Source organism: Streptomyces sp. NPDC048290, assembly GCF_040652095.1.
In the GTDB taxonomy this organism is placed as follows: Bacteria; Actinomycetota; Actinomycetes; order Streptomycetales; family Streptomycetaceae; genus Streptomyces.
In genome coordinates this window covers 217,200-273,848 of the sequence record NZ_JBEZLM010000003.1, presented here as the reverse complement: position 1 = coordinate 273,848, position 56,649 = coordinate 217,200, and the positions used below count along the sequence as shown (strand labels likewise).

53 protein-coding genes, 1 tRNA gene and 1 riboswitch (2 of these 55 running past the window's edge) are annotated in these 56,649 nt (G+C 72.4%); of the genes, 15 read left to right on the top strand and 39 right to left on the bottom strand.

Annotated elements, in window-relative coordinates:
• The 3 genes from katG to AB0D49_RS06030 all read left to right on the top strand — a co-directional run.
• Positions 1-1,785, top strand: the 3' portion of a protein-coding gene (gene katG, locus AB0D49_RS06040; RefSeq protein ID WP_362751421.1) for a catalase/peroxidase HPI. 417 nt of this gene lie to the left of the window's left edge; only the last 1,785 of its 2,202 coding nucleotides appear in the window; its start codon lies beyond the left edge, outside the window; its stop codon occupies positions 1,783-1,785.
• 187 nt (positions 1,786-1,972) lie between these two features.
• A complete protein-coding gene (locus AB0D49_RS06035) occupies positions 1,973-2,263 on the top strand; it encodes a zinc-ribbon domain-containing protein (RefSeq protein WP_362751418.1) in 291 nt (96 codons plus the stop codon).
• A gap of 117 nt (positions 2,264-2,380) precedes the next feature.
• Entirely contained in the window at positions 2,381-3,601 is a 1,221-nt protein-coding gene (locus AB0D49_RS06030; protein WP_362751415.1) for a DUF418 domain-containing protein, read from the top strand.
• 198 nt (positions 3,602-3,799) lie between these two features.
• On the opposite strand, the gene AB0D49_RS06025 is transcribed toward AB0D49_RS06030, so the two are convergent.
• Positions 3,800-3,873, bottom strand: a tRNA-Pro gene (locus AB0D49_RS06025).
• 128 nt (positions 3,874-4,001) lie between these two features.
• Between AB0D49_RS06025 and AB0D49_RS06020 the strand changes: the two genes are divergently transcribed.
• Both AB0D49_RS06020 and AB0D49_RS06015 read left to right on the top strand, forming a co-directional pair.
• Positions 4,002-4,718: a transketolase gene (locus AB0D49_RS06020; RefSeq protein WP_362752099.1), complete on the top strand. Its 717-nt coding sequence runs from the start codon at positions 4,002-4,004 to the stop codon at positions 4,716-4,718.
• 49 nt (positions 4,719-4,767) lie between these two features.
• Positions 4,768-5,691 carry a transketolase gene (locus AB0D49_RS06015; protein WP_362751412.1) on the top strand — a complete coding sequence of 308 codons (924 nt, stop codon included), beginning with the start codon at positions 4,768-4,770 and terminating at the stop codon, positions 5,689-5,691.
• 133 nt (positions 5,692-5,824) lie between these two features.
• On the opposite strand, the gene AB0D49_RS06010 is transcribed toward AB0D49_RS06015, so the two are convergent.
• From AB0D49_RS06010 to tdh, 7 genes are all read right to left on the bottom strand, one after another.
• Complete coding sequence (locus AB0D49_RS06010) at positions 5,825-7,210, bottom strand: MFS transporter (protein ID WP_362751409.1); 1,386 nt, start codon at positions 7,208-7,210, stop codon at positions 5,825-5,827.
• A gap of 83 nt (positions 7,211-7,293) precedes the next feature.
• The gene (locus AB0D49_RS06005; RefSeq protein WP_362751406.1) at positions 7,294-7,653 is read right to left on the bottom strand and encodes an MmcQ/YjbR family DNA-binding protein; all 360 of its coding nucleotides are present in this window, start codon (positions 7,651-7,653) and stop codon (positions 7,294-7,296) included.
• A 30-nt stretch (positions 7,654-7,683) separates the two neighbouring features.
• Positions 7,684-8,241 (bottom strand): GNAT family N-acetyltransferase, encoded by a 558-nt coding sequence (locus AB0D49_RS06000; RefSeq protein ID WP_362751403.1) that lies wholly within the window; start codon positions 8,239-8,241, stop codon positions 7,684-7,686.
• Positions 8,238-8,804, bottom strand: a complete 567-nt coding sequence (locus AB0D49_RS05995) for an XRE family transcriptional regulator (RefSeq protein ID WP_362751401.1) — start codon at positions 8,802-8,804, stop codon at positions 8,238-8,240. The genes AB0D49_RS06000 and AB0D49_RS05995 overlap by 4 nt, the downstream gene beginning before the upstream one ends.
• A gap of 112 nt (positions 8,805-8,916) precedes the next feature.
• Complete coding sequence (locus AB0D49_RS05990) at positions 8,917-9,819, bottom strand: LysR family transcriptional regulator (RefSeq protein ID WP_362751398.1); 903 nt, start codon at positions 9,817-9,819, stop codon at positions 8,917-8,919.
• A gap of 41 nt (positions 9,820-9,860) precedes the next feature.
• Entirely contained in the window at positions 9,861-11,060 is a 1,200-nt protein-coding gene (locus AB0D49_RS05985; RefSeq protein ID WP_362751395.1) for a glycine C-acetyltransferase, read from the bottom strand.
• A gap of 46 nt (positions 11,061-11,106) precedes the next feature.
• Complete coding sequence (gene tdh, locus AB0D49_RS05980; RefSeq protein WP_362751392.1) at positions 11,107-12,135, bottom strand: L-threonine 3-dehydrogenase; 1,029 nt, start codon at positions 12,133-12,135, stop codon at positions 11,107-11,109.
• Positions 12,136-12,682: 547 nt separating this feature from the next.
• On the opposite strand from tdh, the gene AB0D49_RS05975 reads away from it, so the two are divergent.
• Positions 12,683-12,985 carry a muconolactone Delta-isomerase family protein gene (locus AB0D49_RS05975; RefSeq protein WP_362751389.1) on the top strand — a complete coding sequence of 101 codons (303 nt, stop codon included), beginning with the start codon at positions 12,683-12,685 and terminating at the stop codon, positions 12,983-12,985.
• 133 nt (positions 12,986-13,118) lie between these two features.
• Positions 13,119-13,724, top strand: a complete 606-nt coding sequence (locus tag AB0D49_RS05970; RefSeq protein WP_362751386.1) for a GPP34 family phosphoprotein — start codon at positions 13,119-13,121, stop codon at positions 13,722-13,724.
• A 225-nt stretch (positions 13,725-13,949) separates the two neighbouring features.
• On the opposite strand, the gene AB0D49_RS05965 is transcribed toward AB0D49_RS05970, so the two are convergent.
• The 8 genes from AB0D49_RS05965 to AB0D49_RS05930 form a co-directional block, all read right to left on the bottom strand.
• Complete coding sequence (locus AB0D49_RS05965; RefSeq protein ID WP_362751383.1) at positions 13,950-14,528, bottom strand: GAF domain-containing protein; 579 nt, start codon at positions 14,526-14,528, stop codon at positions 13,950-13,952.
• Between the two features lie 76 nt (positions 14,529-14,604).
• Positions 14,605-15,237, bottom strand: a complete 633-nt coding sequence (locus tag AB0D49_RS05960; protein ID WP_362752096.1) for an ATP/GTP-binding protein — start codon at positions 15,235-15,237, stop codon at positions 14,605-14,607.
• 115 nt (positions 15,238-15,352) lie between these two features.
• Positions 15,353-15,724, bottom strand: coding sequence for a DUF742 domain-containing protein (locus AB0D49_RS05955; RefSeq protein ID WP_362752093.1), 372 nt, complete (start codon positions 15,722-15,724; stop codon positions 15,353-15,355).
• A 5-nt stretch (positions 15,725-15,729) separates the two neighbouring features.
• Positions 15,730-16,164: a roadblock/LC7 domain-containing protein gene (locus AB0D49_RS05950; protein WP_362751380.1), complete on the bottom strand. Its 435-nt coding sequence runs from the start codon at positions 16,162-16,164 to the stop codon at positions 15,730-15,732.
• 74 nt (positions 16,165-16,238) lie between these two features.
• A complete protein-coding gene (locus tag AB0D49_RS05945) occupies positions 16,239-18,314 on the bottom strand; it encodes an ATP-binding protein (protein ID WP_362751377.1) in 2,076 nt (691 codons plus the stop codon).
• A gap of 382 nt (positions 18,315-18,696) precedes the next feature.
• Positions 18,697-19,512 carry an SAM-dependent methyltransferase gene (locus tag AB0D49_RS05940; RefSeq protein ID WP_362751374.1) on the bottom strand — a complete coding sequence of 272 codons (816 nt, stop codon included), beginning with the start codon at positions 19,510-19,512 and terminating at the stop codon, positions 18,697-18,699.
• A gap of 202 nt (positions 19,513-19,714) precedes the next feature.
• Entirely contained in the window at positions 19,715-19,927 is a 213-nt protein-coding gene (locus AB0D49_RS05935) for a DUF397 domain-containing protein (RefSeq protein ID WP_362751371.1), read from the bottom strand.
• A gap of 177 nt (positions 19,928-20,104) precedes the next feature.
• Complete coding sequence (locus tag AB0D49_RS05930; RefSeq protein WP_362751368.1) at positions 20,105-20,980, bottom strand: helix-turn-helix transcriptional regulator; 876 nt, start codon at positions 20,978-20,980, stop codon at positions 20,105-20,107.
• Positions 20,981-21,310: 330 nt separating this feature from the next.
• Here AB0D49_RS05930 and AB0D49_RS05925 point away from each other — a divergent pair, with 330 nt between their 5' ends.
• A complete protein-coding gene (locus AB0D49_RS05925) occupies positions 21,311-22,315 on the top strand; it encodes an ATP-binding protein (protein WP_362751365.1) in 1,005 nt (334 codons plus the stop codon).
• A gap of 168 nt (positions 22,316-22,483) precedes the next feature.
• On the opposite strand, the gene AB0D49_RS05920 is transcribed toward AB0D49_RS05925, so the two are convergent.
• Positions 22,484-23,710, bottom strand: a complete 1,227-nt coding sequence (locus tag AB0D49_RS05920) for an MBL fold metallo-hydrolase (RefSeq protein WP_362751362.1) — start codon at positions 23,708-23,710, stop codon at positions 22,484-22,486.
• Between the two features lie 168 nt (positions 23,711-23,878).
• On the opposite strand from AB0D49_RS05920, the gene AB0D49_RS05915 reads away from it, so the two are divergent.
• Positions 23,879-25,057, top strand: a complete 1,179-nt coding sequence (locus tag AB0D49_RS05915) for a Glu/Leu/Phe/Val dehydrogenase dimerization domain-containing protein (protein ID WP_362751359.1) — start codon at positions 23,879-23,881, stop codon at positions 25,055-25,057.
• 477 nt (positions 25,058-25,534) lie between these two features.
• The gene (locus AB0D49_RS05910) at positions 25,535-26,140 is read left to right on the top strand and encodes a TetR family transcriptional regulator C-terminal domain-containing protein (RefSeq protein ID WP_362751356.1); all 606 of its coding nucleotides are present in this window, start codon (positions 25,535-25,537) and stop codon (positions 26,138-26,140) included.
• A 283-nt stretch (positions 26,141-26,423) separates the two neighbouring features.
• Here AB0D49_RS05910 and AB0D49_RS05905 read toward each other — a convergent pair whose 3' ends face one another.
• On the bottom strand, positions 26,424-27,209 hold the full coding sequence (locus tag AB0D49_RS05905; RefSeq protein WP_362752090.1) for an SGNH/GDSL hydrolase family protein: 786 nt from the start codon (positions 27,207-27,209) through the stop codon (positions 26,424-26,426).
• Between the two features lie 269 nt (positions 27,210-27,478).
• Positions 27,479-28,537 (bottom strand): M23 family metallopeptidase, encoded by a 1,059-nt coding sequence (locus AB0D49_RS05900; RefSeq protein WP_362751353.1) that lies wholly within the window; start codon positions 28,535-28,537, stop codon positions 27,479-27,481.
• A gap of 4 nt (positions 28,538-28,541) precedes the next feature.
• Positions 28,542-28,701, bottom strand: a riboswitch (cyclic di-AMP (ydaO/yuaA leader).
• Positions 28,702-29,179: 478 nt separating this feature from the next.
• Here AB0D49_RS05900 and AB0D49_RS05895 point away from each other — a divergent pair.
• On the top strand, positions 29,180-29,977 hold the full coding sequence (locus tag AB0D49_RS05895; RefSeq protein ID WP_362751350.1) for a tyrosine-protein phosphatase: 798 nt from the start codon (positions 29,180-29,182) through the stop codon (positions 29,975-29,977).
• Between the two features lie 56 nt (positions 29,978-30,033).
• Here AB0D49_RS05895 and AB0D49_RS05890 read toward each other — a convergent pair whose 3' ends face one another.
• From AB0D49_RS05890 to AB0D49_RS05800, 19 genes are all read right to left on the bottom strand, one after another.
• Complete coding sequence (locus AB0D49_RS05890) at positions 30,034-30,144, bottom strand: DUF6126 family protein (RefSeq protein WP_362752087.1); 111 nt, start codon at positions 30,142-30,144, stop codon at positions 30,034-30,036.
• Between the two features lie 92 nt (positions 30,145-30,236).
• The gene (locus tag AB0D49_RS05885; protein WP_362751347.1) at positions 30,237-30,896 is read right to left on the bottom strand and encodes an XRE family transcriptional regulator; all 660 of its coding nucleotides are present in this window, start codon (positions 30,894-30,896) and stop codon (positions 30,237-30,239) included.
• 214 nt (positions 30,897-31,110) lie between these two features.
• Positions 31,111-32,520: an aspartate aminotransferase family protein gene (locus AB0D49_RS05880; RefSeq protein WP_362751344.1), complete on the bottom strand. Its 1,410-nt coding sequence runs from the start codon at positions 32,518-32,520 to the stop codon at positions 31,111-31,113.
• A complete protein-coding gene (gene dxs, locus AB0D49_RS05875) occupies positions 32,517-34,706 on the bottom strand; it encodes a 1-deoxy-D-xylulose-5-phosphate synthase (RefSeq protein ID WP_362751341.1) in 2,190 nt (729 codons plus the stop codon). The genes AB0D49_RS05880 and dxs overlap by 4 nt, the downstream gene beginning before the upstream one ends.
• Positions 34,707-34,790: 84 nt before the next feature.
• On the bottom strand, positions 34,791-35,948 hold the full coding sequence (ispG, locus tag AB0D49_RS05870; protein WP_362751338.1) for a flavodoxin-dependent (E)-4-hydroxy-3-methylbut-2-enyl-diphosphate synthase: 1,158 nt from the start codon (positions 35,946-35,948) through the stop codon (positions 34,791-34,793).
• Positions 35,949-35,952: 4 nt separating this feature from the next.
• Positions 35,953-36,975 carry an adenosyl-hopene transferase HpnH gene (hpnH, locus tag AB0D49_RS05865; RefSeq protein WP_362751334.1) on the bottom strand — a complete coding sequence of 341 codons (1,023 nt, stop codon included), beginning with the start codon at positions 36,973-36,975 and terminating at the stop codon, positions 35,953-35,955.
• Between the two features lie 5 nt (positions 36,976-36,980).
• The gene (locus AB0D49_RS05860) at positions 36,981-37,682 is read right to left on the bottom strand and encodes a 1-hydroxy-2-methyl-2-butenyl 4-diphosphate reductase (RefSeq protein ID WP_362751331.1); all 702 of its coding nucleotides are present in this window, start codon (positions 37,680-37,682) and stop codon (positions 36,981-36,983) included.
• Positions 37,682-39,805, bottom strand: coding sequence for a squalene--hopene cyclase (gene shc, locus AB0D49_RS05855; RefSeq protein WP_362751328.1), 2,124 nt, complete (start codon positions 39,803-39,805; stop codon positions 37,682-37,684). Before shc ends, AB0D49_RS05860 begins: the two co-directional genes overlap by 1 nt.
• Before the next feature lie 119 nt (positions 39,806-39,924).
• Complete coding sequence (locus AB0D49_RS05850) at positions 39,925-41,061, bottom strand: polyprenyl synthetase family protein (RefSeq protein WP_362751325.1); 1,137 nt, start codon at positions 41,059-41,061, stop codon at positions 39,925-39,927.
• Positions 41,058-42,455 (bottom strand): hydroxysqualene dehydroxylase HpnE, encoded by a 1,398-nt coding sequence (hpnE, locus tag AB0D49_RS05845; RefSeq protein WP_362751322.1) that lies wholly within the window; start codon positions 42,453-42,455, stop codon positions 41,058-41,060. Before hpnE ends, AB0D49_RS05850 begins: the two co-directional genes overlap by 4 nt.
• Before the next feature lie 145 nt (positions 42,456-42,600).
• Positions 42,601-43,551, bottom strand: coding sequence for a presqualene diphosphate synthase HpnD (hpnD, locus tag AB0D49_RS05840; RefSeq protein WP_362751319.1), 951 nt, complete (start codon positions 43,549-43,551; stop codon positions 42,601-42,603).
• On the bottom strand, positions 43,548-44,450 hold the full coding sequence (gene hpnC, locus AB0D49_RS05835) for a squalene synthase HpnC (protein WP_362751316.1): 903 nt from the start codon (positions 44,448-44,450) through the stop codon (positions 43,548-43,550). Before hpnC ends, hpnD begins: the two co-directional genes overlap by 4 nt.
• A 362-nt stretch (positions 44,451-44,812) precedes the next feature.
• Positions 44,813-45,598, bottom strand: coding sequence for an ABC transporter ATP-binding protein (locus tag AB0D49_RS05830; RefSeq protein WP_362751313.1), 786 nt, complete (start codon positions 45,596-45,598; stop codon positions 44,813-44,815).
• Positions 45,591-46,520, bottom strand: a complete 930-nt coding sequence (locus AB0D49_RS05825) for an ABC transporter permease (protein ID WP_362751310.1) — start codon at positions 46,518-46,520, stop codon at positions 45,591-45,593. The genes AB0D49_RS05830 and AB0D49_RS05825 overlap by 8 nt, the downstream gene beginning before the upstream one ends.
• Positions 46,521-46,623: 103 nt before the next feature.
• Positions 46,624-47,553 (bottom strand): glycosyltransferase, encoded by a 930-nt coding sequence (locus AB0D49_RS05820; protein WP_362752084.1) that lies wholly within the window; start codon positions 47,551-47,553, stop codon positions 46,624-46,626.
• 92 nt (positions 47,554-47,645) lie between these two features.
• Complete coding sequence (locus tag AB0D49_RS05815) at positions 47,646-48,389, bottom strand: CDP-alcohol phosphatidyltransferase family protein (protein ID WP_362751307.1); 744 nt, start codon at positions 48,387-48,389, stop codon at positions 47,646-47,648.
• Between the two features lie 13 nt (positions 48,390-48,402).
• On the bottom strand, positions 48,403-49,464 hold the full coding sequence (locus tag AB0D49_RS05810; protein ID WP_362751304.1) for an iron-containing alcohol dehydrogenase family protein: 1,062 nt from the start codon (positions 49,462-49,464) through the stop codon (positions 48,403-48,405).
• Positions 49,452-50,204 (bottom strand): phosphocholine cytidylyltransferase family protein, encoded by a 753-nt coding sequence (locus tag AB0D49_RS05805; RefSeq protein ID WP_362751301.1) that lies wholly within the window; start codon positions 50,202-50,204, stop codon positions 49,452-49,454. The genes AB0D49_RS05810 and AB0D49_RS05805 overlap by 13 nt, the downstream gene beginning before the upstream one ends.
• On the bottom strand, positions 50,201-51,991 hold the full coding sequence (locus AB0D49_RS05800) for a DUF5941 domain-containing protein (RefSeq protein ID WP_362751298.1): 1,791 nt from the start codon (positions 51,989-51,991) through the stop codon (positions 50,201-50,203). The genes AB0D49_RS05805 and AB0D49_RS05800 overlap by 4 nt, the downstream gene beginning before the upstream one ends.
• A 328-nt stretch (positions 51,992-52,319) precedes the next feature.
• On the opposite strand from AB0D49_RS05800, the gene galE reads away from it, so the two are divergent.
• From galE to idi, 3 genes are all read left to right on the top strand, one after another.
• Positions 52,320-53,288, top strand: a complete 969-nt coding sequence (gene galE / locus AB0D49_RS05795) for a UDP-glucose 4-epimerase GalE (RefSeq protein WP_362751295.1) — start codon at positions 52,320-52,322, stop codon at positions 53,286-53,288.
• Between the two features lie 147 nt (positions 53,289-53,435).
• Positions 53,436-54,377 (top strand): cation diffusion facilitator family transporter, encoded by a 942-nt coding sequence (locus AB0D49_RS05790; RefSeq protein WP_362751292.1) that lies wholly within the window; start codon positions 53,436-53,438, stop codon positions 54,375-54,377.
• A 374-nt stretch (positions 54,378-54,751) separates the two neighbouring features.
• Positions 54,752-55,345 carry an isopentenyl-diphosphate Delta-isomerase gene (gene idi, locus AB0D49_RS05785; protein ID WP_362751289.1) on the top strand — a complete coding sequence of 198 codons (594 nt, stop codon included), beginning with the start codon at positions 54,752-54,754 and terminating at the stop codon, positions 55,343-55,345.
• Positions 55,346-55,420: 75 nt separating this feature from the next.
• Here the strand turns inward: idi and AB0D49_RS05780 are convergent, their stop codons facing one another.
• On the bottom strand, positions 55,421-55,963 hold the full coding sequence (locus tag AB0D49_RS05780; RefSeq protein WP_362751287.1) for an ATP-binding protein: 543 nt from the start codon (positions 55,961-55,963) through the stop codon (positions 55,421-55,423).
• Between the two features lie 232 nt (positions 55,964-56,195).
• On the opposite strand from AB0D49_RS05780, the gene AB0D49_RS05775 reads away from it, so the two are divergent.
• On the top strand, positions 56,196-56,649 hold the 5' portion of the coding sequence (locus AB0D49_RS05775) for an enoyl-CoA hydratase-related protein (RefSeq protein WP_362751284.1). 305 nt of this gene lie beyond the right edge of the window; only the first 454 of its 759 coding nucleotides appear in the window; the start codon lies at positions 56,196-56,198; its stop codon lies beyond the right edge, outside the window.

Genomic DNA, 56,649 nt, shown 5'->3' with positions numbered 1-56,649 from the left:
AAGGCGCGCCGCCTGCTGTGGCCGGTGAAGAAGAAGTACGGCCAGTCCCTCTCCTGGGCCGACCTGATGATCCTGACCGGCAATGTGGCCCTGGAGACGATGGGCTTTGAGACGTTCGGCTTCGGCGGTGGCCGCGCGGACGTCTGGGAGGCCGAGGAGGACGTCTACTGGGGCCCCGAGACCACCTGGCTCGGCGACGAGCGCTACACGGGCGACCGTGAGCTGGAGAACCCGCTGGGCGCGGTCCAGATGGGCCTGATCTACGTCAACCCGGAGGGCCCCAACGGCAACCCGGACCCGATCGCCGCCGCCCGTGACATCCGGGAGACGTTCCGCCGGATGGCGATGAACGACGAGGAGACCGTCGCGCTGATCGCCGGTGGCCACACCTTCGGCAAGACCCATGGTGCCGGTCCCGCCGACAACGTGGGCCCGGACCCGGAGGCCGCCCCGATCGAGCAGCTGGGCCTCGGCTGGAAGAGCGGCTACGGCACGGGCGTCGGCAAGGACGCCATCACCTCGGGCCTCGAGGTCACCTGGACCACCACCCCGACCCAGTGGAGCAACGGGTTCTTCACGAACCTCTTCGAGTACGAGTACGAGCTGTCGCAGAGCCCGGCGGGCGCCCACCAGTGGGTCGCCAAGGACGCCCCGGAGATCGTCCCGGACGCGTTCGACCCGGACAAGAAGCACCGCCCGACGATGCTCACCACGGACCTCTCGCTGCGCTTCGACCCGATCTACGAGCCGATCTCGCGCCGCTTCTACGAGAACCCGGCGGAGTTCGCGGACGCGTTCGCCCGCGCCTGGTTCAAGCTGACCCACCGTGACATGGGCCCGAAGTCCCTGTACCTCGGCCCGGAGGTCCCGGCGGAGACCCTGCTGTGGCAGGACCCGCTGCCCGCCGCCGAGGGCGCGACGATCGACGCCGCCGATGTGACGGCGCTCAAGGCGAAGATCCTCGACTCCGGTCTGAGCGTCTCGCAGCTGGTCGGCGCCGCCTGGGCGTCCGCGGCCACGTTCCGCGGCAGCGACAAGCGCGGTGGCGCCAACGGCGCCCGGGTCCGGCTGGAGCCGCAGCGCGGCTGGGAGGTCAACAACCCGGACGAGCTGGCGCAGGTCCTGCGGGTCCTGGAGGGCATCCAGGGCGAGTTCAACTCCGGCGCGAAGAAGGTCTCGCTGGCCGACCTGATCGTCCTCGGTGGTTCCGCCGCGGTGGAGAAGGCGGCCAAGGACGGCGGCGTCGAGGTCGAGGTGCCGTTCTCGCCGGGCCGGGTCGACGCGGGCGACGAGCACACGGACGCCGAGTCGTTCGCGGCGCTGGAGCCGTCCAACGACGGGTTCCGCAACTACCTCGGCAAGGGCAACCGGCTCCCGGCCGAGTACCTGCTGCTGGACCGGGCGAACCTGCTGACGCTGAGCGCCCCGGAGACCACCGTCCTCGTCGGCGGTCTGCGGGTGCTGGGCGCCAACCAGGGCGGCTCCAAGCACGGGGTGCTCACCGAGACGCCGGGCACGCTGACGAACGACTTCTTCGTCAACCTGCTCGACCTGGACACCACCTGGACGTCGGTGTCCGAGGACCAGACCACGTTCGAGGCTCGGGACGCCTCCGGCGCGGTCAAGTGGACCGGCACCCGTGCCGACCTGGTCTTCGGCTCCAACTCCGAGCTGCGCGCCCTCGCGGAGGTCTACGCGAGCGACGACGCGAAGGAGAAGTTCGTGACGGACTTCGTCGCGGCGTGGGCCAAGGTCATGGACCTGGACCGGTTCGACCTGCGCTAGTCGCGGGCGCCGCCGGGCGGATCTGATCGGGGCCGGTCCTTCGGGACCGGCCCCGATGCCGTCCGGGTCCGTCAGGGACTGTCAGGGACTGTCAGGGACAGAGACGCGCGCCGGTTGGCGGACGCGGGAACCATGGAGCCGGCCCGGGAGTTCTTCTCACAGACACCGGCACGGGAGGGCGCGAGGCATGATCATTTTCGGTACCAAGGGATACCTGTACCAGCTCGCGATCCTCACGCTGGTCTGCGGCCGGTGCGGCAACCCGGCGGCCCACACCCTGCGCAAGCGGGTCACCAAGTTCTCCCTCTTCTTCATCCCGCTGTTCCCGGTGTCGACCAAGTACGCGACGCAGTGCACGTTCTGCGGCGCGGAGGAGCGGGTGACGCAGGACCAGGCGGAGCGCCTCCAGTCCCAGTCCGCCGCGGGCCAGGGCCCGCACATATCCACCCACCCGTCGCAGCAGCAGTACCGCCCCTGAGCCCGGGGCCGGTCACCGCCGGTCGGGGTCACACGCCGCCGACTGCATCGAAGGATGCAGCGCCCATTCCTCCCCACGCAGGACGATCACGCCCCGGCCGCCCGGGACGCTGGTGTGATGACCGACAGCACGCGCGCGCCCCGGACCGGGACGACGCCCGTCACCAGCTCCGCCCCCACCCCCACGGCCCGGCTCCCCCTCCTCGACATCCTCAGAGGCGTGGCGATCCTCGGCACGCTGATGACCAACATCTGGATCTTCGCCGCCCCGGGCTCCGAGTGGGCGTTCCTCCAGGGCGTACCGATGGCGGACCCGTTCGACGAGCCGGTCGAGGCGGTGTTCCGCTTCCTGGCCGACGGCAAGTTCCTGGCGATGCTGACGCTCCTGTTCGGCGTCGGGCTGGCGATCCAGTACGACGGCGCGCGCCGCCGGGGCACGCCCTGGCCACGGGGCTACCGCCCTCGGGCCGTGCTCCTCTTCGCCGAGGGCACCCTCCATTTCGTCCTGGTCTTCGGCTTCGACGTACTGATGGGGTACGCACTCACCGCACTGCTGGCCGCCCGGCTGCTGATGCGGTCCGAGCGTCGCCGCCGACAGGTGATGTGGGTATCAGTAACCCTCCACACCACACTGATGACCCTCCTCACCCTGGCCCTGCTGACCGACCCGTCGGACGCCCCGACCGCCGTGTCCCCAGCGGTCACGGAGGTCTACGCGCAGGGAACCTGGTGGGACCAGATCGCCTTCCGGCTGGAGAACGCGGTGGCGCTGCGCATGGAGCCGGTGATCTCGTTCGGCCTGCTCCTCTTCCTGTTCCTGCTGGGCGTACGGCTGTACCGCGCGGGCGCGTTCTCGCCGACCGCTCACGGCCGGCTGCTGCGCGGACGGCTGGCCGCCTGGGGCCTGGGCATCGGACTGCCGCTCAACGCGGCCCTGTACCTGGGCGGCGAGGACCTGTTCTTCCTCGGCCGCTATGTGGCCGCACCGATCGTGGCCCTCGGCTACATCGGCCTGATCGGCACCTTGACCGACCGCGCCTGGCTACCGGCCACGCTGACCCGGCCCCTGACCTCGATCGGACGCACAGCCCTGACCAGCTACGTCCTCCAGAACACCCTGGCGATGCTGGCCTGCTACGGCCTCGGCCTGGGCCTGACCGAGCACTACGCGGACACCGGCCCGTGGTGGGTGATCACCCTATGGGCGGCGATCTGCACGGTACTCATCACCTTCGCATCACTATGGCTACGCCGATTCCCGCACGGGCCCCTGGAGGGAGTGCAGCGGCGGGCACTACGGCGATGGATGCCGGGCTCTGGCGGGGTGGTGGCGGGGTGAGACCGCTGAACTCCTCACCGGTGGTGGACTGGGCGGCTCCGGTCTCGGGCCGGGCCCTGTGCGGTCGGCGCACCGGCGCCGTGGGCCATGCCCTCCGACTCGTCGCCCGTCCGCAAGCCCAACCACAGACCCCCGGACACGACCGAGGGCCGGTTCCGGATGGCTCCGGTACCGGCCCTGATCTACGACTCTCACGAGTCGGGACGACAGGATTTGAACCTGCGACCCCTTGACCCCCAGTCAAGTGCGCTACCAAGCTGCGCCACGTCCCGATGCTGTCTGACCTGGGTTTTTCCCTGGCCGAACGCGCACAGAAACCATACCGCACTCCGCCGTGTGGTCGCGCACCCGTTTACTTGACCTGAACTTCGGTTGAGGTTGCAGGATCGTTCGTATGACGATGACGACGACCATCACGGAGCGGCGGCAGCGGCCGTCGTACGGCTACGCCGAGCTGCCCGTGCTGATGAGCCGGATGACCGGCGACGAGAAACACGGCCCCGCCGCCACCTCCACGCTGGATGTGCTGTGGGTGCTGTACGACCGGGTGCTGCGGGTCGGTCCGGAGCGGGCCGAGGACCCCGGGCGGGACCGGTTCCTGCTGTCCAAGGGGCACGGGCCGATGGCCTACTACGCGGTGCTCGCCGCCAAGGGGTTCGTGCCGGTGGAGTGGCTGGACGGCTTCGGCTCCTTCGACTCCCCGCTGGGCCACCACCCCGACCGCACGCTGGTGCCCGGTGTCGAGATCGGCAGCGGCTCGCTGGGGCACGGGCTGCCGATCGCCGTCGGCACCGCGCTGGGGCTACGCGCCCAGGGCCGGAGCGGTCCGGCCGTGTGGACCCTGATCGGCGACGCCGAGCTGGACGAGGGCAGCAATCACGAGGCCATCGCCTACGCCGGGCCCGCGGGTCTTGACCGGCTGCACACCGTGGTGGTCGACAACTCCTCCGCCACCCATGCCCGCCCCGGCGGTATCGCCGCCCGTTTCGAGGCGGCCGGGTGGTCCGCCCGGACCGTCGACGGCCGTGATCACCGCGCGCTGTACGACGCCTTCACCGCGCCGCACCCGGGACGACCGCACGTGGTCGTCGCCCGGGTCGAGTCCAAGGCGCCCTGACCTCCCCTCGCTGCTCCGTCCCTCCCCCCTTCGAAAGGTCCCTCCTCCCATGGACACCATGCGTGACCGGTTCGCCCCCACCATGACCCGGCTGCTCGACGAGAATCCGCGGGTCGCGGTGGTCCTCGCCGAGATCGGCGTCGCCGCGTTCGACGACGCCGCATGGCGTCGGCATCCCGACCGGCTGATCAACGTCGGCATCCGGGAACAGCTCCTCATCGGCGCCGGAGCGGGGCTGGCGCTCACCGGTATGCGGCCGGTGATCCACACGTTCGCCAGTTTCCTGGTGGAGCGGCCCTTCGAGCAGGTCAAGCTGGACCTCGGCCATCAGGGGGTCGGCGCGGTGCTGGTGAGCGCCGCCGCGTCCTTCGACTGGCCCGCGGGCGGCTACACCCACATGGCACCGGGCGATGTCGCCGTCCTGGACACCCTGGACGGCTGGACCGTCCATGTGCCGGGCCATCCGGACGAGGCCGAGACCCTGCTGCGGCACGCGGTCGCCGCGGGCGACGACAAGGTGTACGTCCGGCTGTCGGTCCAGTCGAACGCCGCGCCGCTTCCGGTCGACGGCGCCCGCTTCCACACCGTCCGCGAGGGCCGCTCCGGAGTGGTCCTCGCCGTCGGGCCCACCCTGGACGCCACGCTCGCGGCGACCGAGGGTCTCGATGTCACGGTCCTGTACGGCACGACCGTTCGGCCCTTCGACTCCGCCGCCCTGCGGGCCGCCACCGAGCGGGCCGGGACGGATGTCGTCCTGGTCGAGCCGTATCTCGCGGGCACCTCCACCGGCTTCGCGAACGACGCCCTGTCCGATGTGCCGCACCGGGTGCTGGGGCTGGGTGTCGGCCGTCGTGAGCTGCGGCGCTACGGCACGGTGGAGGAGCATGTCGTGGCGCACGGGCTGGACGCCGGGTCGCTGCGGGAACGGATCAGCCGCTTTCTGGCGGGGGCGCGGGTGCCGTCCGGCGTCTGATGCGGACGGGGATCATGCGGGAGCCGCCCAGTCGCAGCGCCCGGTACGCGCCGCGCGGGGTCCGCGCCCAGTCGCCCTGTCGCGCCGTGCGGCACGGCCTGGCGGCGCGTCCACACGCCGCCCACGCCCCCGCTCACTTCGTCCGGCAGTCCCGCTCGCCCTCCGCTTCAGCGGGCGCGTCCGTGGGTCTCCGTCTGCCGCCCGTGCCCACCGGCGCCGCGTCCACCCGTTCCAGGTCGCGCACGGCCGGGATCGCCAGCAGGGCGACGACCACGAGCACGCTGGTCACGGCCGCCACCATGAGGACGCCTCCGGCGCCGAGGCCCGCGGCGGCCGGGCCCGCGAGAGCCTGGCCGACCGGCATCATGGCGAGGGAGCCCGCCACGTCATAGGCGTGGATACGGTTCAGGACGTCCGGCTTGACCTGGGTCTGGACGCTGGTCGCCCACATCACGCCCCAGAACGCGGCCCCGGCCCCGGCCACCGCCGCGCCCGCCGCCATGGCGGGGACGTCCATGCCGAGCCCGACCGTCGCCGGGAACCCGGCGAAGCCGAGCAGGCTGATCGCGCCCGCGCGCAACATGCGCCGGGGTCTGATCCGCAGGGCGAGCAGTCCGCCCACCACCGTCCCGGCGCCGAGCGCGGAGTTGACCAGGCCGTACGCCCCGGCGCCGTGCTCACCGACCACCTCGGTGGCCACCAGGGGGGTGGTGGGGCCCACGACGGCGATCATGTACAAGCACCAGACGAGGATCACTCCCCATAGCCAGGTGCGCGAACGGAACTCGCGCCAGCCCTCCACCAGGTCGGCCGTGAACGTCGATGCGCGCGCCGCCCCGGGCACCGCGCGGCCGGTGGCATGGGTCAGCGGCGGCAGCCTGAGCAGCAGCAGACACAGGGCGCTGATCGCGTACGTGGCCGCGTGGGCGATGAACACGCCGCCGGGGTCCGTGAGCCCGACCAGTACGCCCGCGGCGGCCGGTCCCGCCAACTGGGCCCCGGACTCGGCGATGCGTATGGCGCCGTTGGCGCCCTGGACGTCACTCGCCAGGCGCGGGACCGTGCTGGCCACGCCGGGCTGGAAGACCGCGCTCGCCACGCCGTTCACCACGCCGATGACGCAGATCTCCCAGAGCACGACCCGCCCGGAGAAGAACAGCACCGCCGTCAGGGCCTGGGTGACCAGCCGCACCAGGTCGGCGCCGATCATCAGCCCCCGGGTGCCGAACCGGTCGGCGATCACCCCGCCGAAGACGACGAGTCCGGCGAAGGAGGCCGCCGTCGACGCCATCGCGAGGCCCACCGCGCCCACGCCGTACCCGTGCTGGAGGAGTCCGGCGGCGAGGGCCACCGGGAGCATGGTGTCCCCGAGGCGGGCGACCGCGCGGGCGACGAAGAACAGCCCGAAGTCCCGTGACCAGACCCGCGGCGCAGCCGTGAGGCCGTCCCACGCCCCACGCTTCGCCGCTGCCGCGTCCGGCGGGCCCTCCCCCGCCGGTCGCGCCGGTTTCCCGGACATCCCCCCGCCCCCTCCCCGCCCCTACGCCGCCACCCCTGTCCTTCGGATCATGCCACGCGCCACTGACAACGCACCCGGCCCTGTCATCCGCCGGTCGACGTCCCCAACCTGGGGTGGGCCTTGAGCAGTCGGGGCGGCGCGGCCTGGCGCCAGGAGTCGGCGAGGATGTCCCGCAGCTCCGTCTCGTCCTCCAGTGCGGAGAGCCGGGCCCGTACCCACGCGAACTGCGCCTCGTGCCCGGCGATCCAGAACTTCTCCGGCTCGGCGAGGACCAGTTCGGCGCGCTCCTCCTTGGGGCAGCGCACGGCGATCGAGGTCTCGTCCTCGGGCAGCGTGGCGAACATCTTCCCCGCCACCCGGAACGTGGGCATGCTCCACGCGATCTTCTCCGTGGTGTCCGGCAGGGACAGGGCGATTCGGCGTACGTCTTCGGCATCCGGCATGCCAGGCACGCTATCCGCCGCCACTGACAATCACCTGGTGGGCGCCTTCTCCCGGGGCGCTCCGTCGGACGCGGTCCCCACCCGCTTGAAGTAGAGCGAGGTCGGCCGCAGCACTCCGCCGGGGTCGGCGGCGTAGTCCGGGATCGTGCCGATCCGGGTCCAGCCCGCCGCCGTGTACAGCCGTTCCGCCCCGCTGTCCGTCTCGGTGTCGAGGTGGAGGAGGGTGATGCCGGACTCCGCGGCGGTCTCCTCGGCAGCGGCGAGCAGCCGCCGCCCGAGTCCCCGGCCGCGGGCGTCACGGTGCACCATCAGCTTGACCAGTTCCGCGCGGTGCCCGCTGTTGGGCTTGTCGGCGAAGGCGAGGGCGACCGTCCCGACGGGCCGACCGTCCTGTACGGCGGCCCACATGGCCAGCCGTCCCTCGCGCAGGCCGTCCGCCCGCGTCCGCCACCAGGCGAGCGCCTCGGCGTGGTCGAGGGGCGCCAGGAAGCCGACGGAGGCGCCGTCGTCGACGGTGTCCACGAGCAGGTCCGCCAAGCCCTCCGCCAGGGCGGCCAGTCGGACGGGGTCCATACGCAGGATCTTCATGGCAGCACCACCGCCAGCAGGTACCGCACGTCCCCGGGCCCGGGGCAGTGGAACCGGGTGGCCCCCCACACCCGCAGCCGCAGACAGTCCCCGCGCTCCAGCCGCTGCCCGGCCGTGTCGCCCTCGGTGACCTCCAAGGCGCCCTCCAGGACCCAGATGTGCTGTTCGAGGCCGGGTACGGGCGGGCGGTCGTAGGCGATGTCGGCGCCCGCGGTGAGCCGCGCCTCGACCAGTTCGCCGCGCAGTCCCGGATGCGGCGGGGACACGGAGCGCCGTACGAAGCCGGAGGCGCGGTCCTCCCAGCGGGGCTGGTCGGCGGCGCGAAGCAGGGCGGCGGGTTCGCCCTCGACCTCGCCCAGGAGACGGGACATGGTCCGGCCGTAGACATGGCACAGCCGGTTGAGGGTGGCGGCGGTGGGGCTGATCTCGCCGCGTTCGGCCCGCGAGAGCGTGGACCGGCTCACCCCGGTGCGCTCCGCCAGCTCGTCCAGGGACCAGCCCTGCTCGGCACGCAGCTCGGCGAGGCGGGCGGCCAGCCGGACATCCACGGGATCGTCTCTCATGTTCGAGAGGATACTCGACCTTGTCCCATATATGAGATGAGACTCTTGTCTCACATGTGGACGACTGCCCCACCGGCGTCTCAGATATGGGTGAAGGCGGTCCGTATGTCGCTCATACCGGCGCCATCTCCCCCAGCGCCGCCAGTACCGGGCGGATCAGCGGGTGCTCCTCCGCGCCCCGGCGTACGGCGGCGAAGACACGCCGGGTCGGTGCCACGCCGTCGACCGGGCGGACCACCACGCCGGTCAGGTCCATGCCGCGCAGGGCGGAGCGCGGCACCAGGGCGACGCCCACGGCGGCCGAGGCGAGGGCGACGACCGCGCGGAAGTCGTCCGAGGAGTGTTCGAGGCGAGGCTGGAAGCCCGCGTTCTCGCAGGCGAGGACGACCACGTCATGGCAGGGGTTGCCTGGGTAGGGGCCGATCCACGGGTCCTTGGCCAGCTCCGCCAGCGGCACCCGGTCCGCGCCCGCGAGCCGGTGCGCGTCCGGCACCACCGCGTCGAACGGCTCCGCGTACAGCGGGACCGGGGTCAGCCGGGGGTCGTCGGCGGGCGGCGCGCCCCGGTACTCGACGGCCACCGCCACATCGATCTGCCGGTCGAGGACCATCGGCAGACTGGCGTCCCCCTCGGCGTCCTGGACGCGGATGCGGATGCCGGGCGCGGTGGCGGCGAGCCGGGCCACGGCCGGGGCGACGACCAGCGCGATGCCGGTGGCGAAGGAGGCGACCGTCACGGTGCCCGCCGCGCCCGAGCTGTAGGCGGCGAGTTCCGCCTCGGCCCGCTCCAGCTGGGCGAGGACGGCGTTGGTGTGGCCGAGGAGGATCTCCCCGGCCGGGGTCAGCCGTACGCCCTTGGCGCCGCGCTCCACCAGGCGGTGGCCGGTCTCCTGCTCCAGGGCGGAGAGCTGCTGGGAGACCGCCGAGGGGGTGAGGTAGAGCGCCGCGGCGGCTGCGGTGACCGTGCGGTGGTCGGCCACCGCACGCAGGATGTGGAGCCGCCGTGCCTCGATCATGTGCCCCATTATCCCCGGGCGGCGGGTGGGGTCGTCGCTGGTCAGCCCTCCAGTTCCGCCCGCGCCCCCTCGAACGCCGCCACCGCCCGCTCCACGTCCTCGGTGCTGTGCGCGGCGGAGAGCTGGACGCGGATACGTGCCTGGCCCTGGGGGACGACGGGGTAGGAGAAGCCGATGACGTACACGCCGCGCTCCAGGAGGAGTTCGGCCATCCGGCCCGCCTTCGCGGCGTCGCCGATCATGACGGGCGCGATGGCGTGGTCGCCGGGCAGCACGTCGAAGCCCGCCTCGGTCATCCGGCTCCGGAACAGCGCGGTGTTCGCGGCGAGCCGCTCCCTCAGGTCCCCGGCCGACTCCAGCAGGTCGAGGACGGTGAGGGAGGCCGCGGCGATGACCGGGGCGAGGGTGTTGGAGAACAGGTAGGGGCGGGAGCGCTGGCGCAGCAGGGCGACGATCTCCGCGCGGGCGGCGACATAGCCGCCGGAGGCGCCGCCCAGGGCCTTGCCCAGGGTGCCGGTGATGATGTCGACCCGGTCCATGACGCCGTGGAGCTCGGGCGTGCCGCGTCCACCGGGGCCGACGAAGCCGACGGCGTGCGAGTCGTCGACCATGACCATGGCGCCGTAGCGGTCGGCCAGGTCGCAGATGTCGGCGAGCGGGGCGACATAGCCGTCCATGGAGAACACGCCGTCGGTGACGATCAGCGTGCGGCGTGCGCCGCCCGTAGCCGCCTCCTTGAGCTGCGCCTCCAGGTCCGCCATGTCCCGGTTGGCGTAGCGGAAGCGGCGGGCCTTGGAGAGCCGGATGCCGTCGATGATGGAGGCGTGGTTGAGGGCGTCGGAGATCACCGCGTCCTCGGCGCCGAGCAGGGTCTCGAAGACCCCACCGTTGGCGTCGAAGCAGGAGGAGTACAGGACCGTGTCCTCCTGACCGAGGAAAGCGGAGAGCCGGGCCTCCAGTTCCTTGTGGACCTCCTGGGTGCCGCAGATGAAGCGGACGGAGGCCATGCCGTAGCCCCAGCGGTCCAGCGCCCGGTGGGCGGCGGCGACGACGTCGGGGTGGTCGGCGAGACCGAGGTAGTTGTTGGCGCAGAAGTTGAGGACCTCGCCGGGGAGGCCGCCGGAGGTGACCGTGACGGTCGCGGACTGGGGGCTGCCGAGGACCCGCTCGGGCTTGTGCAGTCCGGCGGCGCTGATCTCGTCGAGGGTGGTGCGCAGTTCGTCGCGTACGGAGTCGAACATCGAGGGCTCCTAGGGCTGGGCTGGGGGCGGAAGGGGGGCGGTGGCGCTATGCGGTCCAGTCCAGGATGACCTTGCCGCCCCGGCCGCTCGCCGCGTCCGCGAAGGCGGCCTCGTGGTCGCGGTAGCCGTAGCGGCCGGTGATCACGGGGGTGAGGTCGAGGCCGCCTTCGAGCAGGACGGACATGGCGTACCACGTCTCGAACATCTCGCGGCCGTAGATGCCCTTGATGGTGATCATGGAGGTGACGATCCTGGCCCAGTCGACCGGGAACTCCTCGCTGGGCAGGCCCAGCATGGCGATCCGGCCGCCGTGGGTGAGGTTGGCGAGCATGTCGCGCAGCGCCTCGGGGCGGCCGGACATCTCCAGGCCGATGTCGAAGCCCTCGCGCAGCCCGAGCGCCCGCTGGCCCTCGGCGATGGGTTCCCGGGAGACGTCGAGCGCGAGGCTCACCCCGATCTTCCGGGCGAGTTCGAGCCGTTCCTCGCTGACATCAGTGATCATCACGTGCCGGGCGCCCGCGTGCCGGGCCACGGCGGCGGCCATCAGCCCGATCGGTCCGGCGCCGGTGATCAGTACGTCCTCGCCGACCAGCGGGAACGTCAGCGCGGTGTGCACGGCGTTGCCGAACGGGTCGAAGATGGCGGCCACATCGAGGTCGACGGGGACCCGGTGCACCCAGACGTTTGCGGCGGGCAGGGCCACATACTCGGCGAAGGCCCCGTCGCGGCCGACGCCGAGTCCGACGGTGGCTCGGCACAGATGGCGGCGTCCGGCCTGGCAGTTGCGGCACTTGCCGCACACCAGATGCCCCTCGCCGCTCACCCGGTCGCCGACCGCGATGTCGGTGACGTCCCGGCCGGTGGCGACGACCTCGCCGACGAACTCGTGTCCGACGACCAGCGGGGTACGGATCGTCTGCCGGGCCCAGCCGTCCCAGGACCGGATGTGCAGATCGGTGCCGCAGATGCCGGTGCGCAGCACCTTGATGAGGACATCGCCGGGTCCGACGGCCGGTTCGGGCACGTCCGCGAGCCACAGACCGGGCTCGGCCTTCTCCTTGACCAGCGCCTTCACGCAACGGCTCCAGGGGTTTCGGGTCCCGGGCCCGGACATGCGCAAGCGCCCCGGACCGGGGGAGGAACGGGTTCGCGAAGAAATCTGCCCCACCAGGCCCCCTCGGTCCATCGAGGATTTCTTAACCGGTGCCCCAGCTTTCCTACAGACCCCGGCGGCCGTACGGAATCCAGGGCACCGGGCGCCGCGCGGAGGGCCCGGTGGCCCGGACCCGGGATTGGGCCGATCGGCCGCAGACCCGCCGCCCACGGCCGGCATACGCGACGCCGGTACGGCAGGACACGCCGGTGCGGCACCCTGTCGGCATCCGCCACGCCGGTGCGGCACCCCGTATCGACATCCGCCACACCGGTACGGCCCCCCTGTCGGCATCCGCCACGCCGGTACAGCACCCCGTGTCGACATCCGCCACTCCGATACGGCACCCCCACCGACGTCCGCCACGCCGATACGGCACCCAGCCCACTCCCGCGTGCGCGCCCCCGCGCGGGCTGCGAGGCTCGGCCTCCGGTGCCGGGACCGTCCGCACCGGAACGGGAGAGCCGACATGCGTGAGTTTCTGGTGCAGATCACCACGAGCGTGCCCGAGGGCACCCCGCCCGAGGAGGTCGCCGCGCGGCGCGCCGCCGAGGCGGAGCGTGCGACGGAGCTGGCCGCCGCCGGACACCTGTGGCGGCTGTGGCGCCCGGAGGGGGAGCGCCGCCGCAGCGTCGGCGTCTGGTGCGCCGAGAACGAGGCGGAACTGCACGCCAAGGTGCTGGACACCCTGCCGCTGCGCCCCTGGATGACGGTCGACGTCACCCCGCTCGATCCCCACCCCAGCGACCCGGGCCGCACCGGCGGGGGATGACGCGGGCCCCGGGGGCGATGAGAGCGACGCCATGTGCGCGATGGTCCCCACGGACCCCGTGCGGCGGCGAGAATCATGAGGAGATCACCGGCCGCCACGGCCGGTGACGTGCTCGACCGACCAGGAGCCGCTCATGAACACCGCCCGGGACCTCGCGATCGTCGCGCTGGACGCGTCGCCCGACCGCCCGCTGGAGCAGGGCGACCTGTCGCTCGCGCTGGCCGGTGCCGAACTGCTCGACCTGGCCGACGCCGGAGCCCTCTCCCTGGACGGCGATCGGATCGTCCCCGGCACGGCGGCCCTGACCGGTGACCGGCTGCTGGACGAGGCCGCCGGAGGGGTCGTCCGGGAGGAGCCGTACGAGTCGGTCGAGGACTGGCTGTGGCGGCGGGGCCGGGAACTGGCCGCCGCCTACACGGCCGACCTGGAGCGGGCGGGGCTTGCGGCGCGCCCGCGCGGGCGGCGGGTTCCGCTGCGGTCCGTGCCCGCCGAGCTGGTGGACTCTCCGGAGCGCGGCCGGGCCCGGGAGCGGCTGGACTCCGGTGAGCCGGTGTTCACCGCGCTCGCCGCTGCGGCCGGGGTCCGTGAGGAGTCCGCCGAGGACACGGACGAGGTCACCGGAGACACCGTGACGTCCGTCCTCGCCTCGGTCGGGAACGCGGTCATGGAGCTGGAGGCCGTACGCCAGCGCCGTGCCATCGAGAACGCGGCGTTCGACAATGTGTGGCGGGGCTGGTGAGCGGGTGAGCCGCTGTTGAGGGCGGGGCACGCGGCACGCCCGGAGTGTGCGCCGCGGTGCCCTCCGCGACACGCGCGGCCCGCGCGACGGCGCCCCTCGACACGCCGGGCCCACGCGCTACGGCCCGCGACACGCCGGGCCCCCAGGGCTGGGTGCCGACGGGGAACTCACCGTCCACCGCCACCCGGCCGTCGGCCAACTCTCCCGAACGCGCCGCCCCGTCCCTCACAGCGCCGGAAGCCCGCCCGTCTCCCCGCGCTCCAGCCGTGCGGTGAGTTCCGCGGCGGCGGCCTTGATGGTCTCCAGGCCCGGTCTTCCCCAGGGGCGGGGCGTGATGTCGGAGACGGAGACCGTGCCCAGGACCATGCCCGCGGTGTCGATCAGCGGCGCGCCCAGATAGGCGCGGACCCCGAACTCGTCCACGACCGGGTTGCCCGCGAACCGCGGGAAGTCACGGACGTCGTCCAGGGCCAGGGCCCGGCGGCGGGCCACCACATGGGGGCAGTAGCCGTGGTCGCGCGGCTGGAAGCGGCCCATCTCGGGCCGTGTCCCGTCCTCCCGGACCACCGGCACCGGGTCCACCACATGCAGCCCGGCGAAGAACTGCCCCCGCTCACCGGGGAGGTTGACCATCGCGTAGGGCACCCCCACATGGTCGGCGAGGCCGGTCGCGAAGGCGTCGAGGGCGGGCTCGGGGCGAGCGCCGAGGCCCAGCCCGCGCAGTCGGCGGGCGCGGGCTGGGGCCTCCTTGTCCTCGGGCGTGAGCAGCAGTCGACCGGCCGGGCGTGGCGGGTCGTAGCTCATCGCACGGCTCCCTCGCGGTGGACGAACGACATGTGCGGCTCCGGTGGGTGGGCTGGGGCGGACGGCGGGGCGGCGGTCACCTGGCCACACCGTGACTCGGCGCGTGGGCCGGTGCGTGTGCGATCAGATGGCGTACGAGGGTGAGCAGGGTCTCCACCCCGGACGCCGAGATCCGGGCGTCGCAGCGCACCACCGGAATCCTCGGGTCCAGGTCTAAGGCGGCGCGCACCTCCTCCGGGTCGTAGCGGTGGCCGCCGTCGAACTCGTTGACGGCGACGATGAAGCCGAGGCCGCGCTCCTCGAAGAAGTCCACGGCGGCGAAGCACTCGACCAGGCGCCGGGTGTCGGCGAGGACGACCGCGCCCAGGGCCCCCTCGGACAGTTCGTCCCACATGAACCAGAACCGTTCCTGTCCGGGGGTGCCGAACAGGTACAGCACATGTTGCGGGTCGAGGGTGATCCGGCCGAAGTCCATGGCGACGGTGGTCTCGACCTTGTTCTCGATGCCGTCGAGGCTGTCCGTGGCGGCGCTCACCGTGGTGAGCAGTTCCTCGGTGCTGAGCGGGGCGATCTCGCTGACCGCGCCGACGAAGGTGGTCTTGCCGACGCCGAAGCCGCCCGCGACGAGGATCTTGAGGGCGGTGGGGAACGGGTCGCCGTCCCCGCCGCGCGGGTCCCGCTCGCCGGGGCGGGGCGGGTCCTGGCGCACGGGGTCGTACCGGGTGCCCAGGTAGGGCGGGTCGGTGTTGCGGGAGTGGGTGTAGTACGCGTCGGCGTGCTGCCGCTGGCCGTCGGGCGGGTTGCCGTACCGCCGGCCGTCGTGGTCAGAGCTGTCGTCGTAGTCCATCGAGCACTGCCTCCAGAAGAGCCCGGTCTGTGGGGTTGTGGTGGAACGCGGGGGGCTTGGTGGTGAGCGCCCCGCAGTCGACAAGGTCGGACAGCAGCACCTTGGTGACCACTGCCGGCAGCTTGAGGTGGGCTGCCACCTCCGCGACCGGGACGGGTGCCCGGCACAGGGCGAGGGCCTGCGCGTGCTCCGGACCGAGATAGCCGAGGGGGGTCGCCCCGGTGGCCATCACCTGTGACATCAGATCGAGTGCGACGGTGGGACGGGTGCGGCCGTTGCTGACGGTGAACGGCCGCACCAGCCGTCCCGCCGCGTCGTCGAGCCAGGGCCCGTCACCGGTCGCCGCCACCACGCTCAAGACCTCATCGCCGTGGGTTCGACGGCGTGCTGCCGGGGCGCGGTGACCAGATAGGGGCGGACGCTCTTGACCAGCATGGCCATCTCGTAGCCGAGCACCGCGGCGTCGGCCTCGCGGCCCGCCAGCACGGCGAGACAGGTGCCGGAGCCCGCCTTGGTGACGAACAGCAGCATCGAGTCGAGTTCGACCACGACCTGGCGGACGTCACCGCCGTCGCCGAAGCGGACGCCCGCGCTGCGGCCCAGCGAGTACAGCCCGGAGGCAAGGGCGGCCATGTGGTCGGCGCTGTCGGGGTCGAGGCCGTGCACGGATTTGACGAGTCCGTCGCTGGAGAGGAGGACGGCGCTGCTGGTGTGCGGTACGCGCTGCACGAGGCCGCTCATCAGCCAGTCGAGATCGGATACATGTGCGGTCTGCGCATCGCTCGCCATGGTGGATGGACTCCTTGGGGTACGAAGGTCTGCGGGAGCGGTGGGGCTGAGGGTCGGGGTGGGGTGGAGGCGGTTCATCCGGCGGGAGCGCTCCCGTCGTGCCGGAAGGCGGGGTGCACGGCGGTGCGGGACGGCAGGGGGGCCTGGCGGGGCACCGGGGCCAGGGGCGTCGGCCCGGGGTACGGCGGGCGGGACGGCGGGTCGGGTTGGTGTCCGCCGTGCTGGGCCTCGGCGAGGCTGACTCCGCGCTGGTAGGCGGCCATCAGTCCGGGGTCGTGGCCCTCGGTGCCGTCGGCGTCATCACGGAGGGCGGGGCGTTCGCGCAACTGCGGTGCCAGGTGGTGCTGGGCGCGGCGCCGGGGCAGTTGGGGGCGGCCCATGGTGCCGCGTACGGGTCCGGAGCGCGGGGTGAGGGGGGTGGTCGCGTGCTCCACCAGGAAGGAGCGGTCCTCGGCGCGGATGCCGGGGGTGGCCGCGGCCGGGGTGGGCCGCTGCTCATGGAGGTCGCGCACAGGGAGCGGCTCGGCAGCACCGCGCGGGTCGACGACGGGGGCACCTCCGGCGGCCTGCGGGGGGAGGGGGCTCCCGGTGTCATGCCCGAGCGGGGCACTCCCGGTGTCATGCGGGAGCAGGGCACCGCCCTTCTCATGCCCGAGTAGGGCGCTACCGGACTCATGCCCGGGGAGAGCACTCCCGGACTCATACCCGAGAAGAGCGCTACCGGTGTCATACGGGACCGGTACGCCCGCCGTGCCGTATGTCCCGCCCACGGGCGGCCCGCCGCCGTACGTCCCGGCGACGCCGCCCGTCGCGTACGTCGCACCGGCACCGTCGGTGTCGTACGTCCCGTCGGAGCCGCTCCCTGGGGCGCCGTACGCGGACTGCGGCGCTCCCCCGGTGTCGTACCCGGCCATCGGGGTGTCGGAGCGGTCGGGGTCGTTGGGCGGGGCGCCCAGGAGGGCCTGGGGGACGACCAGGACGGCCTGGACACCGCCGTAGATGTTGCTCTGGAGGCGGACCGTGATGCCGTGTCGGCGGGCCAGTTGGGAGACCACGTACAGGCCGATGCGGCCGTCGGCGAGCAGGCTGGCCACATGGACCTGGTCCGGGTCGGCCAGCAGGGCGTTCATCCGGGTCTGTTCCTCGACGGGCATGCCCAGGCCGCGGTCCTCGACCTCGACGGCGAGTCCGGAGGTGACGAGCCCGGCGCGCAGCAGGACCTGGGTGTGCGGAGCGGAGAACACGGTGGCGTTCTCGACGAGTTCGGCGAGCAGATGGATCACGTCGGCGACGGCGTGGCCGCGCAGGGTGCCCTCGGCCGGGGGGACGAGCTTGACCCGGGAGTACTGCTCGACCTCGGCGACGGCGGAGCGCAGGACCTCGGTCATGGGGACCGGGTTGCTCCACTGGCGGCGGGAGACGGCGCCGCCGAGCACGGCGAGGTTCTCGGCGTGGCGGCGGATGCGGGTGGCGAGGTGGTCGACCTGGAAGAGGCCCTTGAGGAGTTCGGGGTCCTCCAGTTCGTTCTCCAGGTCGTCGAGGATGGCGATCTCGCGGTGCACCAGGGACTGGAGGCGCCGGGCGAGATTGACGAAGACCTCCAGTTTCTGTTCGCTGCCGGTCTGGCTGGAGAGCTGGGCGGCCTGGACGACGGAGGCGACGGCGCCGTCGTGGGCGCGGGCGAGATCGGCGGCGAGCAGTTCGAAGTCGTCGGCGTCGGCGGGCGGAGCGCCGCGGGACTTGCGGCGGGGCGGCGCCTCGCCGCGGCGCAAGGTGTCCACCAGGGCGCGGAGTTCGGCCTCGCGGCGGGTGCTGCCGCGGCGCAGCGCGTCGACCCGTTCCTGGACGGACCGGGCGGCGCGGCGGGCGGCGACGGCGGCGATGACGACGGCCGCGAGGGTCACCGAGACGGCTCCGGCCAGCACGGCGAACAGGGCGGGGCTGGGCGGGACGTGGGTGGAGCGGACGGTGAACAGGACGGCGGCGGCGGCGCCGAGGGCGACCGCGACGGGGGGCAGCACCGCCAGCCGCATGAGGTGCGGCCGTATGTGGGTCTCGGGCAGCGAGGGGGCGGTGCGGGCGACCGGCCGTCCGTGCCGGCCGCCTTCGCGGCGGTCTGCGCGTGCGGCCGGTGCGCGGAGGTGTGACATCGGTTTCCTCGTACTGGTCCGTCGGTCGGGGCCTGGGCTGGACACCGGTGTGCGCGGTCTCTCTTCGCCCGACGGACACTCACAGTAGTCGCCGACGCATCATGTGCGGTGGGCAGTTGACAAACTCCTACGCCGAGCGTCCCGCTCTGGTATGAGGCGTCGTACGACAGAGCGAGCGGGCGGCGGGGGTTCCGGAAGACGGGCGTCAGCCAGCGATCAATGCTGGTCGGTTGCGGTCATGAAAGAGCGGCGGGGGTGGTGGGCCGTCAGCCCCACCACCCCCGCCGCCCTCGCGCGCCCGATCGGTCCGGGGTGTCCGGCGACCGTTTCCGGTCTCCGTCCACCCAGCCCAGAACATCACCTTGTGTGACCATCGACGGGGTCAGGGCTTGCGGGCGACCGCCCCGTACATCGCGATGTCCTCGTCGCGGATGTTCTCCTCGCCGGTGCCGTCGGGGTGCCACTTGTGGACCTGGACGATGCCGGGCTCGACCAGTTCGAGGCCGTCGAAGAACTCGTGGGCCTCCTCTATCGTGCGCAGCCGCATCGGCATGTCGCGGGCCGCGTACTCCCGGGCGACACGGGCCACGTCCTCGGGGGCGAACTCGGCGGTTCCGATGGACATCGCCAGATAGCTCCCGGACGGCAGCGGCTCCAGCAGCCGGCGCACGATGCCCACCGCGTCGTCCGCGTCCAGCACGAAGTGGACGATCGCGATGACGGTGAGCGCGACCGGCCGGTCCAGGTCGAGGGTCTCGCGCAGTTCGGGGGCGTCCAGGATGGACCCGGGGTCGCGGAAGTCGGCCTCGATGTACGCCGTCCGGCCCTCGGGCGTGCTGGCCAGCAGGCCCTGGGAGAGGGTGAGGACGATCGGGTCGTTGTCGACGTAGACGACCCGCGACTCCGGGGCCACCGACTGGGCGATCTCATGCAGGTTGGGGGAGGTGGGGATGCCGGTGCCGATGTCCAGGAACTGGCGCATCCCGGCGTCCTCGGCGAGCCAGCGCACGGCCCGGTTCATCCAGTCGCGGTTGGCCCGCATATGGATCGGGAGCGCGGGCCACTCCCGGGACATGGCGTCACCCGCCTCCTCGTCGGCGGGGTAGTAGTCCTTGCCGCCCAGGATGTAGTCGTAGATCCGCGCGGAGTGCGCGTGCTCGGTGTCGATACGGTCGGCCGGCCATCCGTTGTCAGGCAATGCCGTGTCTCCCTTCGGATCGGTGAGTGGAGGTGCGTGAGGTGAGTGAGTGAGTGAGCGCGGTCCTGGGGTCGAGGGTCAGGGGGACCAGCGGGCGATCGACGGCGGTGAGGGGTGGTGGAAAGCGATAGGAGGTGTCAGGAAGTGATCAGAAGGCGATCACAGCAGGCGGGCGAGCGGTTCGCCTCCGGAACCCGCCGGTTCACAGCAGAAAGTCGGCGTCACCCGCCTTCACACCCGACAGGAACCGGGACATCTCCCTCGGCGTGAACACCAGCGCCGGGCCGTCGGGGTCGGTCGACTGGCGGACCGCCACGCGTCCGTCGGCCAGCTTCATCACCTCCACGCAGGCGCCGCCCGCGTCGTCGCTCCAGGGCTTGGCCCAGCCGCCCGCGTCCAGCTCCCGTGCGGGCATACCGTTGCGTACCTGCGGGGCGGGGTGCGCGTGGGATGCGTAGGGGGGTCCCTGGTGGGGGCTTTGGTGCGGTCCCTGGTGGGGGCCGGGGTGCGGTCCCTGGTGAGGGCCATGGTGTGGCCCCTGGTGGGGGCCGCTGTGAGGGCCGTGGTGGGGCACGTCAGAACTCCTCGCTGCTCAGAACTCCTTGCGGATCGCACCGAGATGGGCCTCGGTCCGGCCTACGGGCGCCGCCTGGGCGCCCAACCGGTCCAGGGCCTCGCGGTACACCACGACGTCGTCCCTCTTGTCCAGGTAGACGGCGCCCACCAGGCCGTTGAGGTAGACGATGTCGGGCAGTTCGGGAGCCCGGAACCGGAAGATGTGGTAGGCGCCCGCCCGCATGGCCGGGTGCGGTCCGTTGGCGAACCGCATGATCTGCAAGGTGACGTGGGGCAGCCGGTTCATCTCGATGAGATGGTCGATCTGCGCGCGCATCACCTCCGCTCCGCCCACCGGCCAGCGCAGCACGGTCTCGTCCATCACCACCCACAGCCGGGGCGGCACGGGCCGGGTCAGCAGCTCCTGGCGGCGCATCCGCAGCGCCACCCGGCGCTCGGTGGCCTCCGGGGCGGCGTGCGGGTTCCCGGCGCCGAGCAGGGCACGGGCGTAGTCCCTGGTCTGGAGCAGTCCGTGGACGAACTGGTTCTCGTAGGCGCGGATCTGGAGCGCGGCCTGTTCCAGGCTGAGATACGCGGCGAACCAGTCCGGCATCACATCGCGGTAGGTGTGCCACCAGCCGCGTTTGTTGGCCTCGCGCACCGACTTGAGGAAGGTGTCGATCTCCTGCGGGTCCGTCACCCCGTAGACCTGGAGCAGTTTCTCGGCGTCGGGGAGCCGCAGCCGGGCGACCTTGGCGGCCTCCATCCGGCGGATGGTGGAGTGGCTCACGCCGATCGCCACCCCGGCCTGCTCGAAGGTCAGACCGGCCCGGACCCGCAGTTCCTCCAGCTGCCGCCCCAGGATCATGCGCAGGACGGAGGGAGCACCGCCCCAGTCGGTCTCCGCGGTCACGCCTACCCCCTTGATGCCTCCGGGTTCCAGGGCCAACCGTCTCACGCGATCACTTCCACCCGGGTGGCCGATCACGTACTGCCGCGATCAGCATGCACGTGTCCATTTGCAATTTTCAACTTGCAGGTTGCGAAAGGTCGTTGCCGGATGACACATTGGACCCACTGTCCCGGCGCGCTCAATCGGCAAGGATCACAGCTCAGTTGAGCCGGACGGAACGGTGACCCACTGTCGTCGGATGCGGCTGACCACCGCACCCGCGCGTGGCCGGGCCCCACGGTGCGACTCCGCTACGGCCCCGGGCACATGGCAGACGAAAGGCGTGCGGCGATGGCTTCGCCCTACCTCCCCCACCCGCCGGCACAACTGCCCCAGTCCGGCCTGCTCAGAGCGGTGCCTTCGAGCAGGCGCCCGCACGACGACGCGCACCACAGCGCGCGCGAGCACACGCGCGCTCCAGAACCACCCGGAGGCGAGTTCGCCGGTCAACTCCCTGGGGACCCGTGCCCCGACCGCCTCGCCTCCGGGGATCGCCTCGCACCCGCACCGCGCTCCACCGGGGAGCACGGACACGGGGAGCAGGGACACGGGCAGCACGGTGGGCACGACACGCCCGGGGGTCACGACCCGTGCCAGGGGCGCGGCCGGGACGAGGCACCGGAGGAACCCGGTGAGCACCCGGCGCGCTTATCGGACGCGTTCACCCTCCCGGCCGTCCCGGCGTCCGTCGGCGCGGCCCGTCGCCGTGTCCGGGCCCTGCTCGACGCCTGGCACATAGCCGAGGACGTCCAGGACGACGCCGTCGTCGTCACCTCGGAACTCGTCACCAACGCGGTGACCCACTCGGCCAGCGAGTACGTCGTCCACCGGCTGTCCCGGTCGGCGACGCTGCTGCGGATCGAGGTGGAGGACCAGAAGCGGTGCTCCGCCCGTCCCACGCCCCGCGACTCGGCCCCCGACGACCAGAGCGGACGTGGTCTGCTGCTGGTCGCCGCCGTGAGCGCCGAGTGGGGCATCGACACCGCGGCCGACGGCACCCGGCTGGTCGTGTGGGCGGAGCTGCCGACGACCCTACGGACCGGGACGCCGGCCCAGACGGCACCACCGGAACCGGCGACCGCGCGGCGGGCCGCCCCGGCGGCAGCGCCCGCCCTCCCGGGCGTGCCGAGCGCCTCGCCGTCCGGCGGGACCGGGCGCCCCGGGCACGGCGACGGCACCGGGCACGCCCGGCGCGGCGCGGCCCACGCGGCGGTGCCGGACTCCATCGAGACCACCACCGGCCCATCCCCCACCAGGCCGAAGGATGTACAGCATGCTCCGACCCCCGGGCACTGAGCCCCAGCGTCCCCCCGCCGTCCGCCGGGCCGATCCGTCCTGGACCCCGACCCGGCCCCGTCCGGAGCCCCGGGTGAGCCCCGGCACCCCGGTCCGCCCCACCCGCCCCGGGGTCCGGACCGGCCGGAGCTGAGCCGGACCCCGGGCGCGACCGCGCGCCGAGCCGCCTCAGCGGTCCCCGGCGAGGTCGAGGCCGCCCCGCGTCCCGGGCGCCGTACCGGAATCGGTGCCGGCGTCCGGGTCCGGTGTGTCCGCGGCTGTCGGGGCGTGCTCGCGCCAGGGGCGGTCGATGCGCGGGGACACCGCGCGCCACCAGCGCTCCGCGGGAAGCGTGCCCGCCGGTTCGAAGGGCTGTCCCGGGTGCGGGAAGGCGACGCCCTGACCGGCGGCCAGCGCCAGGTCGGCGGTCCATTCGGCGGGCTCGGCCCAGGGGTGTCCGGCGAGGTTGAAGGTGCCCCAGTGGATGGGCAGCAGCACACCGCCGGGGGCTCCGCCCTGGAGGTCGAGATGGGCGCGCAGCGCCTCCTCGGGGGTCATATGGATGTCGGGCCAGAACTCGCTGTACGCGCCGAGCTGGATCATCGTCGCGTCGAAGGGGCCGTGGGCGGCGCCGATGTCCTGGAAGCCCTCGAAGTAGCCGGTGTCACCGCTGTGGAAGATGCGGTGCCGCTCACCGGCGACGGACCAGGACGCCCATAGGGTGTGCTGGGTGTTGCGCAGCCCGCGTCCGCAGAAGTGGCGGGCCGGGGTGGCGGTCAGGGTGAGACCGGCGATCCGGGTCGACTCGTGCCAGTCCAGCTCGCGCAGCCGGTCCGGGGCGACGCCCCAGCGTTCGAGATGGGCGCCGACGCCGAGCGGGACCGCGAACACGGTGTCCGTACCGGCCAGCGTCTTGATCGTGGGCAGGTCCAGGTGGTCGTAGTGGTCGTGGGAGATCACGATCACGTCGACCGGGCCGAGGGCGGTCAGCGGGAGCGGGGCCGGGTGCAGCCGCCGGGGTCCGGCGAACGGGAACGGGGAGCAGCGCTCGCCCCACACCGGGTCGAAGAGCACCCGGGCGCCGTCGATCTCGGCGAGCACGCTGGAGTGGCCCATCCAGGTCAGCCGCAGCCCGCTCGCCGGGGGGCGGGCGAGGTCGGCCAGTGTCGTGGCGTGCACCGGGACGGGGGCGGACGGGGAGCGGCGGCGCCGGGCGTCCTTGTCGACGTACTGGCGGGCGAAGGCGAGGAGGGACGAGGGGCGGGTGCGGGTCGGGCCGCCCGGGTTCTGGAATATCCCGTCCTTGAAGTGGGGTGATCTGCGGATGCGCGCCAGACGCTCGCCGCTCGGGTCCGCGCCGAACGCCTCGGGCCGCAGCGCGCGGAGCCCTGAGTCCGGGGAACGGAAGCCGGCCACATTACCTCCAGGTGGAGTCGCTGAGATCTCCATTATGGTCGCCCCCTGTGACAACGCCGATTGACGTTGCCCGCGCACAGCTTCGATACTGAACCATCATTCAGTAAGAACGGTACGGTGGCGTCTCCGTGGGCCGCCGTGCCGGTGCACCGCCGCGAAGGAGCCCTCATGTCAGCCCCCTTGCTGTCGCTCACCTGGACCGACCATGTCACCGGCCGGTCGGGTTACCTGGTCGTGGACCGGCTGGTGCGGGGCGTGTCCAGCGGCGGGCTGCGTATGCGCGAAGGCTGCACCCTCGACGAGGTCACCGGTCTCGCCCGTGGCATGACCATGAAAGAGGCGCTGCACTACGACCCCGGGGCGCGCTATGTCCCGCTGGGCGGCGCCAAGGGCGGCATCGACTGCGATCCGCGCTCCCCGGACGCGTACGCGCTGCTGGTGCGCTATCTGCGGGCCATGCGGCCGTACATCGAGTGCTTCTGGACCACCGGGGAGGATCTGGGGCTGAGCCAGGACGTGGTGGACCGGGCGGCGGTGGAGGCGGGGCTTGAGTCGTCGGTGCAGGCGGTCCATCCGCTGCTGGACGACGAGGCCACCGCGCGGGCCCGGCTCGCGGACGCCTTCGCCGTGGAGGTGGACGGCATCGGCCTGGACGAGCTGGTGGGCGGCTGCGGGGTCGCCGAGGCGGCCCTCGCGGCGCTGGACCGCGCGGGGGTCGCCCCGCGCGGCACCCGGGTGGCGGTGCAGGGGCTCGGCACCATGGGCGGCGCCACCGCGCGGTTCCTCGCCCGCGCGGGGCTGGCCGTGACCGCCGTCGCCGATGTGAAGGGCACCTTCGCCCACCCGGACGGGCTGGACGTGGAGGCGCTGCTCGCCGCGCGGGACGGGTACGGGACGGTGGACCGCGCGGCGCTGCGCCCCGGTGACCGGGAGCTGCCGGGCGACGCCTGGCTCTCGGCCGATGTGGACGTCCTGGTGCCCGCGGCCGTGTCCTACGCGATCGACACCACCAATCAGCACCGGATCACCGCCCGCTGGATCGTGGAGGCGGCCAACATGCCGGTGACGGCGGCGGCCGAGGAACAGCTCGCCGCGCGGGGCATCACCGTGCTGCCCGACGTGGTGGTGAACTCCGGCACCAACGCCTGGTGGTGGTGGACCCTGTTCGGTGACATCGGCGCGGACGCCGACGAGGCGTTCCGGCACACCCGGCGCTCCATGCGCGCGCTGGTCGATCTGATGCTGACCCGCGCGGAACAGGACGGCACGACCCCGCGGGCCGCCGCACACGCGATCGTCGCGGAGCGGCTGCCGGTGATCGCCGAGCGGTATGGGTGGTATCGGTGAGCGGGGGGCGGGACGGGCGGTCCCTGTGAGGGCGGTCCCTGTGAGGGCGGTCCCTGTGAGGGCGGTCCCTGTGAGGGGCGGCCGGTGGGACGGCCGGTATCGGTGAGCGGACGGTGGGACGGTCAGTATCGGTGCGCGGCCAGTACCGGTGAGCGGCAAGCCGTACGGCGGGGGGGCTGGTGAGCCGGCGGTGGCACAGCCGGTAACGGTGAGCGGCAAGCGGTACGACAGGGGCTGGTCAGCGGCCGGGGGGACAGCCGGTGCCCGTGACCGGCAAGCCGTACGACGGGTGCCGGTCAGCAGCCGGCGGCACAACCGGTACCGGTGATCCCCGAGCCGGACAGCCGGTGCCGCGGCGGGCGGATCGGCCGATTCCGGTGAGCGGTCCGCGTCACCCGTACCGCGGGCCGGGCGCTTCCGGCCAGGGCGGGCGCGCGGCCGTCGTGGCGATCACCGTGGGCGATAGGGTGTGCCGCCATGGCGAGAGTGCGGTTGAACGTGGCGGAGCGGCGTGAGGAGATGCTGCGGGCCGCCGTCGAACAGATCGAGGAACGCGGGGTGGCGGCGGTGCGGATCGCCGACGTGGCCTCGGCCCTCGGGGTGAGCAACGCTCTCGTGCTGTACCACTTCTCCACCAAGGAGAAGCTGGTCGCCGCCGCCTTCACACATGCCGCGCGGGACGACCTGGCCCATCTGCGCAGGCTGCTGGGGCGCCGGACCAGCGCGCTGCGTAGGTTGCGGTCCGCGGTGCGCTGGTACGCACCCACCGGGCCCGCCAAGGGCTGGCGGCTGTGGATCGAGGGCTGGGCGGTGGCGCTGCGCGAACCCGCGCTGGCGGAGGTCACCCGGGATCTCGACCGGGAGTGGAAGGCGGCCCTCGCCGGGGTCATCGCGGAGGGGGTGGCCGCCGGGGAGTTCCGCTGCGCCGATCCCACGGCCGCCGCGCTGCGGCTGACGGCACTGCTCGACGGTCTCGCGGTACAGGTGACGTCGTACGCGGGCGCGGTCTCCCGTACCCGCGCACAGCAGTGGGTGGACGAGGCCCTGGCCAGGGAACTGGGGCTGGACCTGCCCACCGGCTGAGGGGCGCGCACTCCGCGGCGAGGACTCGCCCACCCCTCAGAGCCGCGCGCACGCCGGAGCCGGACATACGCACCCGCTCCAGGGTCACCCACGTCGTGGAAACCCGATCTTCCTGCCCCCTCTCCAGGGTCACGCCCACCACGGAAGCCGGATCTGCCCGCCCCCTCCCCAGGGCCGCCCACACCACGGAAGCCGGACATACGCGCCCCCTCCAGGGTCACGCACATCAGGGACGCCGGAGCTGCCCCCCTGGCGCCCCCACGCCGAACCCGCGTCGCGAGGGTCACGCCACGGATCGGATGCGCGTTCTGATGTCGGCCGGAGACAGCGCGCCCTTCGCGGTGACATGGTCGCCGGAGGACTCGCCGCGCAGGCGGCGGCCGATCCAGGGCACCAGGTACTCACGGGCCCAGTGGACGTCGTCCCGGCGGACGTCGAGCGTGCCGCGCGGCGGGCTCGGGGGCCAGGGCTGCTCCGGGTCGGCCGGGATGTCCACGCCGAGCGCCTGACCGGCCCGTAGCGCCACCCGGGTGTGCCCGTCGGCCGACAGGTGCAGCCGGTCGTCGTCCCAGGCCCGGCGGTCCTGGACGGACTTCAGGGACCACAGGTCGAGCACCGGGCAGCCGTACCGGTCGGCGACCGCCCGCACATGTCCGTTGTAGGTCGCGATCTTGCCGCGCAGATGCTTGAGGAGCGGCACCCCGCGCGTGTCGAAGCCGGTCGTCACCAGCACGGTGCCCGCTGCCTCGGTCAGTGCGGCGACCGCCCGCTCGAAGCGCTCGGCCACGTCGTCCGGGTCGCTGCCGGGCCGCAGGATGTCGTTGCCGCCCGCGCAGAACGAGATCAGGTCGGGCGCGAGCGCCGCGGCTCTCGGCACCTGGTCCGCCACGATCTGGTCGAGCAGTCTGCCCCGCACGGCGAGATTGGTGTAGTCGAAGTCGCCCTCCGGGCGCCGGTCCGCGAGCAGGACCGCGAACCGGTCGGCCCAGCCGACGAACGCCCCGTCGGGGCCGGGGTCGCCGACGCCCTCGGTGAAGCTGTCCCCCACCGCCACGTACGACCCGATCAGTGATCTGCTGTCATTCTTCGAATCGTCTGCCACGACAAGCCATGATTCCCCGTCCAATGTGACCTACGCGACCGTAATTAAGGGTTGACGGGCGGTGAGAAAAGCCACGGACCAAACCTTGGTCAAAGGCGGAATACCTCGATACCCGACGGATCGTCAGATGTCGGGACCGGCCCGGTACCGGCGACGGGAAGCGGCCGGGAACACACCGAAGGCCGGACCCGGGGATCGGGGGTCCGGCCTTCGGAGCGGGTCGCGCGGCGGATGCCTCAGCCGATGGAGAGGCCCTTGCCCCGCAGGTAGGCGACGGGGTCGACGTCCGAGCCGTAGTCCGGCCCGGTGCGGATCTCGAAGTGCAGGTGCGGGCCGGTCACATTGCCGGTCGCGCCCGAGAGACCGATCTGCTGTCCGGCGCTCACGGACTGGCCCTGCGAGACGGAGAGCGAGGACAGGTGGGCGTACTGGGCGTAGTAGCCGTCGGCGAGCCGGAGGACGACCTGGTTGCCGTAGGCGCCGCCCCAGCCGGCCGAGACGACCGTGCCGGAACCGACGGCCTTCAGCGAGGTGCCGGTCGGGACGGAGAAGTCGACACCGGTGTGGTAGCCGCTGGACCACATGCTGCCGGACTGGTGGTACGGGGTGCCCACGCCACCGCCCGCGACCGGCAGGCTGTAGCCGGACGCCGAGGCGGAAGCGGACGACGGGGCCGCCTGGGTCTCGGCGGCAGCGGCGGCGGACGATCCGGAGCCGCTCCCGGTGGACCCGGCCCCGCCGCCGCCCGAGGAGCCCGAGGAGCCCGAAGAGTCCGAAGAGTTCGGAGAGTTCGGAGAGTTCGGAGAGTTCGGAGACTTCGAGGAGCTGGATGAACCGGATGTCTCGGATGAACCGGACGCGGCAGGCGCCTCGGCGGAGCCGCCGGTGGCCGCGCCGCCGAGAGTCAGCTTCAGACCGGGGTGGATCAGCGACGGATTCCCGCCGACGGCCGCGCGGTTGTCGGCGTAGAGTGTCTGCCAGCCGCCGCTGATCTCCTGCTCGTCGGCGATCTTCGCGAGATAGTCGCCGACCTTCACGGAATAGGTCCGGGTGCCGGTCTGCTGAGCGCCGGACTTCTGGTCGGCAATTCCCGTCACGGTGAGCTGCGGGACCGCGTGCTGGGTCGCGGTGACGGATTCCGCGGGCTTCTGCGGAATGGACTGGCCGGTCGCCGCGTGCGCGCCTGCGGCACCCATCAGCGGGAGGGCGAGTGCGGCGCCACCGGTTCCGGCGACGGCGAGGGAGCGCGTGATGCTCAGGCTCCGGGGACGGCGGTGCTTACCCTTCGCGGGCATGGTGAATTCCTCTCCGGCGCCTGCGGGGTGAGCTGTCGGGTGCGGGCTGGAGATGCCCGGCCACGTGCGGAAACGCGGCTTGACCCCTAGCCGTTCCGGAGACCGGAACAGGCGGTGAGTCCTGTGGGTCCCCCGCTCCTGCCGGGCACGGGTGAGTTGGTGCGGGTTCCGGACGGCGGCAGGATTCGGCGTTCCGTCCGGATGCGGTGGCGAACGTAAGCGACCGGGACGCGCCGGGACAAGCAAGGGGTTCCGCCCGAAGGTGCCTTTCGTGATCCATGCCGGGAATTGCCGGTCACCCTCCGTCGTATTTCCGTCGGCCGAATCCCTCAAGGGCCCTGGAAAAACTCCTTGATTACGTGAGCATGACGGGCGACTCACGGTCACGTATATGACGCTGCTCACGTGCCGGCGCGACACCTTCCTTTATTCCAGAGCGAGTTGGAATCAAGGCCATGAAGAATACCAATTCGGACAGAAATCCCAGATGTGGCATGGATGGAGAAGTGGTGCATCGAGGGGTGGGGGATGCCTAAGACGACTTTTGTTGGTGTTTCGCCCGTTTCGTCATGTCGTATCGTCGAAGGGCAGCTGCCGCCCGGCGATGGAGCCGGGCAGGCCAGCCGACTGGGAGGAGCCCCCGTGACGCAGCAGGTCCCGTCGACCGAGCCCGAACTGGCCGGAGTCCGCAATTTCCGCGACGTCGGCGGACTGCCGACCGTGGACGGCCGCCGGGTGCGCCACGGGGTGCTGTACCGCAGCGGCCATCTCGCGCACGCCACCGCCGACGACGCCGCGTTCCTCGCCTCGCTGGGGCTGCACACGGTCTTCGACTTCCGTAACGCCGCCGACCAGCGGCTGGAGGGCCAGGACGTCGAGCTGCCCGGGGTGCGCAATGTCAATCTGCCGCTGAGCGACCCGGCCGACGGGGCGGAGTTCTGGACGATGGTCCGGGACGGCGAGATCGAGCAACTGCGGGAGATCCTCTCCGAGGGCCGGGCGGCGGACCGGATGATCGAGGCGTACCGCGTGATCATCACCGAGCGCACGGGTGAGCACGCGCGCGTGCTGCACGCGCTCGCCGAGGACAGCGTCCCCGCGCTGATGCACTGCGCGGCCGGGAAGGACCGCGCGGGGCTGTCCATCGCGGTGACGCTGCTCGCGGTCGGCGTGGAGCGGACGGCGATCCTCGCGGACTATCTGGAGTCCAACGCCAAGCACCGCCGCTACAAGGTGCACCGCAGCGGCAGCTCGGCCAGCGCCTACTCCCCCGAGGTCATGGAGCTGATCAGCCCGCTCTTCGATGCCCGCGCCGAGTATCTGACGGCGGCGTTCGACACCATCGAGGAGACCTGGGGCGGGGTCGACGCCTATCTGGAGCGGGGTCTCGGGGTCACGCCCGCGACGCGTGAGCGGCTGCGGGAGCGGCTTCTCGACTGAGGACGGGGCCGGGGAGCCGGGGAGCGGGCAGGGGGTGGGGCGTCAGGGCTCGGCACCTACTTGGCGCCGACCTCGAACAGCAGATAGAGGAACGCGGCGAAGACATGCCCGACCGCGACATAGATGAACAGCCGCACCCAGATGCCGGGGTACCGCCTCTCCGTGATCTTGGGCCGGGCGACGGCCGGGGCGGCGGCGACCTCGGCAGCCTCGGCAGCCTCAGGGGCCCCGGCGCTCCGGCCGGTCTCGCTGGTCTCACTCATCGCGTTTCTCCCGTGATCGGCCCGAGGCACAGCGCGGCCGTGGGGCTCTGCAAGAGGGTGTGGACGAACAGCAGCTCGACCCCCTCCGGATCGCGCGCGGCGATCCGGTGCGGGGTGAGCGAGTCGAAGTGGGCGCTGTCCCCGGGCCCGAGCTGGTGCCCGGCGTCCCCGAGGCGCAGCAGCAGCCGGCCCGTGAGGACGTAGAGCCACTCCTCGCCGGGGTGCACCCGCACGATGTCGCCCTGTGAGCCGTACGGCACCCGGACGCGCAGGCCCTGCATGGCGCGGCCCGGCGCACCGGTCTGCCAGTACGTCCAGCCGCCGGCCTCGGTCGGGTCCATCCGGTCGGCACGGACGACGGCGTCCCGGTCGGGGACCGTCTCGCCGAGCAGCTCGGAGACCGTCGTACCGTAGACCCGGGCGAGTGCGAGCAGCATCGGCAGGGAGGGCTGGCGTCCACCGGTCTCCAGGCGGGAGAGGTGGGCGGGGGACAGTCCGGCGGCCCGTGCCGCGGCCTCCAGGGTCAGGGAGGCCCGGCGGCGCAGGGCGCGCAGCTGCGGGGCCACGGCGGGCAGCGGCTCGGCGGGGTCGGCGCCGACGACGGCACCGGCGCCGGTCCCGGGGCCGTGCTCCGGCTCGGTGGCGGGAGGGTTCATGCCCTCCATTCAGCCCGATATTTACCTCAGAGGCAAATGGCTTGCCTCAGAGACAAGAACGCCCGCCCGTGCCCCGCCGACGCGGCAACGCACCCCGCAGATACGGGCCCGCACCCCGCAGACACCGGCCCGCACCCCGCGAGCGCCGCCCCGTACCCTCAAACTCGGGTACCGGCCCGCGCCCAGCGAGCGCCGCCCCCTCAGACACCCCCCGTCACCGATTCGCCACCGCCTGCTTCACCAGCGTCTTGCCGAAGTCCCAGATCAGCCCGCCCCCGTTGTGCGCGTCGTCCATGACATCCGTGAAGGCGTCCACGAACCGGTCCACCTCGCGCTCCCCGACGATCAGCGGCGGGATCAGCTTGATCACCTCCAGATGGTCGCCGGAGACCTGGGTGAGGATGCGATGGCGCTGGAGCAGCGGGACGACCACCATCTGCGCGAAGAGCCCCTTGCGCGCGGCCTGGAGCATGGCCCACCGGCTGCGCAGCCCGAGCGAGGTGGGCCGCCCGAACTCGATACCGATCATCAGCCCCCGGCCGCGCACATCGGCGAGCAGCTCGTACTTGTCGACCAGCGCCGCGAGCCGGCTCCGCAGCAGTTCCCCGGTGGTCCGGGCGTTCGCCGCGATCCGCTCGTTCTCCATGACCGACAGCACCGCCAGGCCCGCCGCCATGGCCTGGGCGTTGGAGCCGAAGCTGGCCGAGTGGACCAGCACGCGGTCGATCGAGGAGTAGACCTTCTTGAAGATCCAGTCCTTGCCGAGGGTGGCCCCGACCGGCACATAGCCGCCGGACAGCGCCTTGGCGACACAGACGAGGTCGGGCTCGACACCGTCCTCGTGCTGGTAGGCGTAGAAGTCGCCGGTACGGCCCAGACCGGTCTGCACCTCGTCGGCGATCAGCAGCGCCTTGTGCCGGTGCAGCAGGTCCTGGGCGGCGCGCAGATACCCGGGCGGGGTCGCGTGCACGCCCTTGCCCTGGATCGGCTCGACGATCAGGGCGGCCACGTCGCCCTTCTTCAGCTCTCGGGCGAGCGCGTCCAGATCGCCGAGCGGTACGGCGGTGTCGGGCAGCAGCGGGGCGAAGCCGTCCCGGAAGCCGTCCTCGCCGTTGACGGAGAGGGAGCCGGTGGTCAGCCCGTGGAAGGCGTGCGGGCAGTACAGGACACGGCGCTTGCCGGTGGCCCGGCGGGCGAACTTCAGCGCGGTCTCCACCGCCTCGGTGCCGCTGTTGCCGAAGAAGACCCGGTCCAGGTGCGGGCTGTGCGCCAGCAGCCGTTCGGCGAGCAGTCCGGGCAGCGGCGGGCAGTCGAAGCGGGTGAGGTCGGCGAGACCGGCGTCCAGGACGTCGTGCAGCGCCTTGCGGACCACCGGGTGGTGACGGCCGAGGCCCATCACCCCGAACCCGGCGAGCATGTCCAGGTAGTCGGCGCCCTCGGTGTCGTAGAAGTAGGCGCCCTCGGCCCGCTCGTAGACCTTGTCGAAGCCGATGGTGTGCAGCATCCGCGGGAGCTGGTGGTTGAGGTACCGGGTGTGCAGCTCGTAGCGCTCGGCGCCGCGCTCGGTCAGCAGCGCGGCGAGATCGAACGCACCGGTGCCGGGGGCGTGTTCGGCGGTGGTCATCTGGGGTTCTCCTCGGCGGACGCCTGCGGGGCTTTACGGGTTCGGGGGGTGCCGTTCGTCGGCGCGTCGGCCGTCTCGGCGGACGCGCCCACCGCCAAGCCCACGCCAGCCGCCCCGGCGGACTCGCCTGCCGTCAGGCCCACGTCGGCCGCCCCACCCGACTCGCCCACCGCCGAGCCCACGCCAGCCGCTCCGGCGGACGCGCCCGCCGTCAGACCCGCGCCAGCGGCCCCGCCAGACTCACCCACCGCCAAGCCCACGCCAACCGCCCCACCTGACTCGCCCGCCGCCAAGCCCACGCCAACCGCCCCGCCCGACTCGCTCGCCGCCAAGCTCGCGCTGATCCGGCCCGCGATCTCCACCGGTGTCAGCCCGATGTCCGCCAGTACCTCCCCGCGTTTGGCGTGGGCGAGGAACTGCTCGGGGACGCCGAAACGGCGGACCGGGACGTCGATGTCGGCGTCGCCCAGGGCGAGGGCGACGGCGGAGCCGACCCCGGCGGCGCGGCTGTTGTCCTCGACCACGGCGACCAGCCGGTGCCGCGCGGCGAGCGGGGCCAGCTCCGGGTCGACGGGCTTGACCCAGCGCGGGTCGACCACCGTGCAGCCGATGCCCCGGGCCGCCAGCAGGTCGGCGGCCTGGAGGCAGACCGGGGCCATCACCCCGACCGCCACCAGCAGCACCTCGGGCCGCTCGGCGCGGTGCAGGACGTCGAGGCCGCCGATCCGGTCGAGGGCCGGGATCGCGGGGCCCACGGACTCCTTCGGGAACCGGATCAGGGTGGGCGCGTCCGCCACGGCCACCGCCTCCCGCAGCTGGGCGCGGAGCTGGTCGGCGTCGCGGGGCGCGGCGATACGGAGGCCGGGGACGACCTGGAGCACGGACAGGTCCCACATGCCGTTGTGGGAGGCGCCGTCGGCCCCGGTGATCCCGGCCCGGTCCAGGACGAAGGTCACTCCGCAGCGGTGCAGGGCGACATCCATCAGCAGTTGGTCGAAGGCCCGGTTGAGGAAGGTGGCGTAGACGGCGACCACCGGGTGCAGTCCGCCGGTCGCCAGGCCCGCCGCGGAGACCGCCGCGTGCTGCTCGGCGATCCCGACGTCCCAGACCCGGTCGGGGAAGCGGGCGGCGAACTCGGCGAGACCCACCGGATGCAGCATGGCCGCGGTGATCGCGACGACGTCCTCGCGCTCCTCGCCGATGGCCACGATCTCGTCGCCGAAGACGGAGGTCCAGGAGGGGCCGCCCGCCGGGGCGAGCGGGGCGCAGGTGAGCGGGTCCATCACCCCGACGGTGTGGAAGTGGTCCTCCTCGTGCGCGAGCGCCGGTTCGTAGCCGCGGCCCTTCTCGGTGCGGCAGTGCACCAGGACCGGGCCGTGGAAACGTTTCGCGCGGCGCAACGCGGACTCGACGGCGCCGATGTCATGGCCGTCGATGGGCCCGACGTACTTCAGACCGAGGTCCTCGAACATGCCCTGGGGGGCGAAGGCGTCCTTGAAGCCCTTCTTGGCGCCGTGCAGCGCCTCGTAGACGGGGGTGCCGACGACGGGGGTGCGCTGGAGGACGTGCTTGCCCCAGGCGAGGACCTTCTCGTAGCTGTCGGTGGTGCGCAGGGTGGCCAGGTGGTTGGCGAGGCCGCCGATGGTGGGCGCGTAGGAGCGCTCGTTGTCGTTGACGACGATGATCAGGGGGCGGTCCTTGGCCGCCGCGATGTTGTTGAGCGCCTCCCAGGCCATGCCGCCGGTGAGGGCGCCGTCGCCGATGACCGCGACGACATGGCCCGGCTCGCCCCGTACCTCGCGGGCCTTGGCGAGGCCGTCGGCCCAGCCGAGGGAGGTGGAGGCGTGGCTGTTCTCCACGATGTCGTGGTCGGACTCCTCGCGGGCGGGGTAGCCGGACAGGCCGCCCTTGCCGCGCAGCTTGGAGAAGTCCTGTCGGCCGGTGAGCAGTTTGTGCACATAGCTCTGGTGGCCGGTGTCCCAGACGATCCGGTCGACCGGCGACTCGAAGACCCGGTGCAGGGCGACGGTCAGTTCGACCACGCCCAGGTTGGGCCCGAGATGGCCGCCGGTCCTGGCGACCGCCTGCACCAGGAACTCCCTGATCTCTTCGGACAGTTGTGCGAGTTGCGCCGCGGGCAGCGCCTTCAGGTCGCGTGGTCCCCGGATGCTCTCCAGAATCGTCACGCTCGGCCCCCTTCGGTCGGTGCTGGTCACCCGTTCTGTGCACCGGCACCGGCGCACCGGTCGGCGCGCCGGTGCCGGTGGTGTTCAGGTCACGGTGACGGCCGGCTCCCCCGACGCGACGCCGTCCTGCTCCATCTGCTCGGCGATCTTCAGGGCCTCCTCGATCAGGGTCTCCACGATCTTCGACTCGGGGACGGTCTTGATGACCTCGCCCTTGACGAAGATCTGGCCCTTGCCGTTGCCGGAGGCGACGCCGAGGTCGGCCTCGCGGGCCTCGCCGGGGCCGTTGACGACACAGCCCATGACCGCGACCCGCAGGGGCACTTCCATGCCTTCCAGACCGGCGGTGACCTCGTCCGCCAGCTTGTAGACATCGACCTGGGCGCGTCCGCAGGACGGGCAGGAGACGATCTCCAGCCGCCGCTGCCGCAGATTCAGCGACTCCAGGATCTGGATGCCGACCTTGATCTCTTCCACGGGCGGCGCCGACAAGGAGACCCGGATGGTGTCGCCGATGCCCTCCGCGAGCAGCGCTCCGAAGGCGACCGCCGACTTGATCGTGCCCTGGAAGGCGGGACCCGCCTCGGTGACGCCGAGGTGCAGCGGATAGTCGCACTGCGCGGCGAGCTGCCGGTACGCCTCGACCATGACCACCGGGTCGTTGTGCTTGACCGAGATCTTGATGTCCCGGAAGTCGTGCTCCTCGAAGAGGGACGCCTCCCACAGGGCGCTCTCCACCAGCGCCTCGGGGGTGGCCTTGCCGTACTTCTGGAGGAGACGGCGGTCCAACGAGCCCGCGTTCACCCCGATCCGGATGGGCGTGCCGTGGTCCTTGGCGGCGCGCGCGATCTCGCGCACCTTGTCGTCGAACTGCTTGATGTTGCCCGGGTTGACCCGGACCGCCGCACAGCCCGCCTCGATCGCGGCGAACACGTACTTCGGCTGGAAGTGGATGTCCGCGATCACCGGGATCTGCGACTTGCGGGCGATCGTGGCCAGCGCGTCCGCGTCGTCCTGGGTCGGACAGGCGACCCGGACGATCTGGCAGCCGGACGCGGTCAGCTCGGCGATCTGCTGGAGCGTGGCACCGATGTCCGACGTACGGGTCGTCGTCATCGACTGCACCGACACCGGGGCCCCGCCCCCGACCGCCACCGGCCCGACCTGGATCTGCCGCGACGGGCGCCGCTCGGCGATCGGGCGGGCCGGTACCTCGGGGACGCCCAAGGAGATGGCGGTCATGCTGCTACTCCCGGTTCCCTGAGACCGTCTCGCGCATGGCCCGCAGCGACTCCTTGAGGGAGCCCATGGTGGCCAGGACGGCGGTGGGTTCGTAGCCGCAGTGCGCCATGCAGTTGGCGCAGCGCGGGTCCTTGCCCCGGCCGTACTTGTCCCAGTCGGTCTTCTCGATGAGTTCGTGGTACGTCGGGACGTAGCCGTCGCTCATCAGATAGCAGGGGCGCTGCCAGCCGAAGAGGGAGTAGTTGGGGATCGCCCAGGCGGTGCAGGGGAAGTCGACCTTGCCCTCCAGGAAGTCCAGGAAGAGCGGGGAGTGGTTGAGCCGCCACTTGCGCCGGTTGCCGCCGGCGAACGCCTTCTTGAAGAGTTCCCGGGTCTGCTCGACGCCGAGGAAGTGCTCCTGGTCGGGGGCCTTCTCGTAGGCGTAGGCGGGCGAGATCATCATCTCGTCGACCTGGAGGTCGTCGTTGAGGAAGTTGAGCACCTCGACGATGGTCTGCGGGGTGTCGGTGTTGAAGAAGGTGGAGTTGGTGGTGACCCGGAAGCCGCGCCGCTTGGCCTCCTTGATGGCGGCCACCGCCTCGTCGAACACGCCCTCCTTGGCGACCGACTCGTCGTGCCGCTCGCGCAGTCCGTCGATGTGGACGGCGAACGCGAAGTAGGGCGAGGGCGTGAACTTGTCCATCTTCTTGCGCAGCAGCATGGCGTTGGTGCAGAGGAAGACATACTTCCGCTTGGCCACCAGCTGACGCACGATCTCGTCGATCTGAGGGTGCATCAGGGGCTCGCCCCCGGCGATGGACACCATCGGGGCACCCGATTCGAGGACCGCGCCCACGGCCTGCGCGACCGGCATACGCTGCTTGAGCACTCCGGCCGGGTGCTGGATCTTGCCGCAGCCCTCACACTTCAGATTGCAGGCGAACAGCGGTTCGAGCTCCACGATCAGCGGGAACTTGTCCCTGCGGCGCAGCTTCTGTTCAGCCAAGTATGTAGCGACCTTGATGGACTGGCGCAGCGGCATGGCCATCTGGCTCACCTCCTGGGGAGCAGCACATTACGGTGCCATTCGAAGAAAGTCGGTAGTACGGAGCGCAGTACGCGGAAAGCCGATATTCCACCGCGCACCGTGCCGATCCGGACGAGTTCATGTTCTGGAGCGTCCACGACCACCCGGACGGCCGCAAGCGGGCGCACACCCACCCGTAGGGCGCTCAGAAGCGTGGCGGCGGATTCCATGTCGACCGCGATCGCGCCGGTGGCCGCGAGATCGGCCCGCTCCTGGCCCCGGACCACATGGTCGGAGCCGGTCAGCGGGCCGGTGTGGACACGGCGGCCGGGCAGCGCGCGGGTCAGTTCCTTGACGAGTGCCTCGGTGCCCACGCAGCCGACCGTGCCGCGCGGGTCGCGGGTCTCCTCGGCGACCACCAGGTCGCCGGGGTGCATCCCGGGGGCGAGTCCGGCGCAGAAGCCGGTGGCGAGGACGGCGGCCCCGGCCAGGGCCGGGTCGGCGAGGACCCGGCCCAGGGAGCGTTCGGCGGCCCTGGGGCCCATGCCGGTGCGCACCACGGTGACCGGCCCGCTCGCACCGCCGCGCTCGCCCAGGCGCAGGGCGAGGTGCTCGATGCCCAGCGCGCAGGCGATCAGCAGCGGTGCGGTGCCGGGCGGTGCGGTGTCGGGCGGTGCGGTGCCGGGCGGTACGGCGTCAGGGGGTACGGCGTCGGGGGGCGCTGCCATCAGCCCTCCCCGGCCCCGGTGAGCTGGCCTTTCTCCACACCGGGGGCGGTGACGGTGCTCGCTCGCGCGGGGGCGGCACTGGTGGTGGCGGCACTCGTGGCGGCACTCGTTGCGGCACCGGCGGCGGCACTGGTGGCGGCCCGCCGTACGAGCCGGTCGAGGGGGTCGCCGTGGACGTACCGGCCGAGCGCGGTCAGCGGGAAGACCTGCCGGTAGAGGTGGTAGTTGATGGAGAAGTCCCAGGGGAAGCCGGTCCCGGTGAAGTACGGCTCGTCCCAGGAGCCGTCCTCCCGCTGGGTCTCGGCGAGCCAGCGCACGCCCCGCTCGACGGCCTTGGACTCCCGCTCCCCCGCCGCGAGCAGCGCCATCAGCGCCCACGCGGTCTGCGAGGCGGTGGAGGCGCCCTTGCCGCACCAGCCCTTGATGTCGTGGTAGGAGCGCAGGTCCTCGCCCCAGCCGCCGTCGTCGTTCTGCACGGACTCCAGCCAGCGCACGGCCCGGCGGATCGCCGGATGCGCGGCGGGGATCCCCGCGGCGACCAGGGCGGGCACCACGGAGCCGGTGCCGTAGATGTAGTTGACGCCCCAGCGGCCGAACCAGGCGCCGTCCGCCTCCTGTTCGGCGAGCAGCCAGGCGATGCCGCGCCGGGTGCGCGGATCGTGGGTGAGTCCCTCGGCGGCGAGCATCTCCACCACATGGGCGGTGACGTCCGCCGAGGGCGGGTCGATGACCTCGCCGAAGTCGCAGAAGGGCAGCTTGTTGGGGAACGGGCTGGTGTTGTCGGCGTCGAAGGCGCCCCAGGCCCCGTCCTTGGACTGCATACCGAGCTGCCAGCGCACCCCGCGGGCGACCGCCCTGTCGACCCGTTCGGGGTCGGGGTGGCGGACCCGGCGCAGCGCGAGGATCACCTCGGCGCTGTCGTCGATGTCGGGGTAGTTGTCGTTGTGGAACTCGAACGCCCAGCCGCCGGGCGGCAGTCCGGGGCGGCGCACCGACCAGTCGCCGGGGCGGACGACCTGCTCGCTGAGCATCCAGTCGGCGGCCTTGACGAGTTGCGGATGGTCGGCGGGGACCCCGGCGTCGGCCAGCGCGATGGTGGCGAGGCAGGTGTCCCAGACCGGGGACTGGCACGCCTCGATCATCCGGGCGCCGTCCTCGCGCCACACGGCGTAGCGGTCCAGGGACTCCAGGCCCGCCCGCATCACCGGGTGTTCGAGGTCGTAGCCCAGCAGGTGCAGGGCGATGAGGGAGTAGACGGCGGGGGGCTGGATGCCGCCCCAGGCGCCGTCGTTCTCCTGGCGTTCGATGATCCAGCGGGCGGCGGTGTTCATGGCCGCCTTGCGCAGGGCGCGCGGGGCGACCTTGCGGTAGACGTGCAGGGCCTTGTCGAGGCGCTGGAAGAAGCCGTCCCAGCTGGCCGCCGGGGCCGGTGGCCGGAGCGGGTTGGGGCGGGCGGGGTCGGTGTGGAGTTCGTCGAGCGGGAAGGGCGCCGGGCGCACCGGGCGCTGGGCGGCGACGATGGTGAGGGGGACGATCGTCTGCCGGGCCCAGCAGCCGAAGTCGTAGATGTTGAGGGGGACCCACTTCGGGAAGTAGATGATCTCCGGCGGGAGTTCCGGCAGGTCCTCCCACTTCCACCAGCCGAACAGGGCGAGCCAGATCCGGGTGAAGACCCGGGCTCCGGCGATGCCGCCACGGGCCCGGATCCAGGTGGACGCCCTCGCCATGTGCGGGTCGTCGGGGTGGTCCCCGGCCAGCCGCAGGGCGACGTACGCCTCGATGGTGGTGGACAGTTCGCCGGGTCCGCCGAGGAAGGTGGCCCAGGTGCCGTCCTCGCGCTGCTCGCCGCGGATGAACAGGGCCGCGGCGCGGGTGGTGGCCTCGTCACGGATGCCGAGGAACTGGCGCAGCAGCAGATCCTCGGCGTCCATCGTCACATTGGTCTCCAGATCGCCCTTCCACCAGCCGTTGGTGTCCTGGAGCGAGAGGAGGAAATCGGTGGCGCGCAGGGTCGCGTGCCGGGCGGCTTCGTGGACCCCGGCCGCGACGGGGGTGGTGCTTTCGCTGGCCGCGGCAGCGCGGGGCGGCAGGGCCCCGGTGCTTCCGTCGGTCGTCGCTGTCATGGCTTCCCCTTCGTGCAGTGTGCAAGTGGTGCGTCTGCTGGGTCCGCCGTCGGCCGGTACGTCCGCTCTGCTCGCTGTACCGGCCGGCGACTACGCGAGGATGGTTCGACCGATAGTGATCATCTCTTTCGTACGACGACGAAGTCCGCGAGCGCCGTGAACCGGGCCCGCACCGCGTCGGGCATGGTGATGGCGTCGAGGGCTTCGATGGCGGTGAGGTGCTGGCGACGCGCCTCCTCGGCGGTCCAGTCCCGGCCGCCCGCCGCTTCGATGAGGGCGGCGCGGGCGGCGAACTCCTCCTCGGAGAAGGCCGCGAAGTCGCTGTCCCGGGCGTCCGCGGCGAGGATCTCGCCGAGCCGTTCGGAGGCGCTGCCACCGGCGGCGAGCGCGGCGACGACGGGCAGGGACTTCTTGCGCTGGCGCAGATCGCTCCACGCCTGCTTGCCGGTGGCCTGCGGGTCGCCCCAGATGCCGAGGAGGTCGTCCACGGCCTGGAAGGCGAGGCCGAGGTGGTGGCCGTACTTCTCCAGGGTGTCGGCGGTGCGGTCGTCCGCGCCGCCGAGCACGGCGCCGATGGAGCTGGCGCAGGCCAGCAGGGCGCCGGTCTTGTTGCCCTCCATCTCCAGGCACTCCTCGACGCTGACGCGGTCGCGGTGCTCGTAGGAGATGTCCTGGGCCTGTCCGTCGATCAGGGCGCGGGTGGCGGTGGTCAGCCGGCGGGCGGCGCGGCCGGCCTCGACGGTGCCGAGTTCCAGCAGGACGTCGTTGGCCAGCGCGAACAGGGCGTCGCCGACCAGGATCGCCTGGGCGGGGCCGTGCACCTTCCAGACGGTGTCGCGGTGGCGGCGCTGTTCGTCGCCGTCCATCAGATCGTCGTGCAGCAGGGAGAAGTTGTGGACGAGTTCCACGGCGACCGCGCCGGGCACACCGGTCTCCGGGGCGGCACCGGTGACCTCGGCGGAGAGCACGGCGAGGGCGGGACGTACGGCCTTGCCGCCGTCACCGGCCGTGGGGCGGCCCTGGGCGTCGATCCAGCCGAAGTGGTAGGCGGCGACGGTGTCCATGGGCGGGGCCAGGCGGTCCACGGCCGCCCGCAGTACCGGGGTGGCCAGGGTCCGGCCGCGCTCCAGCAGCGCGGTCACGTCCACCGCTGCCGGGCGGGCGGCCGGAGCGGCCGGGGGCACAGTGGGCACAGTCTCTCCTCTTGTCGCGGTACCGGAGGTGCGGGGGCCTGCGGCGCGCGGTTCGGGTCTCATGCGGCCTCCTCGACGTCGAAGAGGTGCGCGGGTCGGGGCCGTCCCAGGGCGTGGAGCGCGGCGTCCGCCGCACCGATGCCGCTGCGGACCGCGCTCTCCATGGTCGCGGGCCACCCGGTGGCGGTCCACGCTCCGGCCAGATACAGGCCGGGGGCTTCGGTGCGGGCGCCGGGCCTGAGCGGTCCGGTGCCGGGTGCGGGGGCGAAGGTGGCGGTGCGCTCGCGGGTGACGAAGAAGTCCTGTACCCGCGCGGCGCGGGTGTGCGGCAGCAGCCGCTCCAGCTCGGGCAGATAGCGGGCGCGCAGCTCCTGCACGGGCAGGTCGATCTCGTCCCGCGCGGCCGACTGGGACAGTGCCAGGTACTGGCCCTCGGTGAGTCCGGAGGCGGCGGTGCGGTCGAAGACCCACTGCACGGGGGAGCCGAGGGCGGCGAAGAAGGGGGCGTCGAGCACCTTGCGGTCGTAGACCACATGGACGTTGAGGATGGGGGCGGTGCCGAGGGCGAGGAGCCGCTCGGGCCGGTCGAGCGCCCCGTCCGGCAGCAGTTCGTACGCCTCCTGCTGGGGGACGGCGAGGACGACCGCGTCGGCCTCGATCCGCTCGCCGGGAACCTCCACGCTCCACCGCCCGTCCGCGAGGGGGGAGACGGAGGTGACGCGTGCACGGACCTCGGTACGGACGCCCGCGGAGTCGAGCGCCTCGCGGGCCAGCCGGTCGTGCAGTTCTCCCAGGGGCACATGGGCCCAGCCGATGTCCGCGGCGCCCGGGTCGGACAGCAGACCGGTCTTGAACACCATCGCGGCGAGCGCCAGTGAGGCATCGCCCGCGACCGCGTTGAGGGTGGCTACCCCGACCAGGTCCCACAGGGCCTCGACGGCGCGCGCCGACTGGCCGTGGGCGGCCAGCCAGCTGCCGAAGTCCTGCTGGTCCAGGCTCGGATCGGTGAGGTCGAGCCCCTTCAGCGCGAGCGCGGCGCGGCCGACCCTGGCCCGCTCGGCGAGCGAGAGATGCGGATAGGCGGCGAGGCTGCGCCCCAGATGCAGGGGGACGGGCAGCGCGTCCCGCCGGATTCGGCCCAGCCGCCGCCCCTCGGGCCGCTCCGCGTCGACGACGGGGACGTCGAGCCGGTTCTGGAGCGGGGCGAGCGCGGCGGCGTCGATCCGGTCGAGGAACCAGCGGTAGGCGGTGCAGCAGCGCAGATACACATGCTGGCCGTTGTCCACGCTGAGGGAGCCGCGCTGGAAGGAGAAGGCGAGCCCGCCGAGCCGCGGTCGGCCCTCCAGCAGGGTGACGCGCACACCGGCGTCGGCGAGGGCGAGCGCGGCGGTGATCCCGGCGAGTCCGGCGCCGACGACGACGGCGTCGCGGGCCGGTGGTGCGGTGCCGTCGCTCATCGTGCGCCCTCCCCCGGGCGGCGGTCGCCGCCGAGCCGTCGGCCTGTTCCGTGCTCCCTGAGGGACGCACCCCGGGCGGACGGGGTTGACCCCCGTCGCTCCCCGGACTTGTCCCCGGTTGGGTTATTTTGCCCTACTTCTCCCATCAGGCGCGCCTCCTGACGGTCCTCCGGGTGACGTGGCGCGCGTCGAGACCGGACAGCCCGCGGACGGCGACATACGCCTTCTCCCGTCCGGGCAGCGAGACCCGGCCGCGCAGCACGGCCTCCGGGTCGCGTTCGATCCGGTCCAGGAGCCTGCGGTAGATCCCGGCCATCGCGGCGACACAGGCGCCGCTGCGCCGGTCGAGCAGGGGCAGCAGCCGGTACCCCTCGGCGAAGAGGGCACGCGCCCGGCGTACCTCGAAGTGCACCAGCCCCGCGAAGTCGGAGCCCTCCGGCGGCAGCGGTCCGGCGAACCCGGCCGAGCAGCCGAACTTGGCGAGGTCGTCGGCCGGAAGGTAGGTCCGCCCGCCCTCGGCGTCCTCGCGGACGTCCCGCAGGATGTTGGTGAGCTGGAGCGCCAGCCCGAGGGTGTCGGCGTACTCCGCGGCCCGCTCGGCGCCGCGCGCCCCCGGCTCGGTGCCGAACACCCCGAGCGAGAGCCGCCCGATCGCGCCCGCGACACAGCGGCAGTAGCCCTTGAGGTCGTCCCAGGTCTCGTAGGTCTCGCCCCGTACATCCATCTGGACGCCGTCGATCAGTTCGTCCAGCCCTTCGAGCGGAACGGGGAACGCCACGGCGGCATGGGCGAGGGCGACCGCGACCGGGTCGGTGTCGTCCTCCGCCACGTCCCCGCTCCGCACCCGGGCGAGCAGGGCCCGGGTGTCGTCCAGCCGCTCGGCCTTGATGTCGTCGGCCAGATCGCCGTCGCCGATGTCGTCGACCCGGCGTGAGAACGCGTACAGCGCCGACATCGCCCGCCGCTTGGGCGTGGGCAGCAGCCGGATGCCGTAGGCGAAGTTCCTGGCCTGCTGGCCGGTGACGGTCTCGCAGTAGCTGTAGGCGGCGAGTACCGGTGCGGACACCTGCGGTGCGAGCTCCATGGTCCGGATCACCCCTCTCCTCGCAGAGTGACGCCCACCTGGCGCAGCAGCCGGAGCTTGCCGGGCCTCGGCGGGCCGGGAAGAACGTCGTAGTCGGCGGCGGTGATCGCGTCGATCGCCGCCCTTCCTCCCGCCACGAACCCGGCGAGCAGCAGCCGCAGCCTGCCGTGGACGCTACCCACCAGGGGGGCGCCTTCATTCAGCAGATCGGCGGCGCGTCGCGCCTCGTACGCGATCAGCGCGCGCACCGAGGCGTTCGCGGTACCGGCGGCGAGATCGGTCTCCTGGACGTGGAAGCGTTTCATGTCCTCGGCGGGAAGGTAGATCCGGTCGCGGGCGAGATCCTCGGCCACGTCCTGGAGGTGCTCGACGATCTGGAGCGCCGTGCAGATGGCGTCGGAGCGGCGGACGCGCTCCGGGGTGGTGGTGCCGGTGACCCCGAGGACCAGCCGGCCCACCGGGTTGGCGGACAGCTCGCAGTAGGCGAGCAGATCGTCATAGGTCTCGTAGCGGCCGACCAGCTGGTCCTGGCGGTTGGCGGCGATCAGGCCGAGGAACGGCTCGGGGGGCAGATCGCGGCGGTGCACGGTGGTGCGCAGCCGGCGCAGCAGGGGGTGGCGGGGTTCGCCGTCGTAGACCCGGCGCAGGTCGGCCTCGAAGGCGTCGAGGAGGTGGAGCCGGTCACCGGCCCGGTCGGGCGCCACACCGAGCAGCCGGGCGTCGGCGCCGCCGGGGGCGAGGTCGCCGTCGCCGATGTCGTCCACCAGCCGGGCGAAGCCGTAGACCGCCATGAGGTCGGCGCGCCAGTCGCGGGGCAGGAAGAAGGGGGCGACGGGGAAGTTCTCGTCGGCCGCCTTGTCGAGCGTGTCGCGCTCCGTGTCCCGGGTGCGCGTGGCGTCCGCTGCCGTCATCGTTTGCTGCCCGGGGCGGCGAGGACGGCACATGCTGCGAAGAGCCGGGGAGTTTCCGTAGCCATTGCCGTCACATCTCCCGTTCTACACTGCCTACCCAATACACACTATTTCGGACACGCCGCCCAGTGCTTCCCGCGGCGGCCCCACGACCGGGCGGGCGCATTATCGCCCCACTTGCCGCGATTCGGCACCCCTACAGCTTACGTTGTACAACGCAGGGCCCACCGAGGGGGTGTCCCGCGCATCACAAGAACACACCGATTGGCGCCAAGATTCCTAAGCCGGGACAGAGTTGACGTTTCCTTTGCAGACGCAGGGCCCCGCCGAAAAGGTTCCGGCGGGGCCCTGCGGCGAACGGGCTACCTGCCCGTGAATTTCTCGTACTCCTTGAGGACCTCTTCGGTCGGGCCGTCCATCCGCAGTTCACCGCGTTCCAGCCACAGCACCCGGTCGCAGGTGTCCCGGATCGACTTGTTGTTGTGACTGACCAGAAAGACCGTGCCGGCTTCCTTGCGCAACTCCCGGATACGGTCCTCCGAGCGCTTCTGGAACTTGCGGTCACCGGTGGCGAGCGCCTCGTCGATCATCAGCACGTCATGGTCCTTCGCCGCGGCGATGGAGAAACGCAGCCGGGCGGCCATGCCCGAGGAATATGTCCGCATCGGCAGCGTGATGAAATCGCCCTTCTCATTGATACCGGAGAAGTCCACGATTCCCTGGTAGCGCTCCGTGATCTGCTCACGGCTCATACCCATCGCGAGACCGCCGAGGATGACATTGCGCTCCCCGGTCAGATCGTTCATCAGCGCCGCGTTCACCCCGAGCAGGGAGGGCTGGCCGTCGGTGTAGACCTTGCCGCTCTCGGCCGGGAGCAGCCCGGCGATGGCCCGCAGCAGGGTGGACTTGCCCGAGCCGTTGGAGCCGATCAGGCCGACGGCCTCGCCCCGGTAGGAGGTGAAGGAGACCCCGCGCACGGCGTGCACCTTGCGCACCCCGCGCTGCTCGCCGCCGCCGCGCTTGAGTATCCGGCTGAGCGCTGCGGTGGCGCTGCCCTTGCCGGTCTTGGCGCCGTTGACCCGGTAGACGATGTGCAGCTCGTCCGCGATGACGGTGGGGATACGTGCCCCGGTGTACTGGTCAGCCACGGCCGTACTTCTCCTCCGCCTTCCAGAAGTACACGAACCCGCCGACCGCGAAGAGGACCGCCCAGCCGGCCGCGATGGCCCAGACGTGGTCGGGCAGGTTCTCCGGGCCGTAGCCCTCGATCAGCGCGAACCGGATGAGGTCCATGTAGACCGCCGCCGGGTTCCACTGGAGGATGTTCGCGATCCAGCTCGGCTTGTTGGCCAGCATGATCGGGATGGAGTACATCACCCCGGACGCGTACATCCAGGTGCGCATCACGAACGGCATCAGCTGGGCCAGGTCCGGGGTGGCCGAACCGGCGCGGGCCATGATCAGCGCGAGCCCGGTGTTGAACAGGAACTGAAGGGCCAGCGCGGGCACGATCAGCACCCAGGACATGTCCGGGAGGCTGCCGAAGGCGACGGTCACCGCGAACAGCACGATCATCGAGAACAGCAGTTGCTGGAGCTGCTGGAGGGCGAACGAGATCGGCAGCGAGGCCCGCGGGAAGTGCAGGGCCCGCACCAGCCCCAGGTTCCCGGAGATCGCCCGCACGCCCGCCATCACCGAACTCTGCGTGAAGGTGAACACGAACACCCCGGTGACCAGGAACGGGATGTACACGTCCTGACTCATACCGCGGTCGGCCTGGAGGATCACACCGAAGATGAAGAAGTAGACGGCCGCGTTCAGCAGTGGGGTGACCACCTGCCACAGCTGGCCCAGCTTGGCCTGGCTGTACTGGGCGGTGAGCTTGGCCCGGGAGAACGCCAGGATGAAGTGGCGGCGGTCCCAGAGCCGGCGGACGTACTCGACGAGAGAGGGCCGGGCCCCGCTGACGGCCAGGCCGTACTTCGCGGCGAGCTGGGCCGCCGTCAGCGACTCGTCGGGCGACACGGGCGCGGTGACCGCGACTGTGCCGTCGTGCGTTGTCTCACTCACAAGGGGAAACTTTCGTCTTCGATGTGCGCGGCCCCGGAAGGGCCCTGCACGGTCCGGGCGGCCTCCGGGCCATGACCCCGGAAACCCGTCAGGGACGAGCTTGTCAGATCACCGGTGGCCGGCCCAGTCGGGTCAGCCGCCACACCGTACGCCACTTCATGGGCCGGCGTGGACCGCACGGGCTGGTCCATCCCTCGCGGAAACCGCCGAACCAGGCGCGCAGCGCCGAGCGGGACGGGCGGCGGGCCAGGGTGAGCAGCAGCCAGACGCCGAGATAGACGGGGACCAGGGGCGCGGGCAGATTGCGCCGGGCCAGCCAGACCCGGTTGCGGGCCACCATGCGGTGGTAGACCGCGTGCCGGGAGGGGGCCGTCGTCGGGTGGTACAGCACCATGTCGGAGCGGTAGTCGATCATCCAGCCGGCGTCCAGCGCCCGCCAGGCGAGATCGGTCTCCTCATGGGCGTAGAAGAACTCCTCGGGCAGGGCGCCGACCTCGGCGAGGACCTGGGTGCGGACCGCGTTGGCGCCGCCGAGGAAGGTGGTGACCCGGGAGGAGCGCATCGGGTCGGAGGCGCGCAGCCGCGGCACATGGCGGCGCTGGGTCCGCCCGGTGTCCGGGTCGGCTATCCGGAAGCTGATGATGCCGAGCCGCGGGTCGCCGTCGAACGCGGTCCGGCACAGCTCGGCGGTGTCGGGGCGGGCGAGCAGTCCGTCGTCGTCCAGGAAGAGCAGGACGTCCACGTCCCGTCCGCCGGGGCCGAACGCCTCGATGCCGACGTTCCGGCCGCCGGGTATGCCGAGGTTCTCCGGCAGCTCGACGGTGCGGACCCCGGCCGGGACCTCGGGGACGGGCGAGCCGTTGCCGACCACGACCACCTCGACCCGGTCGCCGTCCTGGGCGGCGATGGAGTCCAGGAGGGCGCGCAGTTCCCCGGGCCGGTTGCCCATGGTGATGACGACGGCGCCGACCTTGGCGGCGGCCGGACGGGCGGCGCCGGTGCCCTGCGGCTCGGGCGCCCTGCTGCGCGGGATACGGGGGGCGGTGCCGGAGCCGCCCCGGGGCTCGCCGTCGCCGCCCGGTGCCCGATCGGCCCGGTCGGCGCGCTCCGCGCCGGAGCCCGCGCTCACCGGAGCCTGCTCGACACGAGGATGGACACCAGGTGCAGCAGGGTCTGGAGCACGGCGATCCCGGCGAGCACGGCACATCCGAGGCGGGTGAAGAACAGATCCCCTCGGGAGGCGTCGACGATCGCCAGCAGCAGGATCAGCAGGGACGCCTCGATGCCGAGGATCAGCCGGTGGAACTTGAGGGCGGCGGCGGCCCGGCGGGCGAGCGCCATCCCCGACGAGCGGGGTTCGGCGGCGGACTCCTGCACCGGGGGCAGTCCGCCCTGGTGGCGGGCGACCCCGACGAGGTCGGTCTCGGCCTTGATCAGGATGGCGCCGAGCGCGGCGAGGGTGCCGAGGAACGCCCACAGCCAGTCGATGCGGCCCTCGCCCCAGACGTCGGCGGCGCGCAGTCCGAGGCCGACCAGGACGGCCGCGTCGGTGAGGTAGGCGCCGACCCGGTCCAGATAGACCCCGCCGAGGGAGTACTGCTTCTTCCAGCGGGCGATCTCGCCGTCGACGCAGTCCAGCAGCAGATACAGCTGGACCGCGACCACGCCGAGCACCGCGCCGGTGATGCCGGGCACCAGCAGCGCCGGGAGCGCGAGCACACCGCACAGGGTCATCAGGTACGTGAGCTGGTTGGGCGTGACCCGGGTGTTCACCAGGTAGCGGTCGACGCGCAGCGACACCTCGCGCATGTAGAGGCGTCCCGCCCAGTGCTCACCGCTGCGCCGGTCCTTGACCCCGGCGGGGTGCACGACGGGCCTGAGTTCAGCTACCGATGGCCTTGACATAGTCGGCGTAGATGTCCTTGATCTGGTGGGTGTTCAGGTCGAGGTGTTCGAGGATCGTGTAGCGGCCGGGGCGGGTGCGCGGGGCGAACTCCACGACCCGGACGAATTCCTCCTCCGAGAAGCCGATCTCCTGCGGCAGGACCGGCAGTCCGTGGCGGCGCAGCACATCGGCCATGAAGGCCGACTCCTCGTGGGCGCCGCGCAGGTACATCGCGAAGGCCGCGCCGAGTCCGCACTGCTCGCCGTGGGCGGCGGCGCGCCGGGGGTGGAGCAGGTCGAAGGCGTGGTTGATCTCGTGGCAGGCGCCGGAGGAGGGCCGGGAGTCGCCGGACACGGACATGGCGATACCGCTGAGCACCAGCGCCTCGGCGAGGACCTGGAGGAAGTCGTTGTCGCCGATGCCGCCGGGGTGGCGCAGCACGGCCTCACCGGCCTGGCGGGCCATGGCGGCGGCGAGGCCGTCGATCTTCTCGCCCTTGACCTGGTGGGCCAGCTCCCAGTCGCGGATGGCGGAGATGTTGGAGACGGCGTCGCCGATCCCGGCCCGGACGAAGCGGACCGGGGCCTCGCGGATGACGTCCAGGTCGATGAGGACGGCGATCGGGTTGGGCACGCCGTAGGAGCCGCGTCCGGCGTCGTTGTCGAGGGTGGCGACCGGGGAGCACAGTCCGTCGTGGGCGAGGTTGGTCGGCACGGCGACCAGGGGCAGTCCGACCCGGGCGGCGGCGAACTTGGCGCAGTCGATGATCTTGCCGCCGCCGAGCCCGACGAGGGCGTCGAAGTGCCCGGCCTTGATGGCGGCGGCGAGGCGTACGGCGTCGTCCAGGGTGCCGCCGCCGACCTCGAACCAGGTGGCGCCGGGCAGCGAGGGCGCGACCCGCTCGCGCAGCCGGGCGCCGGAGCCGCCGCTGACGGCGACGGCCAGCTTGCCGGAGTGGGATATTCGCTCGTCGGCGAGGACCGCCCCGAGGTCGTCCAGGGCGCCGGGGCGGATGTCGACGACGACCGGGGAGGGGATGAGCCTGGTCAGTACCGGCACGCGATCTCCCGTCCCCGGGCCAGATCGTCGTGGTTGTCGATCTCGACCCAGTCGACGTCGCCGATGGGCGCCACGTCGATCCGGAAGCCGCGGTGCACCAGCTCCTGGTAGCCGTGCTCGTAGAACTGCTGGGGGTCGGACTCCCAGACCGTGCGCAGCGCGTCGCCGAGTTCGGGGGCCGCGTCGCCCTCGATGAGGGTGACGCCGATGTACTCGCCGGTGGCCTCGGCGGGGTCCATCAGCTTGGTGATCCGGGTCATGCCGCGCTCGGCGTCGGCGACGACCTTCATCTCCTCGTCGGCGAGGTCCTTGACGGTGTCCAGGGCGAGGATGATCTTCTTGCCGTCGCCGCGGGCGGCGAGCAGGGTCCGCTCGACGGAGACCGGGTGGACGGTGTCGCCGTTGGCGAGGATCACCCCGTCCTTGAGGGCGTCCCGCCCGCACCACAGGGAGTAGGCGTTGTTCCACTCCTCGGCCCGGTCGTTGTCGATCAGCGTGATCTTGAGGCCGTACGTCTGCTCCAGGGCGGCCCGGCGCGCGTAGACGGCCTCCTTGCGGTAGCCGACGATGACGGCGGCCTCGGTGAGGCCGATCTCGGCGAAGTTGGCGAGGGTCAGGTCCAGCACGGTCGGCTCGCCCTCGACGCCCTCGGGCCCGACCGGCACCAGGGCCTTGGGGAGGGTGTCGGTGTAGGGGCGCAGACGCCGGCCGGCGCCGGCCGCCAGCACGAGGCCGATCATGCGGGTTCTCCTTCGTCGTGTACGGCGGGCGCTCCGGCCCGGTGCGAGGCGACCCAGAACCGGACGCTCTCGGCGACCACCAGCAGGGCCAGGGCCACCGCGAGCGCGGTGAGCGCGAGGGCGAAGGCGTCCCCGGTGAGCAGCGCGGCCAGCACGGCGACGAGCAGCACGCGCCCTTCCTGCCCCCCTGCGGTCCGCACCAGCCAGGCCGGTGGCGCCCCGGCGTTCCCGCGGATGCGGTAGACCGTGTCGTAGTGATGGTAGGCGACAGCGGCAACCAGCCCGAAAGCCGCCGGTAGCGCTCCGTTCACCTCCGCGTGGGCGGCCAGCACCAGGACGGTGCCGTACTCGGCCACCCGGAACAGCGGCGGGACCAGCCAGTCCAGGGCGCCCTTGAGGGGGCGGGCGAGGGCCTGACCGGCGGAGACCGCGTAGACGAACGCGCCCACGACCGGGGCCCAGGTGATGCCGGAGAACAGCGAGACGGCGAGGACGGCGGTCCCGGCGGCGGCGATCAGCGGCGGGGCGCCGAGGCGGGCGTGGGTGATCCGCGCCACGGTCTGCGCGAGCGGTCCGTTGTCGGCGAGGTCGGCGAGCGCGTGGGCGGCGCGGTCGGTGCGGTGGGCCTTGCGGGTCAGGGAGCGCAGGATCCGCCCGGCGGTGGTGTAGGCGGCGGCCAGGGCGCAGCCGACGAGCAGCGCGTAGAACGTGACGCGGGGGGTGGTGAAGGCGGTGAGCAGGGCGATCATGGCCCAGCGTTCGCCGATCGGCAGCACGATCATGCGGCGCAGCCAGACCGTCCAGCCGACGCTGTCGAGGCGGTCGGAGAGCGCCGCGGTGGGGCTGGTGTTGGCGGTGGCGTCGTGGTTGGCCTCGTTGAAGGAGAAGTCCACGACATGGCGGCCGGTCTGGAGGATCATCGCGGCCAGCGCGAGCGCCCACACGTCGTCGCCGCCGCGGGCCGCGCCGAGCGCGAGTCCGGCGTAGTAGGCGTACTCCTTGGCCCGGTCGAAGGTGGCGTCGAGCCAGGCGCCCAGCGTGGAGTACTGGAGCGAGTAGCGGGCGAGCTGGCCGTCGGTGCAGTCCAGGACGAAGGACGCGAGCAGCAGGACACCGGCCGCGGCGAACCCGGCGCGGGTGCCGGTGGCGGCGCAGGCGGCGGCGATCAGCGCGGTGATCAGGGAGGCGGTGGTGACCTGGTTGGGGGTCAGTCCGCGGCGGGCGCACCAGCGGGCCAGATAGCGGGAGTAGGGGCTGATGCAGAAGGTGGTGAAGAAGCCGTCGCGGGCTTTTACGGCGGACTTCAGGCGGACGGCCTCGTCGTCCACGGCGGCCACCGCCTGGCGGGCCTCGTTGCGGGCCTGGGGGTCGGCGGGGACCTCGGCGACCAGGGTGCCCAGCTCGGGGCGGTGCGGGGCGGTGCCGTCGGCGGTGAGGGCGGCGGCGACCCGGTCCGGGAGGCTGTCGACCAGCACGCTGGACTCGGCGGAGCGCTCGCGGGCCAGCGCCCGGGTCAGCTCCTGGCGGGCGGCGGGCTGCGCGGTGACGGCGCCGGGGACGGCGGCGAGCGGGAAGCGCGGGTCGGTCAGCCCGAGCCGCAGCGCGTGCGGGTGGCCGACGAAGCGGGCGTCGACCAGGGCGACCCGGTCGGCGCCGGGGACCTGGGCGAGCAGGGTCTCGGCGTCGGCCGGGCCGGAGGCGACGCGGACCTCGAAGCCGAGCGACCGCAGATCGCCCTCGATGGACGATCCCGGGACCGGCTGGCCGGTGAGGATGGCGGTCGGCAACCGAACTCACTCCCTGGGGGCCGACGCGTCCGCGCCGGTCATGTGCATGGTGGGGGCGCCCTTTTGGCGCCTGTGGAGGCACCGGAGGGGCGGCATCCGGCAGAGGTTATCGGATGATCGGAAGGCCGTGTTCACCGGCCGTTCACGGCACGGACGGCGCGCTTTGCCCTGCCTGTGCTGTCGATCATCATGAGGTATGGGCGGGTCGCGGGCCAAAACCGTCCCCGCGCGGGGCGGCTCCCCGGCCGCGGCGGGGCGAGGGCACCGGTGACCGGGGCCGCGCGGCCCGGCTGCTGGCCGGCTGCGGCCCGGCTTAAGGTGGGCGTCCATGACGTGGCTGATCACCGGCGGTGCCGGTTACATCGGGGCCCATGTGGTGCGTTCCATGACCGCGGCCGGGGAACCTGTGGTCGTCCTGGACGATCTGTCGTCCGGGGTGGCGCGGCGACTGGCGGCGGATGTGCCGGTGGTGCACGGCTCCTATCTGGACGGGCCGCTGCTGCGCGGACTGTGCGCCGACCACGCGGTGACCGGGGTGGTGCACCTGGCGGCCCGCAAACGGGTCCCGGAGTCGGTCGAGCGCCCCACCCTGTACTACCGGGACAACGTCGGCGGGCTCGCCACGCTCCTGGAGGCGGTCGCGGAGGCCGGGGTACGGCGGTTCCTGTTCTCGTCGTCCGCGGCCGTGTACGGCGCCCCGGACACGGAGCTGATCACCGAGGACACCCCGTGCGCCCCGCTGAACCCGTACGGCGAGACCAAGCTGGCCGGCGAGTGGCTGGTCCGGTCGGCCGGGTCGGCGTACGGCATGGCGACGGCGTGTCTGCGCTACTTCAACGTGGCGGGCGCCGCCGCCCCGGAGCTGGCCGACACCGGGGTCTTCAACGTGGTCCCGATGGTCTTCGACCGACTCACCCGCCACGAGGCGCCGCGGATCTTCGGCGACCGGTACCCGACCCCCGACGGCACATGTGTGCGGGACTACATCCATGTCACCGATCTGGCCGAGGCGCACCTCGCGGCGGCCCGGCGGCTGTCCGCCCCGGGCGCGTCCGGTGATCTGACCGTGAACATCGGGCGCGGCGAGGGGGTCTCGGTGCGCGAGCTGGTGACCCTGATCGGCGAGGTGACCGGCGACCGCCGCCCCGCGCTGGTCGAGGGGCCCCGCGCGGGAGACCCGCCCCGCGCGGTGGCGTCCGCCGCGCTGGCCGCGAAGGAGCTGGGCTGGACGGCCCGGCTGGGGCTGCGCGAGATGGTCGGCTCGGCATGGCGCGGCTGGTTGCTCCAGCACCCCTGAGACTCCCCAGACTCCCCCACATGCCCTGACCTGCATTTCATTTCCGCAGGTCAGGGCACATGACAACGGTGTTCAGTGCCGCGTTGCCCGATACCCCCCACCCGTAGTTCACTGTGATCGCGAGCCGATCACAGGAGGCGGTTTTTCATGGGTGCTGGGCACGATCACGGACATACGCACGGTCCACCGGCGGGCAGCGGAACGGCGGCGGCTGCCTACCGGGGCCGGCTGCGGATCGCGCTGGGCATCACCCTCAGCGTGATGGTCGTGGAGATCGTCGGCGGTCTGCTCGCCGACTCCCTCGCCCTGATCGCGGACGCCGCGCACATGGCGACCGACGCCGTGGGGCTCTCGATGGCGCTGCTGGCGATCCACTTCGCCAACCGGCCGCCCAGCGAGCGCCGCACCTTCGGTCTGGCCCGCGCCGAGATCCTCGCCGCGCTGGCCAACTGTCTGCTGCTGCTCGGCGTCGGCAGCTATGTGCTGTACGAGGCGATCCAGCGGTTCATCACCCCGGCGGAGACCGCGGGCGGCACGACCATCGTCTTCGGTGTGATCGGTCTGGCCGCCAACATGGTGTCCCTGTCGCTGCTGATGCGCGGCCAGAAGGAGAGCCTCAATGTGCGCGGCGCCTTCCTGGAGGTGGCGGCGGACGCGCTGGGCTCGGTCGCGGTGATCGTCTCGGCCGCGCTGATCCTGCTCACCGGCTGGCAGGCCGCCGACCCGATCGCCTCGCTGGTGATCGGCCTGATGATCGTGCCGCGCACCCTGAAGCTGCTGCGCGAGACACTGGACGTGCTCCTGGAGTCGGCCCCCAAGGGCGTCGACATGACGGAGGTACGGGCCCACATCCTGGCCCTGGAGGGCGTGGAGGACGTGCACGACCTGCACGCCTGGACGATCACCTCGGGCATGCCGGTGCTCTCCGCGCACGTGGTGGTCCGCTCGGACGTGCTGAGCGCCATAGGGAACGAGAAGATGCTGCACGAGTTGCAGGGCTGCCTGGGCGATCACTTCGACGTCGGGCACTGCACCTTCCAGCTGGAGCCCAGCGGACACGCGGAGCACGAGGCGGGGCTGTGCCACTGACCGGCCGACCCGGCTGACGCGGCTGACGCGGCTCACCCGGGGGGACGGCCGACCCGGTGGGGCCGGGAGCGGGGCGGGGAGCCGAGGGGCGGGGACCCGGAGCCGAGGGGCGGGGAGCTGGGAGCCGGGGGCGGGGAGCCGGGCGCGAGGGGCGGGGAGCAAAGGGGGGCGCATCCGCCGGGGTGCGCCCCCTGATCTGTCGTTCACGCCCCCTTCTGCGGCGATTCCGCCCCCGGCCCGCCGGGCAGATCACCTTCTGGGCCCGAGAAGGGCGCCCGTGCCGGGCGGGGGACATGCCGGGTGTGCCCGGGAAGTACCGGGCACCGCCCGATTCGTACGGCAGACTGGGGCGAGGACCGAGGCGAAGGATGGGTATGCCGATCACACCTGCCACCGCGACGCACCGTGCGTCGGACGGCACCGCGGAAGCGATCATGCTCGAACTGGTCGACGAGAGCGGTGTGACCATCGGCACCGCCGAGAAGCTCGCGGCGCACCAGCCGCCCGGACAGCTGCACCGGGCGTTCTCGGTCTTCCTCTTCGACGAGCGCGGACGGCTGCTGCTCCAGCAGCGGGCGCTCGGCAAGTACCACTCCCCCGGCGTCTGGTCGAACACCTGCTGCGGCCACCCCTACCCCGGCGAGGCCCCGTTCGCGGCGGCGGCCCGGCGCACGTACGAGGAGCTGGGAGTGTCGCCGTCGCTGATGGCCGAGGCGGGCACGGTCCGCTACAACCACCCGGACCCCAAGTCGGGTCTGGTGGAGCAGGAGTTCAACCATCTCTTCGTCGGCATGGTCCAGGCGCCGCCGCGGCCCGACCCGGAGGAGGTCGGCGAGACCGCGTTCGTGACACCCGCCGAGCTGGCCGAGCGGCATGGCGCGGACCCCTTCTCGTCCTGGTTCATGACCGTGCTGGACGCCGCGCGGCCCGCGATCCGGGAGCTGACGGACCCGTCCACCGGCTGGTGACACGAGCGGGCACGACCCGTGCGGGAGCCCGCCGGAAACGTTCCGGCGGGCGGCGCGAAGGGGGCGTGTCCCCGCTCAGCGGACCCCGGTCGCGGTGAGTGGCAGCGCCGCCCAGATCACCTTGCCGCCGCGCGCGGTGTGCTCGACGTCGCACACCCCGCCCGCCTCCCGGGTGATCTCGCTGACCAGCAGCAGCCCCCGGCCGCCCGTACGGCCGTGGTCGGCCTCCAGGGCGGTCGGGCGGTAGGGGTGGTCGTCCTCCACGGACACCCGGACCCACTCCGCGCCCACCGCGACCTCCACGGCCAGCGTCGGCGACAGCACCGCGGCGTGTCGCACCGCGTTCGTGACCAGTTCCGAGACGATCACCAGCAGCCCGTGGGCCACGTCCTCGGCGACCGGCACGCCCTGGCGCCGCAGCAGGTCCCGCACCGCGTGCCGGGCCTGCGGGACGGAGGCGTCCACGGCGGGCGCGCTGAACCGCCAGACACCCTCGTAGGGCAGCGGCGGCGGGGCGCTCGTCCGCTGCGGGGCACTGGCCTTGAGGGGTCTGTCCGCGCCCGCCGGCCGGAGGTCGTCCATCGTGCGGTCGCCACCCTTGCGCTCGATTGTCACCACACGTCGAGTGTTGAGAACGCCCCGCTCCGGTCCACGGAGCTGAACTGAAGTCAGCGACTATCGAACGCTTCTGATCGTTGCCGTATGACGCGGTCGGCTCAGGGACTGCTCCTGACCCCTCGTGCCGACTTCGCGAACTCTTCGGGTTGTACGGGTTTGACCCCACCGCCGCCCGGTTCGTCCCGCCCGCGAGGGCCAGGGGGACCGGACGGGCCCGGATAGCATCCGGCCCATGGAGCCGCAGCTGCTGCACAGCGTCGCCGACTCGGTCGCCACCGTCGTCGTCCACCACCCGGCCCGGCGCAATGCCATGACGGCGGACATGTGGCGGGCGCTGCCCCCGCTGCTGGACCGCCTCGCCGCCGACCCCGCCGTCCGGGTGCTGGTGCTGACCGGGGCGGGCGGCACGTTCTGCGCCGGGGCCGACATCACCGGGCTGCTCGACGCGCCCGACGAGGCGCGGGATCTGGCGGTGGCCGCGGAGGAGGCCCTCGCCGGGTTCCCCAAGCCGACGCTGGCGGCGGTCCGCGGGTACTGCGTGGGCGGCGGGGCACAGTTGGCGGCGGCCTGCGATCTGCGGTTCGCGGAGGAGGGCGCGCTGTTCGGGGTGACCCCGGCGAAGCTGGGGATCGTCTACCGGGCGTCCTCCACGCGGCGGCTGGTGGCGCTGGTCGGTCCGGCGACCG

Coding starts and splice junctions, on each gene's coding strand:
- AB0D49_RS06035 (WP_362751418.1), top strand. CDS start 1,973: ATGATCATTTTCGGTACCAAGGGATACCTGTACCAGCTCGCGATCCTC.
- AB0D49_RS06030 (WP_362751415.1), top strand. CDS start 2,381: ATGACCGACAGCACGCGCGCGCCCCGGACCGGGACGACGCCCGTCACC.
- AB0D49_RS06020 (WP_362752099.1), top strand. CDS start 4,002: ATGACGACGACCATCACGGAGCGGCGGCAGCGGCCGTCGTACGGCTAC.
- AB0D49_RS06015 (WP_362751412.1), top strand. CDS start 4,768: ATGGACACCATGCGTGACCGGTTCGCCCCCACCATGACCCGGCTGCTC.
- AB0D49_RS06010 (WP_362751409.1), bottom strand. CDS start 7,210: ATGTCCGGGAAACCGGCGCGACCGGCGGGGGAGGGCCCGCCGGACGCG.
- AB0D49_RS06005 (WP_362751406.1), bottom strand. CDS start 7,653: ATGCCGGATGCCGAAGACGTACGCCGAATCGCCCTGTCCCTGCCGGAC.
- AB0D49_RS06000 (WP_362751403.1), bottom strand. CDS start 8,241: ATGAAGATCCTGCGTATGGACCCCGTCCGACTGGCCGCCCTGGCGGAG.
- AB0D49_RS05995 (WP_362751401.1), bottom strand. CDS start 8,804: ATGAGAGACGATCCCGTGGATGTCCGGCTGGCCGCCCGCCTCGCCGAG.
- AB0D49_RS05990 (WP_362751398.1), bottom strand. CDS start 9,819: ATGATCGAGGCACGGCGGCTCCACATCCTGCGTGCGGTGGCCGACCAC.
- AB0D49_RS05985 (WP_362751395.1), bottom strand. CDS start 11,060: ATGTTCGACTCCGTACGCGACGAACTGCGCACCACCCTCGACGAGATC.
- AB0D49_RS05975 (WP_362751389.1), top strand. CDS start 12,683: ATGCGTGAGTTTCTGGTGCAGATCACCACGAGCGTGCCCGAGGGCACC.
- AB0D49_RS05970 (WP_362751386.1), top strand. CDS start 13,119: ATGAACACCGCCCGGGACCTCGCGATCGTCGCGCTGGACGCGTCGCCC.
- AB0D49_RS05965 (WP_362751383.1), bottom strand. CDS start 14,528: ATGAGCTACGACCCGCCACGCCCGGCCGGTCGACTGCTGCTCACGCCC.
- AB0D49_RS05950 (WP_362751380.1), bottom strand. CDS start 16,164: ATGGCGAGCGATGCGCAGACCGCACATGTATCCGATCTCGACTGGCTG.
- AB0D49_RS05945 (WP_362751377.1), bottom strand. CDS start 18,314: ATGTCACACCTCCGCGCACCGGCCGCACGCGCAGACCGCCGCGAAGGC.
- AB0D49_RS05935 (WP_362751371.1), bottom strand. CDS start 19,927: ATGCCCGCACGGGAGCTGGACGCGGGCGGCTGGGCCAAGCCCTGGAGC.
- AB0D49_RS05925 (WP_362751365.1), top strand. CDS start 21,311: ATGGCTTCGCCCTACCTCCCCCACCCGCCGGCACAACTGCCCCAGTCC.
- AB0D49_RS05915 (WP_362751359.1), top strand. CDS start 23,879: ATGTCAGCCCCCTTGCTGTCGCTCACCTGGACCGACCATGTCACCGGC.
- AB0D49_RS05910 (WP_362751356.1), top strand. CDS start 25,535: ATGGCGAGAGTGCGGTTGAACGTGGCGGAGCGGCGTGAGGAGATGCTG.
- AB0D49_RS05900 (WP_362751353.1), bottom strand. CDS start 28,537: ATGCCCGCGAAGGGTAAGCACCGCCGTCCCCGGAGCCTGAGCATCACG.
- AB0D49_RS05885 (WP_362751347.1), bottom strand. CDS start 30,896: ATGAACCCTCCCGCCACCGAGCCGGAGCACGGCCCCGGGACCGGCGCC.
- AB0D49_RS05880 (WP_362751344.1), bottom strand. CDS start 32,520: ATGACCACCGCCGAACACGCCCCCGGCACCGGTGCGTTCGATCTCGCC.
- ispG (WP_362751338.1), bottom strand. CDS start 35,948: ATGACCGCCATCTCCTTGGGCGTCCCCGAGGTACCGGCCCGCCCGATC.
- hpnH (WP_362751334.1), bottom strand. CDS start 36,975: ATGGCCATGCCGCTGCGCCAGTCCATCAAGGTCGCTACATACTTGGCT.
- AB0D49_RS05860 (WP_362751331.1), bottom strand. CDS start 37,682: ATGGCAGCGCCCCCCGACGCCGTACCCCCTGACGCCGTACCGCCCGGC.
- shc (WP_362751328.1), bottom strand. CDS start 39,805: ATGACAGCGACGACCGACGGAAGCACCGGGGCCCTGCCGCCCCGCGCT.
- AB0D49_RS05850 (WP_362751325.1), bottom strand. CDS start 41,061: ATGAGACCCGAACCGCGCGCCGCAGGCCCCCGCACCTCCGGTACCGCG.
- hpnE (WP_362751322.1), bottom strand. CDS start 42,455: ATGAGCGACGGCACCGCACCACCGGCCCGCGACGCCGTCGTCGTCGGC.
- hpnC (WP_362751316.1), bottom strand. CDS start 44,450: ATGACGGCAGCGGACGCCACGCGCACCCGGGACACGGAGCGCGACACG.
- AB0D49_RS05805 (WP_362751301.1), bottom strand. CDS start 50,204: ATGATCGGCCTCGTGCTGGCGGCCGGCGCCGGCCGGCGTCTGCGCCCC.
- galE (WP_362751295.1), top strand. CDS start 52,320: ATGACGTGGCTGATCACCGGCGGTGCCGGTTACATCGGGGCCCATGTG.
- AB0D49_RS05790 (WP_362751292.1), top strand. CDS start 53,436: ATGGGTGCTGGGCACGATCACGGACATACGCACGGTCCACCGGCGGGC.
- idi (WP_362751289.1), top strand. CDS start 54,752: ATGCCGATCACACCTGCCACCGCGACGCACCGTGCGTCGGACGGCACC.